At 67.8% G+C, this 57,671-nt stretch carries 47 protein-coding genes, 4 tRNA genes and 2 riboswitches (2 of these 53 cut by a window edge); of the genes, 42 read left to right on the top strand and 9 right to left on the bottom strand.

Annotation, left to right across the window (positions count from 1 at the left end; genetic code table 11):
- A protein-coding gene (pepN, locus tag AC1DBE_RS02835) for an aminopeptidase N (protein ID WP_476969536.1) crosses the window boundary here: on the bottom strand, positions 1–1,771 show its 5' portion. Its footprint begins 782 nt before the window's first position; 1,771 of the gene's 2,553 nt are visible here — the first part of the coding sequence; its start codon is at positions 1,769–1,771; the stop codon falls past the left edge of the window.
- A 145-nt stretch (positions 1,772–1,916) separates the two neighbouring features.
- Between pepN and AC1DBE_RS02830 the strand changes: the two genes are divergently transcribed.
- The 3 genes from AC1DBE_RS02830 to AC1DBE_RS02820 all read left to right on the top strand — a co-directional run bounded on the left by AC1DBE_RS02830 (position 1,917) and on the right by AC1DBE_RS02820 (position 4,450).
- Entirely contained in the window at positions 1,917–2,924 is a 1,008-nt protein-coding gene (locus tag AC1DBE_RS02830; RefSeq protein WP_476969535.1) for a hypothetical protein, read from the top strand.
- A gap of 66 nt (positions 2,925–2,990) precedes the next feature.
- Positions 2,991–3,485 (top strand): ribose-5-phosphate isomerase, encoded by a 495-nt coding sequence (locus AC1DBE_RS02825; RefSeq protein WP_476969534.1) that lies wholly within the window; start codon positions 2,991–2,993, stop codon positions 3,483–3,485.
- The gene (locus tag AC1DBE_RS02820) at positions 3,485–4,450 is read left to right on the top strand and encodes an Fpg/Nei family DNA glycosylase (protein WP_476969533.1); all 966 of its coding nucleotides are present in this window, start codon (positions 3,485–3,487) and stop codon (positions 4,448–4,450) included. Before AC1DBE_RS02825 ends, AC1DBE_RS02820 begins: the two co-directional genes overlap by 1 nt.
- A 61-nt stretch (positions 4,451–4,511) precedes the next feature.
- On the opposite strand, the gene AC1DBE_RS02815 is transcribed toward AC1DBE_RS02820, so the two are convergent.
- Positions 4,512–4,582, bottom strand: a tRNA-Gly gene (locus AC1DBE_RS02815).
- A gap of 131 nt (positions 4,583–4,713) precedes the next feature.
- Between AC1DBE_RS02815 and AC1DBE_RS02810 the strand changes: the two genes are divergently transcribed.
- From AC1DBE_RS02810 to AC1DBE_RS02775, 8 genes are all read left to right on the top strand, one after another.
- Positions 4,714–4,788: transfer RNA gene (locus AC1DBE_RS02810), tRNA-Pro, on the top strand.
- Positions 4,789–4,855: 67 nt separating this feature from the next.
- Positions 4,856–6,250, top strand: coding sequence for a trigger factor (gene tig / locus AC1DBE_RS02805; RefSeq protein WP_476969532.1), 1,395 nt, complete (start codon positions 4,856–4,858; stop codon positions 6,248–6,250).
- Between the two features lie 246 nt (positions 6,251–6,496).
- On the top strand, positions 6,497–7,108 hold the full coding sequence (locus tag AC1DBE_RS02800) for an ATP-dependent Clp protease proteolytic subunit (RefSeq protein ID WP_476903476.1): 612 nt from the start codon (positions 6,497–6,499) through the stop codon (positions 7,106–7,108).
- Positions 7,109–7,146: 38 nt separating this feature from the next.
- A complete protein-coding gene (locus AC1DBE_RS02795) occupies positions 7,147–7,806 on the top strand; it encodes an ATP-dependent Clp protease proteolytic subunit (RefSeq protein WP_476879923.1) in 660 nt (219 codons plus the stop codon).
- Positions 7,807–8,026: 220 nt separating this feature from the next.
- The gene (gene clpX, locus AC1DBE_RS02790; protein WP_476879694.1) at positions 8,027–9,307 is read left to right on the top strand and encodes an ATP-dependent Clp protease ATP-binding subunit ClpX; all 1,281 of its coding nucleotides are present in this window, start codon (positions 8,027–8,029) and stop codon (positions 9,305–9,307) included.
- A gap of 134 nt (positions 9,308–9,441) precedes the next feature.
- Positions 9,442–10,059: a mycothiol-dependent nitroreductase Rv2466c family protein gene (locus AC1DBE_RS02785; protein WP_476969531.1), complete on the top strand. Its 618-nt coding sequence runs from the start codon at positions 9,442–9,444 to the stop codon at positions 10,057–10,059.
- A gap of 349 nt (positions 10,060–10,408) precedes the next feature.
- Positions 10,409–12,238 (top strand): glycoside hydrolase family 15 protein, encoded by a 1,830-nt coding sequence (locus AC1DBE_RS02780; RefSeq protein WP_476969530.1) that lies wholly within the window; start codon positions 10,409–10,411, stop codon positions 12,236–12,238.
- Positions 12,239–12,343: 105 nt separating this feature from the next.
- Complete coding sequence (locus AC1DBE_RS02775; RefSeq protein WP_476969529.1) at positions 12,344–12,637, top strand: putative quinol monooxygenase; 294 nt, start codon at positions 12,344–12,346, stop codon at positions 12,635–12,637.
- 81 nt (positions 12,638–12,718) lie between these two features.
- Here the strand turns inward: AC1DBE_RS02775 and valS are convergent, their stop codons facing one another.
- On the bottom strand, positions 12,719–15,337 hold the full coding sequence (valS, locus tag AC1DBE_RS02770) for a valine--tRNA ligase (protein ID WP_476969528.1): 2,619 nt from the start codon (positions 15,335–15,337) through the stop codon (positions 12,719–12,721).
- Positions 15,338–15,412: 75 nt separating this feature from the next.
- Between valS and AC1DBE_RS02765 the strand changes: the two genes are divergently transcribed.
- The 8 genes from AC1DBE_RS02765 to ndk all read left to right on the top strand — a co-directional run bounded on the left by AC1DBE_RS02765 (position 15,413) and on the right by ndk (position 25,263).
- Positions 15,413–15,775, top strand: coding sequence for a DUF488 domain-containing protein (locus tag AC1DBE_RS02765; RefSeq protein ID WP_476969527.1), 363 nt, complete (start codon positions 15,413–15,415; stop codon positions 15,773–15,775).
- A 40-nt stretch (positions 15,776–15,815) separates the two neighbouring features.
- Positions 15,816–16,601: an SDR family oxidoreductase gene (locus tag AC1DBE_RS02760; RefSeq protein WP_476969526.1), complete on the top strand. Its 786-nt coding sequence runs from the start codon at positions 15,816–15,818 to the stop codon at positions 16,599–16,601.
- A gap of 155 nt (positions 16,602–16,756) precedes the next feature.
- Positions 16,757–17,851, top strand: coding sequence for a glycerophosphodiester phosphodiesterase (locus tag AC1DBE_RS02755; RefSeq protein WP_476969525.1), 1,095 nt, complete (start codon positions 16,757–16,759; stop codon positions 17,849–17,851).
- A 113-nt stretch (positions 17,852–17,964) separates the two neighbouring features.
- Positions 17,965–18,053: riboswitch (Fluoride riboswitch) on the top strand.
- Between the two features lie 21 nt (positions 18,054–18,074).
- Complete coding sequence (locus AC1DBE_RS02750) at positions 18,075–19,328, top strand: MFS transporter (RefSeq protein ID WP_476969524.1); 1,254 nt, start codon at positions 18,075–18,077, stop codon at positions 19,326–19,328.
- Positions 19,329–19,663: 335 nt separating this feature from the next.
- Positions 19,664–23,002 (top strand): isoleucine--tRNA ligase, encoded by a 3,339-nt coding sequence (ileS, locus tag AC1DBE_RS02745; protein WP_476969523.1) that lies wholly within the window; start codon positions 19,664–19,666, stop codon positions 23,000–23,002.
- A 3-nt stretch (positions 23,003–23,005) separates the two neighbouring features.
- Positions 23,006–24,364, top strand: coding sequence for a bifunctional folylpolyglutamate synthase/dihydrofolate synthase (locus tag AC1DBE_RS02740; RefSeq protein WP_476969522.1), 1,359 nt, complete (start codon positions 23,006–23,008; stop codon positions 24,362–24,364).
- A 2-nt stretch (positions 24,365–24,366) separates the two neighbouring features.
- Positions 24,367–24,810 carry a DUF4233 domain-containing protein gene (locus tag AC1DBE_RS02735; protein ID WP_476879675.1) on the top strand — a complete coding sequence of 148 codons (444 nt, stop codon included), beginning with the start codon at positions 24,367–24,369 and terminating at the stop codon, positions 24,808–24,810.
- Between the two features lie 39 nt (positions 24,811–24,849).
- On the top strand, positions 24,850–25,263 hold the full coding sequence (ndk, locus tag AC1DBE_RS02730; protein WP_476879674.1) for a nucleoside-diphosphate kinase: 414 nt from the start codon (positions 24,850–24,852) through the stop codon (positions 25,261–25,263).
- A 100-nt stretch (positions 25,264–25,363) separates the two neighbouring features.
- On the opposite strand, the gene AC1DBE_RS02725 is transcribed toward ndk, so the two are convergent.
- A complete protein-coding gene (locus tag AC1DBE_RS02725) occupies positions 25,364–26,035 on the bottom strand; it encodes a vitamin K epoxide reductase family protein (RefSeq protein ID WP_476969521.1) in 672 nt (223 codons plus the stop codon).
- Between the two features lie 473 nt (positions 26,036–26,508).
- Here AC1DBE_RS02725 and AC1DBE_RS02720 point away from each other — a divergent pair, with 473 nt between their 5' ends.
- The 16 genes from AC1DBE_RS02720 (at position 26,509) to AC1DBE_RS02645 (ending at position 44,016) form a co-directional block, all read left to right on the top strand.
- On the top strand, positions 26,509–29,847 hold the full coding sequence (locus AC1DBE_RS02720) for an Rne/Rng family ribonuclease (protein WP_476969520.1): 3,339 nt from the start codon (positions 26,509–26,511) through the stop codon (positions 29,845–29,847).
- A gap of 117 nt (positions 29,848–29,964) precedes the next feature.
- Positions 29,965–30,062: riboswitch (TPP riboswitch) on the top strand.
- On the top strand, positions 30,052–31,653 hold the full coding sequence (thiD, locus tag AC1DBE_RS02715) for a bifunctional hydroxymethylpyrimidine kinase/phosphomethylpyrimidine kinase (RefSeq protein ID WP_476969519.1): 1,602 nt from the start codon (positions 30,052–30,054) through the stop codon (positions 31,651–31,653). Its footprint overlaps the riboswitch before it by 11 nt.
- A 368-nt stretch (positions 31,654–32,021) precedes the next feature.
- On the top strand, positions 32,022–32,330 hold the full coding sequence (gene rplU, locus AC1DBE_RS02710) for a 50S ribosomal protein L21 (protein WP_090953333.1): 309 nt from the start codon (positions 32,022–32,024) through the stop codon (positions 32,328–32,330).
- Positions 32,331–32,390: 60 nt separating this feature from the next.
- Entirely contained in the window at positions 32,391–32,654 is a 264-nt protein-coding gene (gene rpmA, locus AC1DBE_RS02705; protein ID WP_009372867.1) for a 50S ribosomal protein L27, read from the top strand.
- Between the two features lie 115 nt (positions 32,655–32,769).
- Positions 32,770–34,359 (top strand): GTPase ObgE, encoded by a 1,590-nt coding sequence (gene obgE / locus AC1DBE_RS02700; RefSeq protein WP_476879045.1) that lies wholly within the window; start codon positions 32,770–32,772, stop codon positions 34,357–34,359.
- Complete coding sequence (proB, locus tag AC1DBE_RS02695; protein WP_476969518.1) at positions 34,349–35,500, top strand: glutamate 5-kinase; 1,152 nt, start codon at positions 34,349–34,351, stop codon at positions 35,498–35,500. The genes obgE and proB overlap by 11 nt, the downstream gene beginning before the upstream one ends.
- A 26-nt stretch (positions 35,501–35,526) precedes the next feature.
- Positions 35,527–36,861 (top strand): glutamate-5-semialdehyde dehydrogenase, encoded by a 1,335-nt coding sequence (locus AC1DBE_RS02690; protein WP_476969517.1) that lies wholly within the window; start codon positions 35,527–35,529, stop codon positions 36,859–36,861.
- 92 nt (positions 36,862–36,953) lie between these two features.
- On the top strand, positions 36,954–37,187 hold the full coding sequence (locus AC1DBE_RS02685) for a hypothetical protein (RefSeq protein ID WP_476903477.1): 234 nt from the start codon (positions 36,954–36,956) through the stop codon (positions 37,185–37,187).
- Positions 37,188–37,201: 14 nt separating this feature from the next.
- Entirely contained in the window at positions 37,202–37,873 is a 672-nt protein-coding gene (nadD, locus tag AC1DBE_RS02680; RefSeq protein ID WP_476879048.1) for a nicotinate-nucleotide adenylyltransferase, read from the top strand.
- A gap of 7 nt (positions 37,874–37,880) precedes the next feature.
- Complete coding sequence (locus AC1DBE_RS02675) at positions 37,881–39,233, top strand: hypothetical protein (protein WP_476969516.1); 1,353 nt, start codon at positions 37,881–37,883, stop codon at positions 39,231–39,233.
- A 117-nt stretch (positions 39,234–39,350) separates the two neighbouring features.
- The gene (gene rsfS / locus AC1DBE_RS02670) at positions 39,351–39,752 is read left to right on the top strand and encodes a ribosome silencing factor (RefSeq protein ID WP_476969515.1); all 402 of its coding nucleotides are present in this window, start codon (positions 39,351–39,353) and stop codon (positions 39,750–39,752) included.
- A gap of 116 nt (positions 39,753–39,868) precedes the next feature.
- Positions 39,869–39,941: transfer RNA gene (locus AC1DBE_RS02665), tRNA-Ala, on the top strand.
- A 187-nt stretch (positions 39,942–40,128) separates the two neighbouring features.
- Positions 40,129–40,201: transfer RNA gene (locus tag AC1DBE_RS02660), tRNA-Ala, on the top strand.
- A 65-nt stretch (positions 40,202–40,266) separates the two neighbouring features.
- A complete protein-coding gene (locus tag AC1DBE_RS02655; protein WP_476969514.1) occupies positions 40,267–41,427 on the top strand; it encodes an NAD(P)-binding domain-containing protein in 1,161 nt (386 codons plus the stop codon).
- Positions 41,428–41,477: 50 nt separating this feature from the next.
- A complete protein-coding gene (locus AC1DBE_RS02650) occupies positions 41,478–42,680 on the top strand; it encodes a class I SAM-dependent methyltransferase (protein WP_476969513.1) in 1,203 nt (400 codons plus the stop codon).
- A 133-nt stretch (positions 42,681–42,813) separates the two neighbouring features.
- Positions 42,814–44,016, top strand: coding sequence for an ROK family transcriptional regulator (locus AC1DBE_RS02645; protein WP_476879545.1), 1,203 nt, complete (start codon positions 42,814–42,816; stop codon positions 44,014–44,016).
- Positions 44,017–44,026: 10 nt separating this feature from the next.
- Here AC1DBE_RS02645 and AC1DBE_RS02640 read toward each other — a convergent pair whose 3' ends face one another.
- Positions 44,027–44,224: a hypothetical protein gene (locus AC1DBE_RS02640; RefSeq protein WP_476879544.1), complete on the bottom strand. Its 198-nt coding sequence runs from the start codon at positions 44,222–44,224 to the stop codon at positions 44,027–44,029.
- Between the two features lie 442 nt (positions 44,225–44,666).
- Between AC1DBE_RS02640 and AC1DBE_RS02635 the strand changes: the two genes are divergently transcribed.
- Positions 44,667–45,626 (top strand): methylenetetrahydrofolate reductase, encoded by a 960-nt coding sequence (locus AC1DBE_RS02635; RefSeq protein ID WP_476969512.1) that lies wholly within the window; start codon positions 44,667–44,669, stop codon positions 45,624–45,626.
- Between the two features lie 52 nt (positions 45,627–45,678).
- Positions 45,679–48,021, top strand: a complete 2,343-nt coding sequence (gene metE, locus AC1DBE_RS02630; RefSeq protein ID WP_476969511.1) for a 5-methyltetrahydropteroyltriglutamate--homocysteine S-methyltransferase — start codon at positions 45,679–45,681, stop codon at positions 48,019–48,021.
- A 160-nt stretch (positions 48,022–48,181) separates the two neighbouring features.
- Here the strand turns inward: metE and AC1DBE_RS02625 are convergent, their stop codons facing one another.
- Complete coding sequence (locus tag AC1DBE_RS02625; RefSeq protein ID WP_476903308.1) at positions 48,182–48,688, bottom strand: DUF2004 domain-containing protein; 507 nt, start codon at positions 48,686–48,688, stop codon at positions 48,182–48,184.
- 99 nt (positions 48,689–48,787) lie between these two features.
- Between AC1DBE_RS02625 and AC1DBE_RS02620 the strand changes: the two genes are divergently transcribed.
- Entirely contained in the window at positions 48,788–50,242 is a 1,455-nt protein-coding gene (locus AC1DBE_RS02620) for an aldehyde dehydrogenase family protein (protein ID WP_476969510.1), read from the top strand.
- A gap of 3 nt (positions 50,243–50,245) precedes the next feature.
- On the opposite strand, the gene AC1DBE_RS02615 is transcribed toward AC1DBE_RS02620, so the two are convergent.
- The gene (locus AC1DBE_RS02615; RefSeq protein ID WP_476969509.1) at positions 50,246–51,166 is read right to left on the bottom strand and encodes a LysR family transcriptional regulator; all 921 of its coding nucleotides are present in this window, start codon (positions 51,164–51,166) and stop codon (positions 50,246–50,248) included.
- 172 nt (positions 51,167–51,338) lie between these two features.
- Here AC1DBE_RS02615 and AC1DBE_RS02610 point away from each other — a divergent pair, with 172 nt between their 5' ends.
- The 4 genes from AC1DBE_RS02610 to AC1DBE_RS02595 are packed head-to-tail and all read left to right on the top strand — an operon-like array spanning position 51,339 to position 56,111.
- On the top strand, positions 51,339–52,703 hold the full coding sequence (locus tag AC1DBE_RS02610; RefSeq protein WP_476969508.1) for an NAD(P)/FAD-dependent oxidoreductase: 1,365 nt from the start codon (positions 51,339–51,341) through the stop codon (positions 52,701–52,703).
- On the top strand, positions 52,700–53,431 hold the full coding sequence (locus AC1DBE_RS02605) for a DUF1365 domain-containing protein (protein WP_476969507.1): 732 nt from the start codon (positions 52,700–52,702) through the stop codon (positions 53,429–53,431). Before AC1DBE_RS02610 ends, AC1DBE_RS02605 begins: the two co-directional genes overlap by 4 nt.
- Complete coding sequence (locus AC1DBE_RS02600; RefSeq protein ID WP_476969506.1) at positions 53,428–54,870, top strand: class I SAM-dependent methyltransferase; 1,443 nt, start codon at positions 53,428–53,430, stop codon at positions 54,868–54,870. The genes AC1DBE_RS02605 and AC1DBE_RS02600 overlap by 4 nt, the downstream gene beginning before the upstream one ends.
- The gene (locus tag AC1DBE_RS02595; protein ID WP_476969505.1) at positions 54,867–56,111 is read left to right on the top strand and encodes a class I SAM-dependent methyltransferase; all 1,245 of its coding nucleotides are present in this window, start codon (positions 54,867–54,869) and stop codon (positions 56,109–56,111) included. Before AC1DBE_RS02600 ends, AC1DBE_RS02595 begins: the two co-directional genes overlap by 4 nt.
- Before the next feature lie 7 nt (positions 56,112–56,118).
- Here AC1DBE_RS02595 and AC1DBE_RS02590 read toward each other — a convergent pair whose 3' ends face one another.
- Together AC1DBE_RS02590 and AC1DBE_RS02585 are read right to left on the bottom strand one after the other, a co-directional pair.
- Positions 56,119–57,213, bottom strand: a complete 1,095-nt coding sequence (locus AC1DBE_RS02590) for a chitinase (RefSeq protein ID WP_476969504.1) — start codon at positions 57,211–57,213, stop codon at positions 56,119–56,121.
- A gap of 71 nt (positions 57,214–57,284) precedes the next feature.
- Positions 57,285–57,671: the 3' portion of a bifunctional polysaccharide deacetylase/glycosyltransferase family 2 protein gene (locus tag AC1DBE_RS02585; protein WP_476969503.1), read on the bottom strand. The gene runs 1,956 nt beyond the window's last position; the window shows 387 of its 2,343 coding nt (coding positions 1,957–2,343); the start codon falls outside the window, past its right edge — the gene reads right to left on this strand; the stop codon is at positions 57,285–57,287.

Here is a 57,671-nt window from a genome sequence, read left to right as displayed (position 1 = left end):
TCAGGTCCACGTAGCCGCGGGCCGGGGTCTCGCCGTCGCGCGCCGCGTCCCAGGCCGAACCCCACACGAGGGTGCGGGGGAGGCTCTGGCTGAAATCCTTCAGGTGGGCCGTGGCGGTGGCGAGCGACTTCGGGTCCAGCCGGACCTTGGCGTAGGCGAGGTCGTCGTCGTTGAGCAGGATCAGGTCCGGCTGCGTGAGGCCCGCCAGGGCGGGAACGTCGGTGCGTTCGCCGTCGACGTCGAGCTCTTCGCGGTGCACCCGCTCCAGTTTTCCGGCGCCGTCGAGGTTGTAGAAGCCGACGGCGAGACGGTGCGGACGTATGGTCGGCTGGGCGTCGGTGGCGGACTGCAGGATGGCGAAGGAGGAAATGGTGCCGTCCTCAGCGACCGAGAGTTCCGGCTTCAGCGTGTTGACGCCCGCCGTCTCCAGCCAGAGCCGTCCCCACTGGTCCAGGTCGCGGCCGCTGGCCTTCTCGAGCTCGACCATCAGGTCGCTGAGTTCGGTGTTCTGCCAGGAATGCTTGCGGAAGTACTCCCGGACGCCGGCCATGAATTCCTCCGGACCAACCCAGGCCACCAGCTGCCGCAGCACGGAGGCGCCCTTGGCGTAGGTGATGCCGTCGAAGTTCACCTCGACGTCCTGGAGGTCGTTGATCTCGGCGAAGATCGGGTGCGTTGTGGGCAGCTGGTCCTGGCGGTAGGCCCAGGACTTCTCCACCGAGGCGAACGTGGTCCAGGCGTGGTCGAACTTCGTGTTCTCGACGGCGGCGAGGTGGGACATGTACTCCGCGAAGGACTCGTTGAGCCACAGGTCATTCCACCAGCGCATGGTCACGAGGTCGCCGAACCACATGTGTGCCAGTTCGTGTAGCACGGTGATGGCGCGGCGCTCCACCTGGGCATCGGTGACCTTGCTGCGGAAGACGTAGCCTTCGAGGATGGTGACGGCGCCGGCGTTCTCCATGGCCCCGGCGTTGAATTCGGGCACAAAGAGCTGATCGTACTTCTCGAACGGGTACGGGCAGCCGAACTGCGCCTCGAAGAACTCGAAGCCCTGGCGGGTGAGGTCGAAAATGTTGTCCGCGTCCAGGTACTGCATCAGGGACTTGCGGGCGAAGACGCCCAGCGGCGTGACCTTGCCGTCTGCGGACTTCACCTCGCTGCGGACCGACTGGTACGGGCCGGCGATCAGGGCGGTGACGTAGGAGGAGAGCCGCGGGGTGGGCGCAAACTCCCAGACTGAGCGGGCCCCGCCGTCCTCGCCGGGGAGGGTTTCCACCGGCTCGGGCGTGGGGGAGTTGGAGACAACGTCCCAATGCGAGGGGGCGGTGACGGTGAACGTGAAGCTGGCCTTCAGATCGGGCTGTTCGAAGACGGCGAACATACGGCGGGAATCGGGAACCTCGAACTGGGTGTAGAGGTAGACCTCGTTATCCACCGGGTCCACGAACCGGTGCAGTCCTTCGCCGGTGTTCATGTACGGCGCATCGGCGACCACCAGGAGTTCGTTGCTGGCCTCCAGGTCGGGGAGTTGGATGCGGATGCCGTCGGAGACCTCAGCGGGATCCAGCTCACGGCCGTTCAGGGTGACGCTGTGGACCGTGTGGGTAACGGCGTCGATGAAGGTCGAGGACCCCGGCTTCGCCGTGAATGTGACGGCGGTGGTGGATCCGAAGACCTTCTCGCCGCGGGTCAGGTCCAGGCTGACCTCGTAGGACTCGACGGCGATCAGTTCGGCGCGCTCGCGGGCTTCGGCGCGCGTGAGGTTCATACCGGGCAAAGGGTGCCTCCAGGAGTGGTGGGAACGGTGGAAACGATACTGTGAAATTATTCTTTCACGATGAGGTCGGTTGGCAAGTTGCGCCCGTCACAGCGAGTCCTCACCGGGCGGCCCCAGCAGGGGTAGCGTTGGCTGTATGGGAAAGATCCAGGATTCCGTCGACGCCCGGGCCCTGCGGTTCGCCGTCGGCTTCCCGCTGATGCTGGCAGCGGCCTTTGTGGTGTGCGCTTTCCTGATCCGCCCGGACCTTCCCGAGCCCCTCGCGGTCCGGTGGACCGACGCCGGAGCGGCGGACTTCGCGCCCTTTGGCGCCGTGGTGGGTACCGGCGCCGGCATGATCGTGCTGGTGGGCTGGGCGGTTCTGCTGCAGGCGGCGCCGCTGTCCCGCCCGGCGCTGATGCGCAGGTTCATGATGGGAGCGGGGCTGGCCGTGAGCCTCTTCGTCACCACCGTCCTTGCCGCCGTCCTGGTGGGCCAGCTGGGACTGGCGAACGCCCGGGAATCCCGCGTCGACGTCATTGTCCTGGCCATGGGCAGCGGGGCGGCCCTCGGACTCGGGGTGGTCATGGGCTTTGTGTTCAAGGCGGACGAGCGCTGGTCCACGGATGACGAACGGGCGGTGCGGGCGGCGCTGCAGCACGAACTCGACCCCGAGCTGGCCGGCGACTCGGTGAGCCTGTGGGTCCACGCGCGCAGTTCGGTGTTTGTGATGCTCGGAATCGCCACGCTGTTTCCCGCGGCCCTGCTCACCGTCGCCGTGCCGTGGCTGGCCGCCCTCCTGGTGGCCGTCGCCCTGCTCGCCGCCGTGTTCCTGTTTGCCCGTATCAGGGTTGACCGCAGCGGCCTGCGGGTGTTCGCGGCCGGCTTCGTGCGGGTCATGGATGTTCCCGCCGCCGCCATCGATTCGGCGACGCCGAAGGAGGTCAGGGCCGCCGACTATGGCGGTTGGGGCTACCGCAGCCACGGCACGACGTCGGCGATGCTGGTCAGCAGCGGCCCCGCCGTCGTCGTCGACCGGGCCGATGGCCGGCGCCTGGCGGTGAGCGGCGGAAGCGCCACGACCGCCGAAAATATGGCGCGGACGCTGACCCGGGTGGCGGCCCGGGCACGCCGCAACGGCGGGGCGCCGGCCTCCCGGCCCTAGTAGGCTTGGAGTAGCCCTGATCAGCAGCGCCACGAGACCGCCGGCGCCCCACAGAACGGATCTGCCGTGACCACTGCACCGGACTTCCCGCGCGTTCACATCGCCACCGACCACGCCGGCATGGAGCTCAGCGCCCATCTGGTGGGCCACCTCAGCGCCCTGGGCTACGCCGTGGTGGACCACGGCCCGAAGGTCTATGACGCGCTGGATGACTACCCGTCGTTCTGCATCAACGCTGCCCGCGCGGTGGTCGCCGACCAGGAAGCAGGCACCAACGCCCTCGGCATCGTCCTGGGCGGCTCCGGCAACGGCGAACAGATCGCGGCGAACAAGGTCAAAGGCGTCCGGGCCGCCCTGGCCTGGAACCTGTCCACCGCGAAGCTGGCCCGCGAGCACAACGACGCCAACGTAGTGGCCGTCGGCGGCCGTCAGCACAGCGTCGAGGAAGCCACCAGCATCATCGAGGCGTTCCTGGCCGAACCGTTCAGCCATGACGAGCGGCACGTCCGCCGGATCGGCAAGATCGCCATCTACGAAACCACCGGCGAGGTTGTCGACTAGTGCCCGAGGGGCACTCGGTCCACCGCCTCGCACGCCAGTTTGGCGACGTCTTCGCGGGGGAGCGGCTCGCCGTGTCGAGCCCGCAGGGACGCTTCAGCCAGGGCGCCGCCCAGTTGGACGGGCACGTCCTGACCAGTTCCGTTGCGCACGGGAAGCATCTCTTCCTCGGCTTTGACCACGGGATGGTCCTGCACGTCCATCTGGGCCTGTACGGGGCCTGGAACTTCGGCGGGGACGACGGGTTCCGCGGTGCGTCCAGCATCGGGGCGCCGCGAAAGGTGGGGGAGCGGGAAACTTACAGCGACGGCGGCGCCGAGCCCGCCTACGCCGGACCTCCTGCCCCGGTGGGCGCCGTCCGGGTGCGGCTGGTGGGAGCCCATGGCTGGGCGGACCTGCGCGGAGCGACCACGTGTGAAACCCTGACCGAGGCCGAGGTGGACGCCGTGCTGGCCCGGCTGGGTCCGGATCCGCTGCGGAACCTTCCGGGGGACCGGGAGGCATTCGTTGCGCGCCTGGCCAGGAGCCGCACTCCGCTGGCCACTCTGCTGATGGACCAGAAATTCATCGCCGGCGTAGGAAACGTTTACCGCGCCGAACTGCTGTTCCGGCAACGGTTGGACCCCTGGCGGCCCGGCAACGCGCTGCCGGCCGAAGCGGCCGCGCAACTGTGGGACGACACCGTTGCCGTGATGTCCGACGGCGTCCGCGACGGCCGGATCATCACCACGCCGCCGCGCTACTGGACGTCGACCACTAGCGGGGGAACTCAGACCAGCGCCGGGGGAACCGTCGTCGTCGGCGCAGACGGGAACGGAGCCGGCACCCGCGCCCTGCCGGACCCCGAGGACGCGCACTTCGTCTACCGCCGGCACGGCCAGGAGTGCCGGGACTGCGGTACAGCCGTGGCGCTGACCGAACACGGCGCCCGGAAGCTCTACTGGTGCCCGGCCTGCCAGTCGGCCTGAACGCACCGGGAAGCATGAAAAAAGCCCCTCCGGCGGGAGGGGCTTTTTCGTCATATATCGGAGGGGACGACGGGAATCGAACCCGCGTAATCAGTTTGGAAGACTGAGGCTTTACCATTAAGCTACGTCCCCGGGAATTTGCTGGAACTTCGGCAAAACTTCCGGGCGGCTGTTGAAGCCGGATACAACTAAACCCAATTCAGGCCCCCAGTGTCAAATGTGCAAATCAGCACAGTATGACCGTAGACTGTTCTGTGCACTTACGGGGTGTAGCTCAGCTTGGCTAGAGCGCCTGCTTTGGGAGCAGGAAGTCGCAGGTTCAAATCCTGTCACCCCGACTCTGCAGCAACTGCCGCACCGTGGCGTTGCAGAACCCCATCCCCCCACACCAGGAGTACTTAGACTGTGAAGAGCGCTGTCGAGAACCTCACCCCCACGCGGGTCAAGCTCAATGTTGAGGTCCCCTTTGAGGAATTGAAGCCCAGCATCGCAGAGGCATACAAGACTGTAGCTTCGCAGATCCAGGTTCCCGGGTTCCGCAAGGGCAAAGTCCCCTCCAAGCTCATTGACCAGCGCGTTGGCCGCGGCTACGTCCTCGAGACGGCCATCAACGAAGGCCTCAACAGCTGGTACCAGGCCGCTGTCCAGGAAACCGGCATCCGCCCGCTGAGCCGTCCCGAGGTTGAGATCACCGAGGTTCCCGACCCGTCCGCAACCGACGGCGAACTGAAGTTCCACGCCGAGGTGGACATCCGCCCGGAGATCGAACTCCCGGATTACTCCGGCATCAAGGTTGAGGTCGCTGCCGCCGAGTCGTCCGACTCCGACGTCGACAAGGCCCTCGATGAGCTGCGCGGCCGCTTCGGCACGCTCAAGTCCGTTGACCGTCCCGCCGCCGACGGCGACTTCCTGACGATCGACATCAACGCCTCAATCGACGGCGCCGAGGTTGACTCCGCTTCCGGCCTGTCCTACCAGGTTGGCGCCGGCACCATGCTCGAAGGCCTCGACGAGGCCGTCACCGGCCTCAGCGCCGACGAGGACGCCATCTTCGACACCACCCTCGTGGGCGGCGACCACGCCGGCGAATCGGCACAGGTCAAGGTTGCCGTCAAGGCCGTCAAGGAGCGCGAGCTCCCCGAGGCCAACGACGACTTCGCCCAGCTGGCTTCCGAATTCGACACGCTGGCCGAACTCCGCGAGGACCTCGCCAAGCAGGCCGCCGACTCCAAGACGGTCGAGCAGGGCGTCGAAGCCCGCGACAAGGTCCTGGACAAGCTCGTCGAGCTCGTCGAGATCCCGGTTCCGGACTCCGTCGTCGAAGAGCAGCTCGAGCAGCACTTCAGCGCCGAGAACTCCCACGGTGAAGGCGATCACGACACCGAAGAGCACCGCGCCGAGGTCAAGGCCAACACCGAGCGTGCCTTCCAGAACGAGATCATCCTCGACGCCATCGCTGACAAGGAAGACGTCAACGTCACCCAGAACGAGCTGATCGACTACATCGTCACCACGGCCAGCCAGTACGGCATGGACCCGAACCAGTTCGCGCAGATCATCGATCAGAGCGGCCAGGTTCCGATGATGGTTTCCGAGGTTCGGCGCCGCAAGGCACTCGCCGTGGTCCTGGGCCAGGCCGAGGTCACGGACACTGAGGGCAACAAGATCGACCTCAGCGACTTCGTCCGCCCCGGCGGCGAAGAGGCCTCCTTCGAAGCCGAGAGCGCCGACGACTCCGCCGACGACGCCGCGGCAGCGGAAGCACCGAAGAACGACGACCCCGCGGCCGTGAAGTTCTAGCACCAATAGTTCCCGCAGTATCTGCCCGCACCCCCGGATCACCGATCCGGGGGTGCGGCTTTTTAAGCCTGCAATGAACCCCTCCGGGCAATCGTGCGCCGTCAGCGAACAGCCCTGCGCCGGAGCACAAAGCGGGTCCGAAAACCGTTAGTGTCCATGTAGGAAAGTTCAGTGATGCCGTCCAGTGGTGTCACCGTCGCCAGCGAGAGGTAAGTACACATGTCACAGCAAGCAGGGGCACCCCGGATGGCTACCGTCGATCCGGCCGCCCAGGATAACTACATTTACAACCGCCTGCTGAAAGAGCGCATCATCTGGCTCGGCTCCGAGGTCCGCGACGAGAACGCCAACGCGATCTGCTCGCAGCTGCTGTTGCTCTCGGCAGAGAACCCCGAGAAGGACATCTACCTCTACATCAACTCGCCGGGCGGCTCCGTCACCGCCGGTATGGCCATCTACGACACGATGCAGTTCATCCCGAACGACGTCGTCACCGTCGCCACCGGCCTGGCCGCCTCGATGGGCCAGTTCCTGCTCTCCTCCGGCACGAAGGGCAAGCGCTACGCCACCCCGAATGCCCGCATCCTCATGCACCAGCCCTCCGGCGGGATCGGCGGCACCGCCTCCGACATCAAGATCCAGGCCGAGCTGATCCTGCACATGAAGAAGGTCATGGCCGAGCTGACCGCCGAGCAGACCGGCCAGACCGTGGAGACCATCCTCAAGGACAACGACCGCGACAAGTGGTTCACGGCGCCCGAAGCCCTGGAATACGGCTTCTTCGACAAGATCGCGGCGCACGCCGGATCCGTGGCCGGCGGCGGCGGAACCAACGCCGACGCCGAAACCGAAAACTAACCGGCACGCAGCCAGAACCGACTTCAGGAGTAACGAACATGAACTACAACTTCGGATCGACTGCCGGCAACCTGCCGACCAGCCGCTACGTGCTGCCGCAGTTTGAAGAGCGGACCCCCTACGGCTTCAAGCGCCAGGATCCTTACACCAAGCTGTTCGAGGACCGCATCATCTTCCTGGGTGTCCAGGTCGACGACGCCTCCGCGGATGACATCATGGCGCAGCTGCTGGTTCTCGAGTCCACGGACCCGGACCGCGACATCACGCTGTACATCAACTCCCCGGGCGGTTCCTTCACGGCCATGACTGCCATCTACGACACCATGCAGTACATCCGCCCGGAGATCCAGACGGTCTGCCTGGGCCAGGCAGCCAGTGCCGCCGCCGTGCTGCTGGCCGCCGGTACCCCGGGCAAGCGCCTGGCGCTGCCGAACGCCCGTGTCCTGATCCACCAGCCCGCCCTCTCCGGCGGACAGGGCGGACAGGCCTCCGACCTGGAGATCCAGGCCGCCGAGGTCATGCGGATGCGCTCCTGGCTGGAGGACACCCTGGCCAAGCACTCCGGCCGCACCTCGGAGCAGGTCAACAATGACATCGAGCGTGACAAGATCCTCACGGCCGCCGAGGCCATGAGCTACGGGCTGATCGACCAGGTGCTTGACTCCCGCAAGATCAAGCCGCAGGCGCTCACGAAGTAACACCGCGGCAGTCCAGTAAACGACTGCCACACGGCGCCGGTGCAGCTCAGGAGAAATGGGCCGCACCGGCGTCTTCTTTCCACCCATCAGGCCGAAAGTGACCTAGAGTGGAAGAAGTCACGGCCGCGTCCCGCGTGGGGCGGCCGCGACTCCACTAACGGAGTGCAGCGCTGCACTGGAGCACAACCCAGCCGGCAGCAAGATACTAAGGGGTTCACATATGGCTCGGATTGGCGAGAGCACCGATCTGCTGAAGTGTTCTTTCTGCGGAAAGAGCCAAAAGCAGGTCCGCAAGCTCATTGCCGGGCCCGGCGTCTACATCTGCGACGAATGCATTGAACTCTGCAACGAGATCATTGAAGAAGAACTCGCCGAAGTAGCTGACCTGGGCAGTTTCGAACTGCCCAAGCCCCGCGAAATCTTCGACTTCCTGCAGGAATACGTGATCGGCCAGGAGCCCGCCAAGCGCTCACTCGCCGTCGCGGTCTACAACCATTACAAGCGCATCCAGGCCGGCCACGCGCCGAAGAGCGGTGCGCTGGCCGAGGGCGGCCACCATGATGACGTCGAGATCGCCAAGTCCAATATCCTGCTGATCGGCCCCACGGGTTGCGGCAAAACGTACCTGGCGCAGACCCTCGCCCGCCGCCTTAACGTCCCCTTCGCCGTTGCCGACGCCACCGCTCTCACGGAGGCCGGCTACGTGGGCGAAGACGTCGAGAACATCCTGCTCAAGCTCATCCAGGCCGCTGACTACGACGTCAAGAAGGCCGAGCAGGGCATCATCTACATCGACGAGATCGACAAGATTTCCCGCAAGAGCGAGAACCCCTCCATCACCCGCGATGTCTCCGGCGAAGGTGTGCAGCAGGCGCTCCTGAAGATCCTCGAAGGCACGGTTGCCTCGGTCCCGCCGCAGGGCGGACGCAAGCACCCGCACCAGGAATTCATCCAGATCGACACCACCAACGTTCTCTTCATCGTGGCCGGCGCCTTTGCCGGCCTCGAGGAGATCATCGGATCCCGCTCGGGCCGCAAGGGCATCGGGTTCGGCGCCCCGCTGAACGAGGTCAAGAACACCACGGACTCCTATGGCGAGGTCATGCCGGAGGACCTTTTGAAGTTCGGCCTCATCCCCGAATTTATTGGCCGCCTCCCCGTCATCACCACGGTCTCGAACCTGGACCGGCCGGCGCTGATCCAGATCCTGTCCACACCCAAGAACGCTTTGGTCAAGCAGTACCAGAAGATGTTCCAGCTCGACGGCGTCGAGCTGGTGTTCGAGGACGAGGCCCTGGACATGATCGCGGACCAGGCCCTCGAACGCGGCACCGGTGCCCGCGGGCTCCGGGCCATCATGGAGGAAGTCCTGTTGCCGGTGATGTTCGACCTGCCGAGCCGCGACGACGTCGCCAGCGTGGTCATCACCGAGGACGTGGTGGCCAAGAAGGCCGAGCCCACCATGATCGCCCACGACGTGAAGCGGCGTAAATCCGCCTGACGCCTCGGTAGCCCGCAAGAGCGGCCCGGAATAAATCCGCCCGCCAATCCGCTGTGCATAGCTGATGCGCCATGCCGTCCGGACCAGCAGCCGGATGCGGTGCAAACCGCCAACACATCCCAAGGAGAGTTTCCGTGCCTGAAACGATTGCGAACAAAGCAGACTTCTGGTTTGACCCCCTGTGCCCCTTCGCCTGGGTCACCTCGCGCTGGATCGGTGAAGTGGAAGAAGTCCGCGACATCAAGACCGAGTGGCACGTGATGAGCCTGGCCGTCCTGAACGAGGGCCGCGACGAGCTGCCCGCCGAGTACAAGGAAATGATGGCCAAGGCGTGGGCGCCGGTGCGGGTCATCATCGCCGCCGCCGAGAAGCACGGCGCCGAGTACATCAAGCCGCTCTACGACGCCATGGGCACCAAGATCCACAACGAAGGCAACAAGGACTTCGCCGAGGTCATCGCCAAGTCCCTCGCCGAGACCGGCCTGCCGGCTGAACTGGCCGCCGCCGGCCAGAGCGACGAATTCGACGCCCAGCTCCGGTCCAGTCACGAGGCCGGCATCTCGCTGGTGGGCCAGGACGTCGGAACCCCTGTGGTGGCGGTCAACGGCACGGCCTTCTTCGGCCCCGTCCTGACCCGCATTCCGCGCGGTGAAGAGGCCGGCAAGCTGTGGGACGCCACCGTGACCCTGGCATCCTTCCCGTCCTTCTTCGAGCTCAAGCGCAGCCGCACCGAGAGCCCCCTTTTCGACTAGGCCGCAGCCCCGCCGGGCATCCCGTACGGCCGCTCCAGGGCCCCGGAAGAACTACTGCCATGTAGTTCCTCCGGGGCTCTTGTGCATCCGGAAGGGCGGGAGAACAATAGAACTTACCCACCTCGAAAGAAGCGGGACGCAGGAACCAAAGATTCAGTGACACTCATCCGACGCAGCCTTCGGCAAAGTCAGATGATGGCTACCAGTGACGAGGTAGGAAGACCTGAAATTCCACGGATCCCGCCAGATTACCTAAGACGTCACGTGGTAATCGAAAAGTCGAAGCCCCACCAACCGCAAAAAGCTGATGGGGCTTCCCCTTTGCCCGAAATCGCTGGAGGGTGGAGCGGTGAGCACTGAGCCGATTGCCAACTACGCGCTGCTGTCAGACTGCCGGTCCGCCGCGCTGGTCAGCGCCGCAGGTTCCGTTGAGTGGCTCTGCTTCCCGCGGTTCGACAGTCCCTCCGTCTTCGGAAGGCTCCTCGGCGGGGAGGCCGGTTTCTGGTCCATCCGCCCCACCGCCGAGTATTCGACCACCCGGCGTTACGTTGGCCCCTCCATGGTGCTCGAATCAACCCACACCACATCCGGGGGACAGCTCACCGTCAGCGACGCCCTGGCCCTCGGCGAGGGCCGGCGCGGCCACGAGCTCGGCGATGGCTCGCCCGGGACGCTGCTGCGCTGGTTGACGTGCATCACAGGCAGCGTCGAGGTGGAAGTGGTCTTCGCGCCGCGGCCGGGTTACGGCCTGATCGTCCCGCGGCTGCACCCCGTCGACGGCGGGCTCCTGATCCGGTCCGCGGACGGCGACCTCGCCCTGTCCTCAACCGCACCCTTACGGCCCGACGGCGGCACAGCCCGGGCCGTCCTCCGCCTCACCGCCGGCGACACCGCCGGCTTCGCGCTGCACTGGCAGGAGGCCGCGGACAGTGAGCCTGCACTGTGGAGCCGGCAGCAAATGGCGGAACGCCTCGCCGACACGGTCGAAGGCTGGACCAGCTGGTCCTCGATCCACCAGAACTACCGCGGCCCATGGCAGGACCTGGTCGCGGGCAGCGGCCGGGTGCTGCAGGCCCTGAGCTACTACCCGTCCGGCGCCATCGTGGCAGCCCCCACCACATCCCTGCCGGAGGTGGCCGGCGGCACCAGGAACTGGGACTACCGCTACACCTGGGTCCGCGACGCGAGCATGACCCTGCAGGCCCTCTGGGTCGCGGCGTGCCCGGACGAGGCAGGGAAGTTCTTCCAATTCCTGGCGACGGCCGCGGCCCGCCAACTGGCCCGCGGCGAGGAACTGCAGATCATGTACGGCATCGGCGGTGAAAGGGAACTGCCGGAACGGGTGCTGCCGCACCTTCCCGGCTGGCGGTCCAGCGCCCCCGTGCGGGTGGGGAACGGCGCCTGGAACCAGCGCCAGCTGGACGTCTACGGTGAACTGCTGGACGCCGCGGCCACCATGCCGGAGTTCCTCGACGGGCTGGCCCCGGAGACCCTGCGCTTCCTCGCCGATGCCGCGGACGGGGCCGTGGCCCGCTGGCGGGACCAGGACCAGGGGATCTGGGAGGTCCGCGGCCGGCCCCGGCATTACCTGTACTCCAAGCTGATGTGCTGGGTGGCGGTGGACCGGGCCATCACGCTCGCCCCGGTCCTGCAGGCCACGGACCGGGTCCCGCGCTGGGCCGCCGCGCGGGAGGAGATTGCCGAGTCCATCCGCTCCCGCGGCTGGAGCGACGCCGCGGGGGCGTACACCCAGGCCTACGGGACCGAACAACTCGACGCGTCGGCGCTGATGCTGGCGATCGTCGGATTCCTCCCGGCAGACGACCCCCGCTTCCTCGCCACGATGGACGCCATCGAGCAACGGCTCACCGATCCCCGCGGCCTGGTCTACCGGTACCACAGCGACGACGGCCTCCCGGGCGAGGAGGGCACCTTCCTGCTCTGCACCTTCTGGCTCGCCCATGCCCTGGCCCTGGCCGGCCGCACGGAGCGAGCCAGGGCGGTCTTCGAGCGTGCCGCGGGATTCGCCACCGGCCTGGGCCTTATGGCCGAGGAAGTGGCGCAGGACAGTGGGGAACTGCTCGGGAACTTCCCGCAGGCGTTCAGCCATATCGGCCTGGTCAACGCCGCCTGGGCCATCAGCGAGGCGGAACGGCTGAACAGCGGCTCTGCTGCTTGACCCGATTCGCGGCACCAGTGGCCGCCAGCCGGAACGGAGGAGGAACAACCCGGGCCGCGCCGCTGTTACTGCCAATGACCCTGTACCCGCGACCATCGGAGCGCCATGCCCATCACCGCCCACCTAGACCTGTCCCTCACAGCGGAGGCCCTGCCCACAGCGCCGGCCGTGCTCCGCGAAATCCTTGCCGATACCCGCGCCTTCGACGGCTGCCTGGGCGTCGACATCCTGGTCGACAGCACCAACCCGGCGCATGTCCTGGTGGTGGAGCAGTGGGAATCGATGGAGCACGATGCCGCCTACCGTGCCTGGCGTGCCGGCGAGGGGGCCAGCGGTCTGGGAGCGCTGCTCGCGGCCCCGCCGGTGCTGACGCATTTCGAGACCTCGTTCGGGCTCTAAGCCGGACGACCCCACGAAAGAGGGTCCCCTGGCCGGCCGCAGCCGGCCCGGGGACCCTCTTTTTTGTGAAAGGAAGCCGGCCTAAGCCTGTGCGGGCTCCTCGGCGGCCGCCAGGACCACGTCGCTGACCGTCAGTTCGCCGTCGCCGGCCATCAGGGCCAGTTCCCGGGCGTTAGCGGCGGCCTTGAGGTCACCCAGGCCCGCCGTCAGCTGCGCCGTCAGGCTCTCGGACGCCGTGATGGTCGCGGAGAGCACCTCGGTGCGCTGCTTGACCTTGGCCTCGGACTTGGCTTTCCGGATGCCGCCGAGCGCGGCGCCGACGGTCGCGAGCAGGGTAGTGTCGCCGTCGATCTCCACGGCCGCCGGCCACTGCGCACGGTGCACCGAGCCGGTCCGCCACCAGCCCCAGACTTCCTCGGTCGCAAACGGCAGGAACGGGGCGAAGAGCCGCAGCAGGGTGTCGAGGCTGGTGGCCAGGGCAGCCAGCACGGATGCCTGCTGGGCGTCGCCGGCGGCACCGTAGGCGCGGTCCTTGATCAGCTCCACGTAGTCGTCCGTGAAGTGCCAGAAGAAGGTCTCGGTGATCTGCAGCGCCCGGGCGTAGTCGTAGTTCTCGAACGCCTTCGTGGCCTGGGTGACCACGTCGGAGAGCTGCGCGAGCACTGCTCGGTCCAGGGGGTTGCTCAGCACCGAGAGGTCGGAGGTGACAACGGAATCCTCGGTGGCCCCCAGATTCAGGACGAACTTGGAGGCATTGAGCAGCTTGATCGCCAGGCGGCGGCCGATCTTCATCTGCGCGATCTCGTAGGCGGTGTCCGCGCCGAGCTTGGCCGAGGCCGCCCAGTACCGGACGGCGTCCGAGCCGTATTCGTTCAGCACATCGGTGGGGACAATCACGTTGCCCTTGGACTTGGACATCTTCTTGCGGTCCGGGTCGAGGATCCAGCCGGAGATCGCGGCGTGCTTCCACGGCGCGACGTCCTGGAGGGCATCGGCGCGGACGGCGGTGGAGAACAGCCAGGTCCGGATGATGTCGTGGGCCTGCGGGCGCACGTCGAACGGGAAGACCGTGGCGAAGAGGTCCTCGTCGGTGCTCCAGCCGCCTACGATCTGCGGGGTCAGCGAGGACGTCGCCCAGGTGTCCAGGACGTCGGCGTCGCCGGTGAAGCCGCCGGGAACGTCGCGCTGGGCCTCTTCGTAGCCGGGGGCCGCGTCCGCGGCGGGATCCACGGGGAGCTGCGCGTCGGCAGGCAGGATGGGCGCGTCGTAATCCGGGTTGCCGTCGGCGTCGAGCGGGTACCAGACCGGCACTGGGACGCCGAAGAACCGCTGGCGGGAGACCAGCCAGTCGCCGTTCAGCCCGGTGATCCAGTTCTCGTAGCGGGACCGCATAAAGGACGGGTGGAAGTCGATCTGGTTGCCGCGGCTGATGAGGCGTTCGCGGCGTTCCTCGTCGCGGCCGCCGTTGCGGATGTACCACTGGCGGGACGTGACGACCTCGAGCGGCTTGTCGCCCTTTTCGAAGAAGTTGACCGGGTGCATGATCTTCTTCGGCTCGCCGTCGAGCAGTTCCGCCGCGGCGAGGAGTTCCACAACGCCCTCCTTGGCGCTGAAGACGGTCTTGCCGGCGATCGCCTCGAAAGCGGCCTTGCCTTCCGCGGACGTGATCCACTCCGGGGTTTCGCCGATGATGCGGCCGTCGCGGCCCACGATCGCGCGGGTGGGCAGCTGCAGTTCGCGCCACCAGGTCACGTCGGTCAGGTCACCGAAGGTGCAGACCATGGCGATGCCGGAGCCCTTGTCCGCCTTGGCGAGCGGGTGGGCCTTGACCTCCACCTTGACCCCGAAGAGCGGAGAGGTGACCGTCTTGCCGAACAGCGGCTGGTAACGCTCGTCGTCGGGGTTCGCCACCAGGGCGGCGCAGGCGGCGAGCAGCTCCGGGCGGGTGGTCTCGATGTAGATCTTCTCGCCGTCTTCGGTGAAGAACGGGTAGCGGTAGTAGGCGCCGGCGACCTCGCGGTCCTCCAGCTCGGCCTGCGCCACGGCGGTGCGGAACGTGACATCCCACAGGGTGGGGGCCTCAGCCATGTACGCGTCGCCGGCCGTGAGGTTGGCCAGGAACGCCCGCTGCGAGATAGCGCGGGACTTGTCGTCGATGGTGCGGTACGTCAGGTCCCAGTCGACGGACAGGCCCAGGGTCTGGAAGAGGTTCTCGAAGACCTTTTCGTCCTCGACGGCGAGTTCCTCGCAGAGTTCAATGAAGTTCCGCCGCGAAATGACATCGAAGTCGCGCTGGTTCTTGGCCGGCTCGGCCGGCGGCCGGTACCCGGCGTCGTACGGGATGGCCGGATCGCAGCGCACGCCGTAGTAGTTCTGCACGCGCCGTTCGGTGGGAAGGCCGTTGTCGTCCCAGCCCATGGGGTAGAAGACGTTCTTTCCGGTCATCCGCTGGTAGCGGGCCAGGACGTCCGTCTGCGTGTAGGAGAACATGTGTCCCACGTGCAGGGAACCGGAGGCCGTGGGCGGGGGAGTGTCGATCGAGTAGACCTGCTCCCGGGTGGTCTCCCGGTTGAACTTGTAGGTCCCTTCGTCAAGCCAGCGCCGGGTGAGGGCGGCTTCCAGCCCCTCGAGGGCGGGCTTGTCCGGAACGTTGATGGGCGCGGTGGTGGGCGTGTCTGTACCCTGAGTGTCTTCAGCCATGGGCCAATTCTTCCATCTTTTTCTGCGGCCTTCTCCGGCAGCGCCGCCGTGCGTCCTGCAGTAGCATGCAGGCGCATGGAAGAAAGTGCCGGCCGCTTCGTCATCAAGCGCATCTATGAGGAGCCCGCCGCCGACGACGGATACCGGGTCCTGGTGGACCGGCTCTGGCCGCGCGGCATCAGCAAGGAACGCGCTCAGCTCGGGCTGTGGCTCAAGGAAGTGGCGCCGTCGCCGCCCTTGCGCACCGAATTCGCGCACATGCAGGAACGCTTCGCGGAGTTTAGGGCGGCCTACGAGGCGGAGCTCGAAACCAACCCCGCGGTCGGGACGCTGCACGAGCTCGCGGCGGAGCATGGAGCTGTGACGCTGCTCTTCGGCGCGCGGGATCCGGAGACCAACCACGCCCGGGTGCTGCTGGAGTTCCTGCAACGGAAGTAGCAGTAGGAAATGGGGCGGATGTTCCCGTTAGGGTGGTGCCATGACTGAGGGAATCAACAACGCAGGAACTGCCGGCAGCGCACAGGCGAAGGCGGCGGTTGTTACCGGCGCCAGCACCGGGATCGGCGAGGCCACCGTACGCGCGCTCCGGCAGGAAGGCTGGACCGTCTTCGCCGTCGCCCGCCGGGCCGACCGGCTTGAAGCGCTCGCGGCCGCGACCGGCGCCGTCGCCGTCCCCGCCGATGTGACCGACGACGCCGACGTGGCCCGGCTGGTGGAGCAGGTCACCGCAGCCGGCGGGATCGACACCCTGGTCAACGTCGCCGGCGGCGCGCGTGGCGCGGACAAGGTGGCCGAGGCACGCACCGAGGACTGGGCCTGGATGTACGAGGTCAACGTGCTGGGCACCATGAAGCTCACCCGCGCCTTCCTCCCGATGCTGCGCGCCTGCGGCGAAGGCACCGTTCTGAACCTGACCTCAACCGCTGGCCTGTCCGCCTACGAGGGCGGCGGCGGCTACAACGCCGCCAAGTTCGCCCAGCACGCCCTCACCGGTGCCCTGCGCCTGGAAGAGGCCGAACACAACCTCCGCGTTATCGAGGTGGCGCCCGGCATGGTCCAGACCGAGGAGTTCTCGCTGAACCGGCTGGGTGACCAGGGCGCCGCGGAAAAGGTCTACGCCGGTGTCGCGAAGCCGCTCACGGCCGACGACGTCGCCGACGTCGTCCGCTACGCGGTCACCGCCCCGCACCATGTGAACCTGGACCAGATTGTGATCCGTCCGGTAGCCCAGGCCTCCAACTACAAGGTGATCCGCAAGGGCTAGGCGGGGGCCGGCCGCCGGGGTAGGTGGCCGGTCGGCCGACCCCTGACGTTTACCCGCGCGTCGCACGGCGGATGCGCGGGGGTGGGCAGGCGTTGGCCGGCGCGGGACACCGTGGGGGGTGCAACTGCACACCACCAGAGTGGAGAACTTTTCCCATGCGAACCCCCACGAAGCCCACTGCTTCGATTCTCAGCGCCGCCGCACTAGGCGCCGCCCTGCTCCTCACCTCCTCCATCCCGGCCCAGGCAGCCGACACGCACACCGGCAGCGGCCAGGGCGACGGTCCCGCCAACCACTTCGACCTTCAGGCCCACCGTGGGGGCATCGGCCTGACTGTGGAGTCCACCCTGGCCTCCTTCGCGAAGGGCATGGAGACCGGCGTTTCGACGCTGGAACTTGACTTGCAGATCACCAAGGACGGCCGCGAAGTCATCACGCATGACCGCAAAATCAGCGCCAAGAAATGCCTGGACACTGCTCCTGTCACCCCAAACGACCCCCAGTTCCCGTACGTGGGCAAGTACGTCAAGGACCTGACGTTCGCCCAGGTCCGGAGCCTGGACTGCGGCTCGCTGACCCAGCCGGAGTTCCCCGGCCAGCAGGCATCCCCGGGTGCCAAGATGCCCACCCTCGCCGAGGTCTTCGCCCTAGCCGACGCGCACCGTGCCAGCCAGGTGAAGTTCAACATCGAAACCAAGGTGGAGGCCGGCGCCCCGCAGGAGACAGCGCCGCGGGAACAGTTCGTCGACGTCGCCCTCCGTGAAATCAACAAGGCGCACATGCAGCACCGCGTCTCGATCGAGAGCTTCGACTGGGGCTCCCTGCGCCTGGTGCAGCAGCGCCAGCCGCAAATCCCCACGGTGGCCCTGACCAACAAGGATTTCCTGCAGGCCGGCCAGCCCGGTAAGTCGCCGTGGCTCGGCGGCATCGACGCCGACGACTTCGGCGGGGACCTGGTCGCGGCGGCCGCGTCGCTCGGCTTCGACGCCATCTCCCCGGTCCATGGGACCCCGCAGAACGGCAAAGTCACGGACCCGGACTACGTCCCGTACGTCACCGCCGACATGGTCCGCCGGGCCCACGCCGCGGGCATGAAGGTCATCCCGTGGACGGTTGACGACAAGCCCACCATGCGGGCGCAGATCAAGGCCGGCGTCGACGGACTCATCACCGACTACCCGGACCGGCTCCGCGAGGTCATGGCCGAATCGGGCATAAAACTGCCCAAGCCGGCGCCCGCCGTCAAGTAGCCGGGGGCCGTTTGGGCTGGCGGCGAAGCCGGCCCAAACGGCCTGGCTCGCCGGCAACGTCGTGCACGGGAATCTGGCCGAGGATGGTGCGGCCGCCGACTAGGCCTGTAGTCTCTGTTCACGGCGATGGATCCCGCCGGAACACCGCACTCATGGTGCGGGGTGTTCGAACCGCCACTTGGCTGATGGTTCCTACCTTTGCTACTTCGAAGGTAGGTGAGCTATGCCTGGCCCTGAACAGCCTGCTGTGACGCCGGCGCCCACCGGGGAGAACAGGCTCGGGCCGATGGGGTTCGTGCTGGGCTTCGGCGTCGTGAGCATGCTGGCCGACGTCGTCTACGAAGGCGCCCGCTCCATTACCGGACCATTCCTGGCCACCCTCGGCGCCTCCGCCGTTATGGTCGGGTTCATCACCGGGGTTGGGGAGGCCGTCGCCCTGGTCCTGCGGCTCGGCACCGGCCCCCTGGCGGACCGCACCCGCAAGTACTGGCCCCTGACCATCGCCGGTTACGCCCTGACTGTCATCGCTGTGCCCGTGCTGTCCTTGGCGGGGTCGCTATGGCAGGCCTCGGCGCTGGTGGTCACGGAACGGTTCGGTAAAGCTGTCCGGACCCCCGCGCGTGACACTATGCTTTCCCACGCGGGGTCGGTTCTGGGGCACGGCCGGGCCTTCGCCGTCCACGAAGCCCTGGACCAGTCTGGGGCTCTGATCGGTCCGCTGCTCGTCGGCCTTATGGTCGCAATCTCCGGCTACCAGCTTGGATTCGGCGTGCTCGCCGTGCCCGGCGCGGCCGCCCTCGTGGCCGTGTTGCTGCTCCGGCGCGCTGTCCCGGATCCCGGAAGATTCGACTCGCAGGCCGTGGACGGTGGCGGCGGCACACCGCACGTCGACGGCGGCACCCCGGCCGGGCGCCGCCCGCTCCCGGCCGAGTTCTGGTGGTACAGCGCGTTCACCGCAGTCTCAATGTTCGGCTTTTCCACCTTCGGCGTGATTTCCTACCATCTCGAAGTCCAAAAAGTGCTGCCGTCTGCACTGATTCCGGTCACCTATGCCGTTTCCATGGGGGCTGCCGCCCTCGCTGCGCTGGCCTCCGGGGCGCTCTATGACCGAATCGGTCTGCGCGGGCTGCTCATCGCCCTGCCACTGACTGCCGCCGTCCCGTTCCTGTCCTTCACCGCAGCTCCGGGGCTGGTCTGGGCAGGCGCCGTCGTTTGGGGAGCAGCATTGGGAATCCATGAATCCACCCTCCGTGCGGCGGTCGCGGACCTGGTTCCCGCGGCCCGCCGCGGGACCGGATACGGGATCTTCACGGCCATCTACGGGGTTGCCTGGCTTGCCGGGTCAACCATCATCGGGGCGCTATATTCGGCCTCCGTCGCCGGCCTTATTATCTTCACTGTGGCCACCCAGCTTGCGGCGCTGCTCGTTTTCATCCCGCTCCTCAAACGCGAGCCTTCCAAACGGGTTGAACCGTAGGCGTCCGCGCTGACGGGCGGTGAAAGCCGGGGGCAGTTTCCGGTACGATCGAGGTATCAGCTTTGACCCGGCTATCACCGGTGAGCTTCCGGAAGAACGCCCCGGCGCGCGGAGACGACGCGGCAGGGCTGGTAGACCCGGACGGGTAAGCCCGTCACAGCAGTCAACGAGCGGCCGCTGCCGGTGCAGCCTTTTTCCCGGATTCCCGGGGGAGCGGGCGGACCGGTGCCGGTAAGTGAGGTGGTACCGCGGTGCCGGTGTTGTTCCGACAGCACAGGAGCCGTCCTCGCATCCTGAATGAATCCCGTTGTTCAAGCTCAACCCAGGATGTCGAGATGACCCAATACCCCAAGGCCTCAGCAGCACCGTCGGATCCCAGCGCCACCGCTTCCGCCACCTCCGGCGTGTCCGCCTCCGTGAAGTTCCCGGAGATCGAAGAGCGCATCCTCAAGTACTGGGACCAGGACGGGACCTTCCAGGCGAGCATCGACCAGCGGGACTCCGGCGTTGACGGATCCAACGAGTTCGTCTTCTACGACGGCCCTCCCTTCGCCAACGGGCTGCCGCACTACGGCCACCTGCTCACCGGCTACGCCAAGGACCTGGTGGGCCGCTACCAGACCCAGCGCGGACGCCGCGTCGAGCGCCGCTTCGGCTGGGACACCCACGGCCTGCCCGCCGAGCTGGAGGCCATGAAGCAGCTCGGCATGACGGACAAGACCCAGATCGAAGCCATGGGCATCGACAAGTTCAACGACGCCTGCCGCGCGTCCGTCATGAAGTACGCCGACGAATGGAAGAGCTACGTCACCCGCCAGGCCCGCTGGGTGGACTTCGAGAACGACTACAAGACACTCAACGTCGAGTACATGGAGTCAGTGCTGTGGGCGTTCAAGCAGCTGCACGAAAAGGGCCTGACCTACAACGGCTACCGGGTCCTGCCGTACTGCTGGAAGGACGAGACGCCGCTGTCCAACCATGAGCTGCGCATGGACGACGACGTTTACAAGAACCGGCAGGACCAGACCGTCACGGTCACGTTCCCGATCACGGCAGGGGAGTCGGAGCTTTCGAAGCAGCTCGCCGGGGTGCAGGCGCTGGCCTGGACCACGACGCCGTGGACGCTGCCCACCAACGCAGCGCTCGCCGTCGGGCCAGCCATCAACTACGTTGTGCTGCCCGCCGGCCCGCACGGAATCAAGGCCGCCGCAGCGGAGGCCCCCGTCACGGGCAGCTTCCTGCTCGCCGCTGACTTGCTGGGCGCCTACGCCAAGGACCTTGGCTACGGCGACGGCGCCGAGGGTGCTGCCGCGGCCGACGCCGCCGTCACCTCACGCCACGCCGGCGCCGAACTGGAGGGGCTGACGTACGAGCCGCTCTGGGATTACTTCCACGACGCCGAGAAGTACGGTACCGAGAACGCCTGGCGCTTCCTGGTGGCGGACTACGTCACTACCACCGACGGCACTGGCATTGTCCACCAGGCGCCCGCGTACGGTGAAGACGACCAGAAGGTCTGCGAGGAGGCCGGCATCCCGGTTGTCCTCTCCGTGGATGAGGGCGCGAAGTTCCTGCCGCTGTTCGGCCATGGACCCCTCGCGGGGATCGCCGGACTCCAGGTCTTCGAGGCCAACAAGCCCATCACACAGGCCCTCCGTGCCCAGGGCCGCCTGGTCCGCCAGGCCAGCTACGAGCACTCCTACCCGCACTGCTGGCGCTGCCGCAACCCGCTGATCTACCGCGCGGTGTCATCCTGGTACGTCGAGGTCACCAAGTTCAAAGACCGGATGTCCGAACTGAACCAGGAGATCAACTGGATCCCGGGCAACGTCAAGGACGGCCAGTTCGGCAAATGGCTCGCCAACGCCCGCGACTGGTCCATCAGCCGCAACCGCTACTGGGGCAGCCCCATTCCGGTCTGGCAGTCCAGCGACCCGGACTACCCCCGGACGGACGTCTACGGTTCGCTGGCTGAGATCGAGGCGGACTTCGGCCGCCTGCCGCTGAACAAGGCCGGCCAGGTTGACCTGCACCGGCCGTTCATCGACGAACTCACCCGCCCGAACCCGGACGACCCCCGCACCCCGGAAGAGGGACAGTCCGTCATGCGCCGCGTCGAGGACGTCCTGGACGTCTGGTTCGACTCCGGCTCCATGCCCTACGGCCAGGTGCACTACCCGTTCGAAAACGGGGAGTGGTTCGACACGCACAACCCGGCCGACTTCATCGTCGAATACATCGGACAGACGCGCGGCTGGTTCTACATGCTGCACATCCTCTCCACCGCGCTGTTCGACCGGCCGGCCTTCCGCAACGTCATCAGCCACGGCATCGTCCTGGGCTCGGACGGGCAGAAGATGTCCAAGAGCCTGCGCAACTACCCGGATGTCTCCGAGGTCCTGGACCGCGACGGCTCCGACGCGATGCGCTGGTTCCTCATGTCCAGCCCGATCCTGCGCGGTGGCAACCTGGTGGTCACCGAACAGGGCATCCGCGACGGCGTCCGCCAGGTCATCCTGCCGCTGTGGAACGTGTACAGCTTCTTCACCCTGTACACCAACGCCGCCGATGGCGGCGCCGGGTACGACGCCAAGCTGCGCTACGACGGCTACGCCGACACCCTGGACACGTACCTGATGGCTAATACGGGCGACCTCGTCCGGAACATGACCGAAAAGCTGGACAGCTACGACATCTCCGGGGCCTGCGACGAGCTCCGCAGTTACCTGGACATGCTCACCAACTGGTACGTGCGCCGCAGCCGCCAGCGCTTCTTCGACGAGAACGTGGACGCCTTCGACGCCCTCTATACGGCGCTGGAGACGGTCTGCCGGGCTGCTGCGTCGCTGCTGCCGCTGGTCTCCGAGGAGATCTGGCGCGGACTGACCGGTGGGCGCTCCGTGCACCTGGCCGACTGGCCGGACGCCGGGCTGTTCGCCGCCAACCCGGGCCTCGTTGAGGCCATGGACCGCGTGCAGCAGATCTGCTCCACCGGGTCCTCACTCCGCAAGGCCGCCAACCTCCGTGTCCGCCTGCCGCTGCAGGAACTCACCGTAGTGGCACCCGGCGCGGACGCGCTGGACGGCTTCGCCGCCGTCGTCGCCGATGAACTGAACCTGCGTTCCGTGCGGCTGCTGGACGCCGGAAGCGCCTCCCCGGAGGAGTTCGGCATTGAGCAGAAACTGGTGGTGAACGCCCGGGCCGCCGGCCCGCGGCTCGGCAAGAACGTGCAGCAGGCCATCAAGGGCTCCAAGTCCGGCGACTGGTCCGTTAACGACGCCGGTGTAGTCACCGCGGGCGGGCTGCAGCTCGAACCGCAGGAGTACACCCTGGAGACAGTGGTGGCCGAGGCAGCCGAAGGGGAGGGTTCGCGCGCTGCGGCGGTGCTGCCCGGAGGCGGCTTCGTGGTGCTCAACACCGAGGTCACCCCCGAACTCGAGGCCGAGGGCATTGCCCGTGACATGGTCCGCGCCATCCAGCAGGCCCGCAAGGACGCCGGGCTGAACGTCAGCGACCGGATCCGGACCAACGTCAGCGCCCCGATGGACGTTGTGGACGCGGTGAAGGCCCACGAAAACCTCGTGGTCACCGAGACCCTCACGATGGAACTCGGCTTGTCCTCCAACGCTGACACCACGGAGTTGCAGATCACCGTCGAGAAGATTGGGGCCTAGTCCATGACCGACGAATTTTCCGTAGAGAGCGTCTACGCCGAGCTGCTGGGCCGTGCGCCGGAAAACAAAATGGAGCCGCGGCTCGCCCCGCTGTACCGGGCCATGGACATCCTGGGGGAGCCGAACAAGGCGTTCCCGATCATCCACGTGACCGGTACCAACGGCAAGACCTCGACGGCCCGGATGATCGAGGCCGGGCTGCGCGCCCACGGTCTGAGCACCGGCCGGTACACGAGCCCGCACCTGTCCAAGGTCACCGAACGGATCAGCATCGACGGCGAACCGGTCCCGGACGAGACGTTCGTCCGGATCTGGGACGAGATCCGCCCGTACCTGGAAATCGTGGACAACGAACTCCTCGCCGAAGGCCAGCCCCGGCTGACGTACTTCGAGTGCCTGACCATCCTGGGATTCGCCGTCTTCGCGGACCAGCCGGTCAACGTGGCCGTGATCGAGGTGGGCCTGGGCGGCATCACCGATGCGACCAACGTCGGTGACGGCCAGGTTGCCGTGGTGACCCCGATTTCGCTGGACCACACGGAGCTGCTGGGGGAGACCACCGAGGAAATCGCCTACGAGAAGGCCGGCATCATCAAACCGGGAGGCTTCCTCATCAGTGCCGCCCAGCCCGTCGACGCGGCGCAGGTGCTGCTGGAGAAGGCCCGCGAAGCGGATGTGCCGTTCCGCTTCGAAGGAGTGGAGTTCGGCGTGGAGTCCCGCACGGTTGCTGTCGGCGGCCAGATGGTCACCATTCAGGGCCTGGCCGGGCGCTACGAGGACCTGCTGGTCCCGCTGCACGGGGCGCACCAGGCAGAAAACGCTGCCGTCGCCGTGGCCGCGCTGGAGGCTTTCTTCGGCGCCGACAAGCCCCTGGACGCCGAGGTGATCCAGGAAGCGTTCGCCTCCGTCACCTCGCCGGGCCGCCTGGAGGTGCTCCGTACCGCGCCGACCATCATTGTGGACGCCGCACACAACCCGGAAGGGATCCGGGTCTCCGCCGAGGCCATCCACGAGGCATTCAGCTTCAGCAAGCTGGTGGTGGTGGTTGGTGTCCTCAAGGAAAAGGACGCCGAGGAAATCCTCCGCCAACTCAAAGATTCGCTGGGCGACCTCTCCGCCGAGTACTGCTTCACCCAGTCCAACTCACCGCGCGCCGTCCCGGGCGAGGACCTCGCGGAGCTTGCCGTTGACCTGGGCTTTGGCGAGGAGAACATCCACATCGCCGAGAAGCTGGACGATGCCCTCGAATGGGCCGTCGAACGGGCCGAATCCAACGATGACCTCGCCGGCGGCATCCTGGTCACGGGATCCATCACACTCGTGGCCGAAGCCCGGATCCTGCTCGGCAAGGACGGCGTGTAACCATGGCGCGACTGACAAAAGCACAGCGCGAATGGCGTCCCGGCATGCCCAAGAAGCGCCGCTCCACCAAGGTGATGTTTGCCTCCACCGTGCTGCTCCTGGAGGCGTTCGTGGCCGTCTTCGGCACCTTGGCGGTCTTCGGCCTTCGGCGCGGCGAACTCGCGCCGGGGCTGATTTTCGGGGTAGGCCTCGGCCTGAGCGTGGTCCTCGTCCTGGCCTGCGCGGTGCTCTCGAAGCCGTGGGGTGTGGCCTTGGGCTGGATCCTGCAGGTGATCCTGATCCTCACCGGCTTCGTGGAGCCCACCATGTTCATCGTGGGCGGCCTGTTCGCGATCTCCTGGTGGTACGGAATCAGGACCGGCATCCGGATCGACCGGGAAGCGGCCCAGCGCGAGCGTGAGCAGGCGGCCTGGGAGGCCGCCAATCCTGAAGGCCAGACCAACTAGACTTGTTCCCAAACCCCACCCCAACATATTGGAGCAGCTGTGAGCACTGAGCGCACCCTCGTCCTGATTAAGCCCGACGGCGTCGCCCGTAACCTGACCGGCAGCATCATCGCCCGGATCGAAGCCAAGGGATACACCCTGGCGGAACTGAAGAAGGTCAACGCAAGCCGCGAACTCCTCGAACAGCACTACGAAGAGCACGTCGGCAAGCCGTTCTACGAGCCGCTGGTCGAGTTCATGCTCAGCGGTCCTGTGGTGGCAGCCATCTTCGAAGGCCACCGCGTTATTGAAGGCTTCCGCTCCCTCGCCGGTACCACGGACCCGACGACGGCGGCGCCCGGCACCATCCGCGGCGACTTCGGCCGCGACTGGGGCGTTAAGGTCCAGCAGAACCTGGTCCACGGCTCCGACTCGGCGGAGTCCGCCGAGCGGGAGATCAAGATCTGGTTCTAGGATTTCCCGCCCCGCCGCCGGGCAACAGTAGCAACAGTAAAGGCCAATGTTCCTATGTGAACATTGGCCTTTACTGTTGCCCCGGGCGGCGGGTAAAGCCTCAGTAGCCCGAGGTCCCGACAAACACCTGGATGAATGCGAAGAAGATCGTGGCGATAACTGCTACGTAAAGAAGCGCCGTGAGGATCCACCCGGAGTCTCCGACGATGCGGGCCGCGCCGGCCGGCAGCGGGATGACCCCGTGGCTGATATTGCGGACCGTGACCCAGACGAACAGCGGGATCATGGCCGCCCAGACGATCATGCAGAAGGGGCACAGGATATGGATCGAGTAGAGGGCCTGTGACCAGAGCCAGACCACAAATACAAAGCCCAGGGTGACGCCGGCCTGCAGGCCAAGCCAGTACCACCGGGCGAATTTGGCGCCAGCCAGGATGCCCATGGCCGTGGTGATGATGATCGCAAAGGCGACGATGCCGATGAACATGTTCGGGAAGCCGAACGCGGAGCTTTGCCACGTCTGCATGACCTGCCCGCAGGAAATCCACGGATTGACGTCACAAACCGTGACGTGATTCGGGTCCTTGAGGACTTCCAGCTTCTCCAGCACCAGCGTCCCCGAAGCCAGCCAGCCCACAACACCGGTGATCAGCAGGAGCCAGGCGAAGGGTCGGTCACGCGTCATCAGCGGAAGCGGACGCTCCGCTGCGGCCGCGCCGGCGCCGCGCTCAGGGGCGGCCACATCGCCGGTGGCGTGGGAGATGCTGGGCATGGGATTTCAGTCCTTTGCGTCGGGAGCTCTTGGGCCGATTCTATCGCCGGAGCCTGAACATACGCGGAGAGTGCCCGTTCCGGAGCCGTGATTCGCCGGCGGCGCGGACCGGCCGGCCTCCTTACCCCTGCTTTGACGGCTGTTGTGAGACAATGAACCTGGCTGGGACGCGATCCACATTCGGGTCTCAGTCCGGCGACATTGTTTTCAAGACCGCCAATGATGAGCAGGGCATACTTCGGATCCCTCGATCCGGCCTATCCCGCAATGCCATTGGACGGCACCTGGTTGTGACGTACAGATCAACGGGTTCAGGGCAATCTTGCCGGCCTTCCAGGGCTGCCGCACCCCACTGCCGGTGCGAACCTGGAGGTATCCAATTGACTTCTGTCAATGCCTGCGGGTGTTGACAAATATTTGCCCCCGCGGGTGCCGGATGTGGCGGCACATCAGGGGCAGGAGTGTCGCCACATATGGATAATGACCAGCTAGTAGCCGGTAACAACGAAGCAGCCGCTACCGGGGAAGCACCGGAAACCACCGCCGCGGCGGAAGCCCCGAAGAAGGCAACCCGGACCCGCCGCAAGGCCGTGCCGAAGACGGCCGCCGAGCCCGCCGCCGAAATTCCCGTAGCCGAAGTTCCGGCCGTCGCATCCGACGACGCGGCTGACACCGCCGTCGTTGAGGCCCCCGCTGTTGACGCTCCGGAAGCGAAGGCCCCCGTGAGGCGCAGCCGGGCACGGAAGAAAGTCGAACCCGAGGCGGAGGCCGCCGTCGTCGACGCAGCCGTTCCGGCGGATGACGCCGCCGACGCAGAGCCGGCCGAACTGCCCGCCGCAGCACCGGAGAAGCCGGTCCGTCGCCGGGCGTCCCGTGCCAAGGCCGCCGCCCCGGCCCCTGCGGAGGAAACCGCCGCTACGGCCGAAACCGCCGCCGCCGAGATCCAGCCGACGGAGCCGGAAGCCGAAACTGTCGCGGCTGCTGAGTCGGCGCAGGCCACCGAAACCGCCGAGGCACCCTCGCTCTTCCTCGCACCCGGCGCCGTGACGTCGATGATTTTCCAGGCCCCGGACCTGAGCACCGTTGTCCGCCCGGTTCCCGCAGCTGCCGAGGAAGCCCCGGCCGACGAGGACGCAGAGGACGAAGACGGCGACGACGCCGGAAACCGCCGCCGCCGCCGCAGCCGTGGCCGCCGCGGCCGCAGCCGCACCGGCGAGGCCGACACTGAGACCGATGGCTCCGACGAGTCCGCAGACGAATCCGAAGGCACCCTTGAGGACGGCGTGACCTCCCGCCGCCGCCGGCGTCGCCGCCGTGGCGACCAGGACCTCGAACTGACCGGAGGCGGGGACGACGATCCGCCCAACACTGTGACCCGCGTGCGGGCGCCCCGGACGGTCAGCGAGGCGCCGGCCAGCAACCGCGTCACCTCCGTCAAGGGCTCCACCCGGCTCGAAGCCAAGAAGCAGCGCCGCCGCGAATCCCGCGACACCGGACGCCGCCGCACCGTTATCACCGAGGCGGAATTCCTGGCCCGCCGCGAATCCGTGGACCGGCAGATGATCGTCCGCCAGCGTGACGACAGAATCCAGATCGGTGTCCTGGAAGACGGCGTCCTGGCCGAGCACTTCGTGTCCAAGACCCAGCAGGACTCCCTGATCGGCAACGTCTACCTGGGCAAAGTCCAGAACGTGCTCCCGTCCATGGAAGCCGCCTTCGTTGACATCGGCCGCGGCCGCAACGCCGTGCTGTACGCCGGCGAAGTCAACTGGGACGCTGTGAACCTTGAAGGCAAGCAGCGCCGGATCGAAAACGCGCTGAAGTCCGGCGACTCCGTGCTTGTCCAGGTCACCAAGGACCCGGTCGGCCACAAGGGTGCCCGCCTGACCAGCCAGATCTCCCTCCCCGGCCGCTACCTGGTGTACGTGCCCGGCGGATCCATGACCGGCATCTCCCGCAAGCTGCCCGACGTCGAACGCAACCGGCTCAAGCGGATCCTCAAGGACCGGCTCCCGGAAGACGCGGGTGTCATTGTCCGCACCGCGGCCGAGGGTGCCTCCGAGGAGGAACTGACGCATGACATCAACCGTCTGCGCGCGCAGTGGGAAGGCATCGAAAGCCAGTCCACGTCCACCAAGATCCTCGCGCCCGAGCTCCTTTACGGGGAACCTGACCTGACCATCAAGGTGGTCCGCGACGTCTTCAACGAGGACTTCTCCAAGCTGATCGTCTCCGGCGAGGAAGCCTGGGACACCATCGAGGCCTACGTCACCTACGTGGCACCGGACCTGGTGGGCCGGCTCGAGAAGTGGACCAAGGACACCGACATCTTCGCCGCCTGGCGCATCGACGAGCAGATCCACAAGGCGCTTGACCGCAAGGTCTTCCTGCCGTCCGGCGGTTCGCTCGTGATCGACCGCACCGAAGCCATGACCGTGGTGGACGTCAACACGGGCAAGTTCACCGGCAGCGGCGGCAACCTCGAAGAAACCGTCACCAAGAACAACCTGGAAGCAGCCGAGGAAGTTGTCCGGCAGCTGCGCCTGCGCGACATCGGCGGCATCATCGTCATCGACTTCATCGACATGGTGCTCGAATCCAACCGGGATCTCGTACTGCGCCGCATGGTGGAGTGCCTGGGCCGGGACCGGACCAAGCACCAGGTCGCGGAGGTGACCTCACTCGGCCTTGTGCAGATGACCCGCAAGCGGATGGGCACCGGGCTCCTGGAAGTCTTCGGCGAGCAGTGCGAAGCGTGTGCCGGCCGGGGCATCGTCACCCACGACGAACCCGTCGAGCACCGCCGCGCCAACACCGTCGCCGCTGAGCACCACGTCCCGCGGACCGAACACCAGCCTGCAGCCCGCAGTGAGCGCAAGCGTCGCCGCGGCAAGGGCGGCCAGGGGAACGGCGAGGCCATGCCGTCCACGCCGGCCGTTGCAGCCCACCCCGAGCCGACGGAAGCGGAACGCCACGCCAAGGCGGAGGCAACCCGCGCGGCACTGGCGAACATCGCCGCCGCCGCGCACGCCGCCCACCTGCACGACGGCGACGCGCATTCCGCGCCGGACGCCGCCACCCGGCAGGCCGCGCTCGATGCCGCGGTAGAGCTCGCTTCGACGGAGGAAGCCGCCGGACGTCCGGCCGCGGTCCTGACCTTCGGCGGCGAACAGGTCGCCCTGCCGTTCGTCGAGCACGCCGAGGAAACCCGGCAACCGGCGCTGACCCTGGACCTGCTGACCGAGGCTTTCGCGAGCCTGGGCGACTCCGAGTCCGGTGCGCAGACGGCGGCGGCTGCCCCTGCCGTCGAGACGGCTGCAGCCGAAACTCCGGAGGCCGGGACCGCCGACGAGGCCCCAGCGGCGTCGCCCCGTGCCACCCGGGGACGGGGACGGGCCCGCACTGCCCGGATCCAGCCGCCAGGCACCCGCACCCGCGAAGAGCAGGCACCGGCACGCCAGGAGGCCGCCAAGGCCCCGGCCCAACAGGCCCCGGCACGCCAGGAGCCCGCCAAGGCCCCCGCGGCTAAGGCTCCGGCCGCAGCAGCGCCTGCTGCCAAGGCTCCCGTCAACCAGGCCCCTGCGGGTTCGGCAGACGGCACGGCACCCCGCCGGGTCCGCCGTAACCGCAGCGCCAGCCGCGCCCAGGGTGCCGCCAACGAGACGTCCGTGCAGCAGCGCGAGAACGCACCGTCGGTAGCAGCAGTCTCCGTCCACGAGGCCAAGGCGCCGGAACCGGCAACGCCGGCCGCTAAGTCCGCCGCTGCGGAACCGGTCATCCTCGGCGTCGGCGTACCGGCCTCGGAGCTCTAGGCCCGGGAAAACCCCACCGCCCGCGGGTATCGTCCGGGCCCGACGTAACATCACGTCGGGCCCGGACGGTGCCCGCGAGTGCGTTAACGGCCCGGAGCTGCGGGGCGGCTAGGCTGGGGAACTGACACGGGGTGCCGCGCATCGAGCCGGCTGAGATCCAGACCCGTTGAACCTGTCCGGTTAGCACCGGCGAAGGGATGTCTTATGCTTTCAACCACCCCGCAGGTAACCGTGCCCCCGGCCGCCCAGCCGGACCGCTCCCGCCCTGCCCCCATCCTGCATTCGGCGTTCCCGGGCCGGGCGGCAGCCCATACCCGGCCCGCTACCGCCCGGATACCCCGCGTCCTGGCCATCGCCGGGTCCGACCCGTCCGGCGGGGCCGGCATCCAGGCGGACCTGAAGAGCATCGCGGCGAACGGAGGCTACGGGATGGCCGCCGTCACGGCCCTGACCGCCCAAAACACCCGGGGTGTGCGGGCCGTGCACGTGCCCCCGGCCTCCTTCCTCACCGCCCAGCTCGAGGCTGTCAGCGATGACATCACCATCGACGCCGTCAAAATCGGGATGCTCGGCGACGCCGCGGTGATTACCGCCGTCCGGGACTGGCTCGAGAAGGTGCGGCCCGCCGTCGTCGTCCTGGACCCGGTCATGGTGGCAACCAGCGGCGACAGGCTGCTCCGCGAATCCGCGGAGGACGCCCTGAGGTCCCTCCTGCCCCTGGCGCACCTCATCACCCCGAACCTGGCCGAGCTCGCCATCCTGGTCGGAGAACCGATCGCCCGGGACTGGGCCGGGGCGTTGGAACAGGGCAAACGCCTCGCGGCGCGAACCGGGACCACGGTGCTGGTCAAGGGCGGACACCTGCCCGATGGCGGCACCTGTCCGGACGCGCTGGTCAACACCGGGGGAGTGCTCCGCGGGGAGACCGTGGAGGTGCCCGGTGAGCGGATCGCCACCCGCAACAGCCACGGTACGGGCTGCTCCCTGTCCTCGGCGCTGGCCACCGCCCAGGTCCGGTGCCAGGACTGGGAAGCGGCGCTGCGGGAAGTCAAACCGTGGCTTCAGGGGGCGCTGGCGGACGCCGGGCGCCTCGAAGTTGGCACCGGCAACGGCCCGGTGCACCACTTCCACCACGTAACCGGCGCCCGGCCGCCGGCTGACGGCGACTTCGCCGAGGGCCTCGACGGGATCGTCACCGGCAGCCTGGACGCTATCTACGGCCTGGACTTCATCCGGGGGCTGGCCAGCGGCGCCCTGCCCGAAACCGAGTTCGCCTACTACCTGCGTCAGGACGCCTTGTACCTCAACGGCTACTCTCGGGTCCTGGCCCGCGCCGCCGCCCTGGCGCCGTCGGAAGCGGAACAGCTCTTCTGGGCCCGGTCGGCGCAACAGTGCCTCGAGGTCGAATCCGAGCTGCACCGGACCTGGCTGGCCGGACGCGCGGGGGAGGCGCGGCCCGGCCCGGTCACCAAGGCCTACGTGGACCATCTTCTCGCGGCCTCGCTGGGCAGTTACGGCGTCCTGGCCGCGGCAGCGCTGCCTTGTTTCTGGCTCTACGCCGAGGTGGGCGCAACCTTGCACAGGCAATACCTCGACGCCGGCGCGCCGGCCGAGCACCCCTACGCGGAGTGGCTGCGCACCTACGCCGACGAGGCCTTCGCCGAGGCTACGCGGCAGGCAATCCGGTACACCGATGCCGCGGCCCGGCGCGGCTCCGAGTCGGAGCGGACCGCCATGACCGAGGCGTTCCGGCAGTCCTGCGACTACGAGGTGGCGTTCTTCGACGCGCCGAGGCTGCACGCCTGACGCGGCCCCGGCCCTGCGGCCGGTAACATTATGGGGCGCGGTTCCGGAAGTCGCCGCGGCAGCACCGCTCCAGCCCCTCGGGGACGGGGTGTGGCGGCCGTCACGCATCACTCTCCGGAGCCGGCCTCGTTTGCGGCCGAAGGCAAAATTAGCGTAGTCTAGATCTTCGGTGCTTACGCCAACACTTGGGTTATGACCTTGATGAACAGTTCACCCGCACTCCGGGCAGGACTTTCCACGGTATAGCTCATGGGTTCCCCCGGGGAATCCACCGGCGTTGAGGCACAGCGTGAGCCGGTCTACAAAATGTGGCCCCAGGTTCCGCACGCAAATCTAGTAATAAACGTCGAGAGAAGTGAGTCCCCCAAGTGGTGTACGCGATTGTCCGCGCAGGCGGCCGCCAAGAGAAGGTTTCCGTTGGAGACTTCGTTACCCTGAACCGCGTCGCCGGTGGCGCCGGCAGCACCATCGAGCTGCCCGCCCTGCTCCTGGTTGACGGCGAGAAGGTTACGTCCGCTGCTGCGGACCTGGCCAAGGTAACGGTTACGGCTGAGATCCTCGAAGACCTCCGTGGTCCGAAGATCGTCATCCAGAAGTTCAAGAACAAGACCGGTTACAAGAAGCGCCAGGGTCACCGTCAGGAACTGACCAAGGTCAAGATCACCGGTATCAAGTAACTAGCGTTACTGTTCAGGTTTTCAACAGATTCCCCAGAATTTTAAAGGCAGGCATTTCAAATGGCACATAAAAAAGGCGCGAGCTCCACTCGCAACGGTCGTGACTCCAACGCCCAGTACCTCGGCGTCAAGCGCTTCGGCGGCCAGGTAGTTTCCGCAGGCGAGATCATCGTCCGCCAGCGCGGCACCCACTTCCACCCGGGCGCCGGCGTCGGCCGCGGCGGCGACGACACCCTGTTCGCCCTGACCCCCGGTGCTGTCGAGTTCGGCACCCGCCGTGGTCGTCGCGTTGTGAACATCGTGGCTGCTGCAGCTGCAGAGTAACAACCAGTTCTAAATCGGTGGGGCGGACCAGTAGGTCCGCTCCACCGGTGTTTTAACCGCATTACAATCAACTTGGACCTTTTGCGGTCCGGGGAACAGCACTGAGGAGATCCACGTGGCGAGCTTTGTAGACCGGGTAGTACTGCACGTATCCGGCGGTACCGGCGGCCACGGGTGTGTCTCCGTACACCGCGAGAAGTTCAAGCCGCTCGGCGGTCCCGACGGCGGCAATGGCGGCAACGGAGGCGACGTCATCCTTCGCGTCGACCCGCAGACCACCACCCTCCTCGACTACCACCACGCCCCGCACCGGCACGCCACCAACGGCGGCCCCGGCATGGGCGACTGGCGCGGCGGCAAGAACGGCGAAACCCTGATCCTGCCGGTTCCCGAGGGCACCGTCGTCAAGAGCAAGGACGGAACTGTCCTGGCCGACATGGTGGGCGAAGGTACCGAGTTCATCGCCGCGGCCGGCGGCATCGGCGGCCTGGGCAACGCCGCCCTGTCCTCGCAGAAGCGCCGCGCCCCCGGCTTCGCGCTGCTCGGCATCGAAGGCGAATCCAGCGACATCGTCCTGGAACTGAAGTCCATCGCGGACATTGCCCTGGTCGGGTTCCCCTCCGCAGGCAAGTCCAGCCTGATCGCCGCGATGTCCGCGGCACGGCCGAAGATCGCCGATTACCCGTTCACCACGCTGATCCCCAACCTCGGCGTCGTCCAGGCCGGCGACGTGCGGTTCACCATCGCCGACGTTCCGGGCCTGATCGAAGGTGCCAGCGAGGGCAAGGGACTGGGCCACCACTTCCTGCGCCACGTCGAACGCTGCGCCGCGCTGGTCCACGTCCTGGACTGCGGCACGCTCGAATCCGAGCGCGACCCGCTCTCTGACCTTTCCGTCATCGAAGCCGAACTCGAAAAGTACGCAGTCGACATGAGCTACGCCGGTTCCGACGGCGAAGTTGTGCCCCTGAACCACCGCCCCCGCCTGGTGGCCCTGAACAAGGTGGACCTGCCTGACGGCAAGGACATGGCCGAATTCGTCCGCCCGGAACTCGAAAGCCGCGGCTACAAGGTGTTCGAAATCTCCGCCACGAGCCACGAGGGCCTCCGCCAGCTGGGCTTCGCCATGGCAGAGATCGTCAAGGCCGCCCGTGATGCGGTGGCCGCGACCCCGCCGAAGGTCCAGGCACCCGTCCTGCGTCCCCGCGCCGTCAACGAAAGTGGCTTCACCATCCGCCGCGAGGAGAAGAACCTCGAGCCGCTCTTCCGCGTGCTCGGCGAGAAGCCCGTGCGCTGGGTCAAGCAGACCGACTTCACCAACGAAGAAGCCATCGGCTACCTCGCGGACCGCCTCGCCAAGCTCGGCGTCGAAAGCGAACTGTTCAAGCAGGGCGCCAAGCCGGGCGACACGGTGGTCATCGGCGAGGACGACGGCGTCGTCTTCGACTGGGAGCCCACCATGATGGCCGGCGCGGAACTCCTCGCCTCACCCCGCGGCACCGACGTGCGTTTCGCCGACATCGGCGACCGCCCCACCCGCGGTCAAAAGCGCGAGGAGCAGCAGGAACGCCGGGATGCCAAGGCCGCCGCCCGGGCCGAGCTCGAGGCCGAGCGGAAGGCCGGGATCTGGACCGAATCGGTCAGCTCCCGCCGCGCACCGCAGCCGCTCAAGGAGAGTGGACTCGGCGAAGCCGATGACGAGTAACACGGTCGTGGCGCCCGGAACCGGGGAAGCGCCCGGCCGGGCCCTGCTCTCCAGTGCCCGCCGGATTGTGGTCAAAGTCGGCTCCTCGTCCCTGACCTCCATCAAGGGCGGCATCGACGAGGAAGCCCTCACCGGCCTCGCCGACGCGCTGGCGCACAAGCGGAACGCCGGCACCGAGATCATCCTCGTCTCCTCCGGTGCGATCGCGGCCGGGCTCGCCCCGCTGGGCCTGGCGAAACGCCCCCGCGACCTCGCCACCCAGCAGGCCGCCGCCAGTGTGGGCCAGGGCCTGCTGATGGCCCGGTACACCCATGCCTTCGGCGCGCACGGCGTGACCGTGAGCCAGGTTCTGCTGACCGCGGACGACTTTATGCGCCGCAGCCAGCACACCAACGCGTTCCGCGCCCTGGACCGGCTGCTGAACCTCGGCGTCGTCCCCGTGGTGAACGAAAACGATACCGTCGCGACCCACGAGATCCGCTTCGGCGACAACGACCGGCTCGCGGCGCTGGTGGCCCACCTGGTCCGCGCCGACGCCCTGGTGCTGCTCTCCGACGTCGATTCGCTGTACGACGGTCCGCCTTCGCATGGAGCCAAACGGATCGCCAGCGTCACCGGCCCGCGCGACCTCGACGGCGTTTCCATCGGCAGCACCGGCAAAGCCGGCGTGGGCACCGGCGGCATGGTCACCAAGGTCGAGGCAGCCTCCATCGCCGCCGGATCCGGAATCAGCGCGCTGGTGACCTCCACCCCCAACGCGGCTGCCGCGCTGGCGGGGGAGGACGTGGGAACCTGGTTCTCCGTCAACGGCGCCCGGAAGCCGATCCGGCTGCTCTGGCTCGCCCACCTCGCATCCGTACAGGGGACCCTGGTGCTCGACGACGGCGCTGTCCGGGCCGTCCGGGACCGCCACACCTCGCTGCTGCCCGCCGGCATTTCCGCCGTGAGCGGCGACTTCGAAGCCGGCGACGCCGTGGAGATGGTCGGGACCGACGGGACCGTCGTGGCCCGCGGCCTGGTCAACTACGGCGCCGGGGAACTGCCCCAGATGCTGGGCCGCTCCACCCGGGAACTCGGCAAGGCGCTGGGGCGCGGCTATGACCGTGAAGTTGTTCATGTTGACGACCTGGTGCTGGTCTAAGCGGCCTGCTCGCCTAAACTTGGAGCATGACTGAGGCCCTGACTTCGCACCCCGACCTGCCGGTTCACGACGCGCCCTCCACGGGCCTGCCGCCGGCCGTGACGGACGTCGAGTCAGCCGTGTACGCCATCGCCGACCGCTCCCGGGAGGCCTCCCGCCGGATGGCCCGTGCCAACCGGGCCTGGAAGGACCGCGGACTGCGCGCCGTGGCCGCCGCACTGCTCCAGCACCAGGACCGGATCCTGTCCGCCAACGCCCGGGACGTCGCCGCGGGCCGGGACAACGGCACCTCCGCGGCGCTGCTGGACCGGCTGACCCTCACCAACGTCCGGGTCCAGGCCCTCGCCTCAGCCCTGGAAAACCTCGCCAACCTGCCCGATCCGGTCGGCAACGTGGTCCGGGGCCAGACCCTCACCAACGGACTGCGCCTGCGCCAGATCAACGTGCCCATGGGCGTTGTCGCCGCGATCTACGAAGCACGTCCCAACGTCACCGTCGATATTGCGGGGCTGGCCCTCAAGAGCGGCAACGCCGTCATCCTCCGCGGCGGGAGCGCTGCCGCAGCGACCAACGAGGCGCTGGTGGGGATTCTCCGCGACGCCCTGGAATCGGTCGGTCTGCCCGCCGACGCCGTCCAGACCGTGGACCAGTTCGGCCGCGACGGCGCCAACGTCCTTATGAAGGCCCGCGGCCGGGTAGACGTCCTGATTCCCCGCGGCGGACGCGACCTGATCCAGACCGTGGTCACTAACTCCTCCGTTCCGGTGATCGAAACCGGCGAAGGCAACGTGCACATCTTCATTGACGCCTCGGCAGACGAGCAGATGGCCGTCGACATCCTGCTCAACGCCAAAACCCAGCGCCCCAGCGTCTGCAACACCGTTGAGACACTCCTGGTCCACTCCGGCTCGACCGTGCTCCCGGCCGTCGCCGCCGCCCTGCGCGAAGCCGGTGTCACGCTGCACACGGACGACCGGATCCGGGCCGCGCTCCCGGCCGGCCTCGACTCGGTGCCGGCCACCGACGAGGACTGGGCCACCGAGTACATGGACCTGGACCTGGCGGTGGCCATGGTGGACAGCCTGGATGAGGCAGTCCGGCACATCCGTACCTGGTCCACCGGACACACCGAGGCGATCCTTACCAACGACCTCGCGAATGCCGAGAGGTTCATCGCCGAGATCGATTCGGCCGCGGTCATCGTGAACGCCTCCACCCGGTTCACCGACGGCGGGGAGCTTGGCCTGGGCGCCGAGGTGGGCATATCCACCCAGAAGCTGCACGCCCGGGGCCCGATGGGCCTCACCGAGCTCACCACCACGAAGTGGATCGTGCAGGGCGAAGGCCAGATCCGCGGCTAGTAACGCGGTAACATGGAACAGAAGCCAGGGACGAGGGCGCATACCGCCGTCGTCCAACAATCGTATTTTTTGTGAACTCACTAGGGGAGAACATGCTGTTCCAGCAGATCGCCACATCCATCGCCGCAGCGGTCGAACACGAGGAACTCGCGCCGCTCATCGCGCCGCCGTTCGTCATTGGCGGCACCATGTTCGTGTTCCTGCTGGTCCTGATGTTCATCACGCTCTCCTACGGCAACCTTGGCAAGCGCCACGAGGCCGTCGAGGAGCACGCGGACCCGCACCGCCAGCACCCGAACAAGCACGACCACGGCCAGGGCCACTAGTTATTTCCGCCACAGTGAAGCAGCACGGCGCGAAGCGCCGCCTGCGGCTGGGTGTGATGGGTGGCACGTTCGACCCCATCCACCATGGCCACCTGGTAGCGGCCAGTGAGGTCGCGGCGAAGTTCGACCTCGACGAAGTGGTGTTTGTCCCCACCGGGCAACCCTGGCAAAAAAGCAGCAAAAAAGTCAGCGAGGCCGAGCACCGGTACCTCATGACGGTCATTGCCACGGCATCGAACCCGCGCTTCACCGTCAGCAGGGTCGACGTCGACCGCCCGGGTCCCACCTACACGATCGACACCCTGCGGGACCTCCGCACGCTGCGGCCGGATGCGGACCTGTTCTTCATCACCGGCGCGGATGCCCTGGCCCAGATCCTGTCGTGGAAAGACATCGACGAACTCTGGTCCCTGGCCCACTTTGTGGGTGTCACCCGCCCGGGCCACGTGCTGGACGGCATGGGCCGCAAGGACGTCAGCCTGCTCGAGGTGCCCGCCATGGCGATCTCGTCGACGGACTGCCGGGCACGGGTGGCCGCAGGAAACCCCGTCTGGTACCTCGTACCGGATGGCGTGGTCCAGTACATTGCCAAATACGATCTCTATGACGGCCAGGCCAGCCCCGAACCGGAACACCAGGAGCCCCGGCCGGCCCGCGAGACCCACCTAACCGCCAGCACCGAATGAGCCTTTAATGAGTCAGGAACAGCCTCCCATCCGCAGCCGCCGCGAATTGCGCCAGGCCAGGGATGAACGCCAGGACACCAAGCCGGGCGCCGGTACCGAGGGTGCCGGCGCTGCTCCGGCTGCCCCGGGCCAGGAGGGCTCCGCGGGCTCAGCACCACAGCCGGAGGGTGCGGCTCCCGCGTTCTCCGAGCGCCCGGAGGCTCCGACAGAGGCCGAGACCACCGGCCGCCGCCGCATCCCCGGCCCCGTGGACTCCGTCCCGGCGTCTACCCCGGCAGAGCGGTCATCCCAGGTCCGCGCCCGCGACCGCGCAGCACTTCGGACCATCAAGGAGCTCGCGGAAAAGGAAGGCCAGCTCTCGCCGGGCGGCCCACCCACGCGCCGGCAGTTGCGGCTCCAGCAGCTCGCAGAGGAAACGGCGCCCGCCACGTCGGCCAATCCGATCGTCCCGTCGCCGCGCACCCGCACCCACCCGGCAGTGGCGCAGGCTGCGAAACGACCGGCAGACCAGCCCGAGGCCGCCCAGCACACGGCGCCCGCGGCGGACGCTGAGCCTACTCCGGGCACGTTGCCCGCGGCGCAGGCAGCTGAAGCGGGTAACGAACCGGACGGGAAGCTTCCGGAGAGAATGAGCGTGGAGCAGGCTCTGGCCGCGCGCGAACTCCTCGCCGCCCAGGCCCGGAACCAGGTGGCGAAGATGGAGCACATCTCCGCCACGGACCCTGACGCCGTCGACCCCGAAATGCTCGCCGAGCAGATCGCCCTGGCCGAGCGCGCAGCCGTCCTCAACCGGCGGGCCGCCGCCAAGCAAAAACTGGCCCAGCAGAACAGCCAGCCGGCGCAGCAGCGGACCGAAGCACCAAAGAACGACCCCTCGACGGCCAGCAACCTGGCCATGGTCACCCCGCTGGAATTCGTCCAGGTGCCCGGCGTGGAGCGGCCGGTCATGAAGCGGCCCGCCACCTCCTACGTCCCGCTGGTCACCAATTCCAGCCCGAAGGTGCAGCCTTCAAAGACCTCCCGTCGGAACGGCCAGCCGCGGAAGCGGGACGCAGCGGCGGTCAATGGCCGCGCGGGCGTCCTGGCCCGTGCCGAGGCGGCCGCGCAGGCCGCGTCAAGCCGTCGTCCGGCCCGCGCCGCCGAGCCGGAGAACGCCAGTGTCCAGGCAGTGGAAGAGGAATTCGCCGCACGGCCACCGGTAGCCGCCAATGCCGCCTACGGCCTGGATCCACTGGATGCCGCCACCGCGGGCCTCGGCAGGGCGCAGCGCCTCCGCGCGCTGCAGCTTGGAGTGTTGGCCCTGGGGCTGCTGGCGCTCATCGCCGGCATCATCCTGATTATCACCGGAATGGCACACTAACAGCCGGGAAGCACCGGCAGGTCCCCGCGCCGGCGTCCGGCCGGTCACCGCACCAGCGGATGCGCCTCCGCAACAATTTTCAATAATCACCAGGTTTTATCTTCAACAAGGAGTCCCGTGACTGCAACCGATTCATCCATCGCCACAGCCCGCCACGCAGCCCGYGCTGCCGCSGAAAARTTGGCCGAGGACATTGTGGGCCTCGACGTCAGTGAGCGGCTTGCCCTCGCCGACGTCTTCCTGATCGTCTCCGCTCCGTCCGAGCGCCAGGTCAACGCAATCGTCGACGGCATCGAGGATGAACTGTCCAAGTTCGACCTCAAGCCCGTCCGCCGTGAAGGGCGCTCCGGCGGCCGCTGGGTATTGCTGGACTACGCCGACGTCGTCATCCACGTCCAGCACGAGGAAGACCGCGTCTTCTACGCCCTGGAACGCCTCTGGAAGGACTGCCCCGTCGTGGACCTGCAGCTCGGCGACGACGCCTCCGCGAAGGCCGGCGCAGCTACAGAAACCGACTAGGCGCCGCGTCCCTCCGGCGCGGAACCCCGAATATGCCCGATTTGGAATTTTCGGAAGTGCTGGTCTAAGATATTTGAGTTGCTTCGGAGAGAACGAAACCGGGGCAGCGAAAATTCGGGGCTGTGGCGCAGCTGGTAGCGCACCTGCATGGCATGCAGGGGGTCAGGGGTTCGAGTCCCCTCAGCTCCACCGGATGATCCGCCGGAATCGAAAGATTCCGGCGGATTTTTTTGTGCCCGTTCCACCGAATGACGCCGGTTTCGGACGGCATCGACGCACACCCGCCGCCGATTAGCGTCCGCGGGAAATGTAGATTACGCTAATCAGGTTGCTTGATCGGCGGGCTTCTCCGGAAGCCCAGATGAACAACAAATTCGGGGCTGTGGCGCAGCTGGTAGCGCACCTGCATGGCATGCAGGGGGTCAGGGGTTCGAGTCCCCTCAGCTCCACCGAACGAGGTCCCGCTCACTGAGCGGGGCCTCGAGTCATTTAAGCCTGGCTTAGGATGGGGACCGTGAACGAAACCCGGCCGCTTCGATTCGCCGAAGTTGTGGTGATCGGTGCCGGACAGGCCGGGCTCTCGGCCGCCTACCACCTGCAGCGACGGGGCTTCGTGTCCGCGCTGCGGCCGGCGCCGGCGCCAGCCCAGGGTCCGGGCGATTCGGGCGACGACAGGCAACAGCGCAGCTATGTGGTGCTCGACGCCGAGGAAGGCCCCGGCGGCGCCTGGCGGCACCGCTGGAAGAGCCTGCTGATGGACACCGTCAACGGCATCAGCGACCTCCCGGGCATCCCGCAACCCTCCGTGGACCCGAAGGAGGCAAGCTCCAGCTTCCTCTCACGCTATTTCGGCGGCTACGAAACCCAGCTGCGCCTCGCCATCCAGCGGCCCGTTAAGGTCCACTCCGTTGCCCGCGAAGATGCCGACCCGGCCGGACGGCTCCGGATTACCACCTCCCGGGGATCCTGGTCCGCCCGGGCACTCATCAACGCCACGGGGACCTGGACCCGGCCCTTCTGGCCCATCTACCCGGGCCAGGCGAGCTTCCTTGGCCGCCAGCTGCACGTGGCCGACTACGTTTCGGCCGAGGAGTTCCGGGGACGGCACGTGGTGGTGGTCGGTGGCGGAATCTCCGCCGTGGGCCTGCTGGACGAAATTTCCCGGGTCACCAGCACCACCTGGTTCACCCGGCGGGAGCCCGTCTGGCGGGACGAAGCCTTTGACCGGCAAGCGGGCCACAACGCCGTCGCCCTCGTGGAGGAACGCGTCCGGCAGGGACTGCCGCCGCAGAGCGTGGTCGCCGTGACTGGCCTGATCTGGACCCCCGCCCTGCGCGCCGCCGAAGCCCGCGGGGTCCTGCAGCGCCAGCCCATGTTCACCGGCATAGAACCCGGGGGAGTGCGTTTGGCCGACGGCGGCTTCCTGCCCGCCGACGTCATCCTCTGGGCCACCGGCTTCCGGGCCGAACTGGAACATCTCGCGCCGCTGCGCCTGCGGGGTCCCGGCGGCGGCATCGCCATGAACGGCACGCAGGTCGCCGCGGAGCCACGCGTCCACCTTGTTGGCTACGGCCCGTCGTCCTCCACCATCGGGGCCAACCGTGCCGGGCGTGCGGCTGTGACGGCGATCGTCCGGCTGCTGGCCGGTTCCGATAACGTAGAGCGTGGCAATTGACCCGTGCCTGATCTGAGACGGCCCGACAAGGAACGGCGGTAAAGCCCCGCGTGGCGGACCACATTCTTGATTCCCTTTTCCCTCGGCTCCGGAGGTTTCCCGACGTCGAAGCGGCAAACCTGCAGGCCTGGGACGCCACCGACCGCCTGCTGCTGGACACCGCCTCGGACCTGAGGTCCGAGGCCCTGCTGCCGTCGGACGGACCCGTGGCGGTCGTGGGCGACCGCTACGGCGCGCTGACCCTCGGCCTGCTGGCGCTGCGCCGGCAGGAGGGTACCGGGCCGGGCACGGGCCCGCAGGACGGTACCGTGCGGGTGCACGAGGACCTGGTTACCGGCGAACGCGCCCTGCTCCGGAACGCGGCGGCCACGGGGCTCACCGAGGGATTCGCCCAGCTGTCATTGGAAGAGGCCGTGGCGGGTGCCGGCGTCGTCCTCCTCCAGCTGCCCCGCTCGCTCGCCGAGCTGGAAGAGATCGCCGACGCCGTAGCCCGGCACGCGGCGGCCGGCGTGGTGCTGCTCGCCGGCGGCAGGGTCAAACACATGAGCCTGGGCATGAATGCTGTCCTGGACCGCTACTTCGGGTCGGTGCAGCCGCAGCTGGCCCGGCAAAAATCGCGGATCCTGCTGGCCCGTGCAGCGCGGCCCGCCACTGGCCCTGCGCCGTTCCCCGTCACGGAGCGGAACGCCGGCCTCGACCTCACTATCTGCGCCCGCGGGGCCGTCTTCGCCGGCACCGGGCTGGACATCGGCACCCGCTTCCTCCTGGACTTCCTCGACGACATACCGAGCGCCCGCCACGCCGTCGACCTCGGCTGCGGCACCGGCATCCTCGCGGCCATGTACGCGCGCCGCCACCCGGACGCCCGGGTCACCGCCACCGACCGGTCCGCGGCGGCCGTGGAGTCGGCACGGGCCACGGCTTTGGCCAACGGGCTGGAGGGGCAGATCGAGGTCCTGCAGGACGACGCCATGAGCACCATGCCGGACGCCAGTGCCGGGCTTGTACTGCTCAACCCGCCGTTCCACCTCGGGGCAGCCGTGCATGCCGGCGCCGGGATCAAGCTCATCGAAGCCGCCGCCAGGGTGCTGGCCCCGGACGGGGAGCTGTGGACGGTGTTCAACAGCCACCTGCACTACCGGCCTCTCCTGGAGCGACTGGTGGGCCCCACCCGCGAGATCGGCCGCAACCCGAAATTCACGGTCACCGCCAGCACCCGGCGCTCCGGCACGGGCACTGCCGGCCCGCTCTGACGCTCCTTGTGGGGCCGGAGGCCGCCGGTAACGTACCATTCTGAGATCAGCAGTGCTTGGCCGAAGACGTTTAGAGGTATCAGTGACTGAGATCCGAACACCCTCGCCGCGGCGCGGGACGAACCTTCCACGGATGGGGGATTTCAACCTCACAGTCATCCTGGACGCAATCCGGCGCGCCCCCGGCGGGCTGAGCCGGGTCGAACTCGCGCAGATCGTGGGCCTCTCACCGCAGACCATTTCCAACATTTCCCGCCGCCTGCTGGACCAGAACCTGATCGTCGAGGCCGGCAAGGAAGGCACGGGCCCGGGCAAGCCCAGGACCATGCTCCGGCTGAATCCGGGCGGGATGTACGCCGTCGGAGTCCACCTGGATCCCGCCGTTCTGACCTTTGTCCTGCTGGACCTGGTGGGCGCCGTCGTGATGCATTCACGGATCAAGACCCCGTCCCGCCCCGAGCCGCAGTCCATCATCGCCACCATCGCCGCCGAGATTCTGCAGCTCATCGAGGACTCCGGCGTGGACCGGGCCAAGGTCGCCGGGCTTGGCATCGCCTCGCCGGGCCCGATCGATCTCGAGGAAGGCGCGGTGGTGGACCCGCCGCTGCTGCCGGGGTGGGAACGCGTTCCACTGAGGGACGCCCTGGCCGAGGCCACAGGGCTGTCCACGCTGATGGACAAGGACGTCACCAGCGCAGCCGTCGCCGAAACCTGGGCCGGCGGTCCCAGCGGCGCGGGCAGCTTCGTGTTTATGTACATGGGCTCGGGGATCGGCTGCAGCATAGTCCTCAACGATGAAGTGGTCCGCGGCACATCCGGCAACGCCGGGGAAATCGGACATATCATCGTGGATCCCGACGGGCCCCCGTGTGACTGCGGCCAGCGCGGCTGCGTGAAATCCTCGGCCATCCCGCAGGTCCTGGTGGCACAGGCCGAGGCTGCCGGTGTCCTTGACAGTGCCTCCGAGGACCGGAGCGCCCCGGTGATCCAGGAGCGCTTCGCCGAACTCTGCGCCTTGGCGTACGGCGGGAACACCGTGGCGCTGGACATCATCCGGAAGTCCGCAGTGCTGGTGGGGCGGGCCATTTCAGCGGTGACCAACGCCCTGGACGTGGACCGCGTCGTCTTTGGCGGGCCGTTCTGGTCATGCCTGTCCCCGGCCTACCTGGAGCTTATCCCGGGGTTCATCGCGGAGGGCAGCGCCACCCGGAAGATCCACGGCATCGAAGTGGTAGGCACGGGCGTGGGCGAGGACGTGGGCGCCGTCGGGGCCGCTTGCCTGGTCCTTGAGCACACGCTGGCGCCCCGCTCGCAGCGCCTCCTGCTGGACGGCTAGCCCGGAACCTTCAGTCGATGTCCTCGATGACGGTGCCGAACGGAATGGTGTCGTCCAGGTGCGCCTGATGGTCGTGCGGGTGCACCACCACCCGGACGCCGTGCAACCGGTCCGCCGCCGACTGCATCAGGATCGGCCGGACAGTGTTGATGAGGCTCTCGCTCTTACCGGCGAGATACTCCTGGTAGCTGGCTGGAAGCTGGATCATGCACCCAGAATAGACCTGCGCCGCGTTCAGGGGGAGGGGCCGTGGGGTCCTGGTCCCGGGGAGGCGCCGGCCATAAAAGAAGCCTTTCCAACGAACAATCTTCTGCCGCATGCCGCCAACAGGCGTAAAGTCTCGTCTTAATTCGGCTGCCGGCTTGAATGCCGCCCCGGCGGCCCCTAAAGTCGTACACAAGTTACCGCGGTAACGTGTCAGCGATCCTCCGCTGCAGGCCCGCCCGACGGAACATTCCACGGGCAGCCGAGGAGGGTGTGGGTGCCCCCATGTGGGCCTGACATTTGCTCACGGACAACTTCGTATCAGGCGTAACAGTCGCGGCTGCGCCCTGCTGAAGTTTCCTCCGTGTTCCCCAAACTCAACTCATTGGTGCCAGCAGGCCGCATCCGGCCCGGCCGGCACCAATGGCTCACAGCCAAGGACGCAAATGTCGCCACCAAGCCTCATTGACACCCATCCAAATCTTGCCGGCTCGGCCCCCGTCGCCCTGTCCTACGAACTGTTTCCGCCCCGCTCACCCGCGGCATCCGAATCACTCTGGACCACCATCGGCGAACTCGAAGCCACCGGCCCTGACTACGTATCGGTCACCTACGGGGCGAGCGGCTCCAACCGGAACACCGCCGTCGAACTCATCAACCGGCTGGTGCAGGACACCACCCTGCGCCCCCTCGCGCACCTGACCTGCGTGGGCAACACCCCGCAGGAACTGGCCGAAATCATCGGCGAACTCCTCGACGTCGGCGTCCGCGGCATCCTCGCCCTGCGCGGCGACCAGCCCAAGGACGGGGGAGTACCGGCCGAGGGATCCCTGCGCTACGCCCAGGACCTGATCGAGCTCATCCGCCGGGTCGAACAACGCCGGTCAGCGCTGCTGTGCGCCGGGAAGGTCGCGGTGGGCGTGGCGGCGTACCCCACCCGCCATCCCGAGTCGCCCAGTGAGGCCCACGACGTCGAGGTGCTGCTCGCCAAGCAACGCTCCGGCGCCGACTTTGCCATCACCCAGGTCTTCTTCCACACCGAGCAGTACGCGCAGCTGCTCTCCCGGGCACGCCGCGCCGGCGTGACCATCCCGATCATCCCCGGCGTGATGCCGCTGACCAGCATCCGCCGGCTCACCCGGCTCGGTGAACTGACCGGCGTCGAACCGGCACCCGAGCTGCTCGAACGGCTCGCCGCCGCGGACACCGACGCCGAACGGAACCGCATCGGGGTCAGCGCCACCGTGGACCTGGCCAACGCCGCCCTGGATGCCGGCGCGCCCGGCCTGCACCTCTACACCTTCAACGAGCACGCCAGTGCCCTCGACGTGCTGGACAAGCTGGCGTTGCCACGCCCGCACCGCGGCCACCAGCGCCCGTCCGCCCGCCGCCAGCTCGCCAGCTGAGCGGCAGCCCACACTTTCCTCCCACTGCACCACCCGACACTTAGGACTTCCCATGACTGAGCAGAACACCGTTGTCCCCACCCCGTTCCCGGCCGCCTCGCTCCTCGGCTACCCCCGCATCGGACGCCGCCGCGAACTGAAGAAAGCCGTCGAGGCCTACTGGGCCGGCACCATCGACGCCGCCGCCCTGGACGCCGCCGCAAAGGAGATCCAGCTCGGGACCGCCAAGCGACTCCAGGACCTGGGCCTGGTTGAAGCCGCGGCTGTCCCCGGCACCTTCTCCTACTACGACCAGGTACTCGACGCCGCCGCGCACCTCGGCGCCGTCCCCGCCCGCTTCGGGAACCTCCTCGACGCCGACGGCCAGCTCGACATCGACGGCTACTTCACTTTGGCCCGCGGCACCAAGGACCAGCAGCCGCTCGAAATGACCAAATGGTTCGACACCAACTACCACTACCTCGTCCCGGAAATCGGCCCCGAGACCTGCTTCGCGCTGACCTCCACCCGGATCGTGGACGAATTCGCCTACGCCCTCGCCAACGGGATCGAGACCCGCCCCTATATCGTCGGACCGGTCACCTTCCTGCTGCTGAGCAAGGCGTCGGACGACGCGCCGGCCGGCTTCAACCCGTTGTCCCGCCTGGAGGACGTCCTCCCCGTATACACGGCCCTGCTGGAGAAGCTTGCCGCGGCCGGAGCCAGCTGGGTCCAGCTCGACGAGCCCGCCCTTGTTGTGGACCAGGACACCCCGGCCGTCGAGATCCAGGCTGCCGTCGCCCGCTCCTACGAGGTCCTGACCGGCGCCGCGCGCCGGCCGCAGCTCTTCGTTTCCACCCCGTACGGTGCACTGAACGGCCAGCTAGGCACCCTCGCCGCTACCGGCATCGACGCCCTGCACCTGGACGTCTTCAAGGGCGACGTTCCTTCCGCCGCCGCCCTGGCCGCGCTGGGCACCACCACCTTGGTGGCGGGCGTCGTGGACGGCCACAACATCTGGCGCAACGACCTCGCGGCCTCGGCGGCGAAGATCGCGGAACTGCAGAACTCGGTGTCCCGCCTCGCGATCAGCACCTCCACCAGCACCGCTCACGTCCCGCACGACGTCGAGGAGGAAGTCCAGCTCTCGGCGCAGCTGCGCAGCTGGCTGGCGTTCGCCGACCAGAAGGCCGTCGAAGTGGTGACCCTCGCCGGGCTGCTGACCGACGCCGCGGCGGCCCAGCCTGCGATCGACGAGGCCACCCGCGTCATCGCCTCTCGCGCGGCCGCCGAGGGTGTCCGCCGGGACGAGGTCCGGGCCCGCACCGGAGCCCTCACCGACGCCGACTTCAGCCGTTCCGCCTACACCGTCCGCGAAGCCGCGCAGGCCGAGGCGCTGCACCTGCCGCCGCTGCCCACCACCACCATCGGGTCCTTCCCGCAGACCGCCGAGGTCCGCACCGCCCGGGCCCGCGCCAACCGCGGAGATCTCAGCACCGGGCAGTACGAGCAGCTGATGAAGGACGAAATCAAGCGCGTCGTCGACCTGCAGGAGGAGCTGGGGTTCGACGTCCTGGTCCACGGCGAGCCGGAGCGCAACGACATGGTGCAGTACTTCGCCGAAAACCTCGAGGGCTTCGACGTCACAGTGCACGGCTGGGTTCAGTCCTACGGCTCACGCTGCACCCGTCCGTCCATCCTGTGGGGCGATGTCACTCGCAGCGCCCCGATTACGGTGGACTGGGCCGCCTACGCGCAGTCCCTGACCGGGAAGCCGATGAAGGGCATGCTCACCGGCCCGGTGACCATCCTCGCCTGGTCCTTCGTCCGCGATGACCAGCCGCTCGGCGAAACCGCCAACCAGGTGGCCCTGGCCCTGCGTGATGAGATCGCGGACCTGGAAGCGGCCGGCATCAAGGTCATCCAGGTGGACGAGCCCGCCCTGCGCGAACTCCTGCCGCTGCGCAAGGCGGACCAGGCGGCTTACCTGGACTGGTCCGTGAAGTCGTTCCGCCTCGCCACGGCCGGCGCCGGCGACGCCACCCAGGTGCACACGCACCTGTGCTACTCGGAGTTCGGGGCGATCATCGACGCGATCGACGGCCTCGACGCCGACGTCACCTCGATCGAGGCGGCCCGCTCCCGCATGGAGGTAGTGCACGATCTCGAATCCCACGGCTTTGGCCGCGGCGTAGGTCCGGGCGTCTACGACATCCACTCGCCCCGCGTCCCCGGCGAGCAGGAAGTCACCGACCTGCTCAGCACCGCCGTCAAGCACGTTCCGTCGCGCCAGCTCTGGGTCAACCCGGACTGCGGCCTGAAGACCCGCGGGTACGCCGAGACGGAGGAGTCGCTGCGCAACCTGGTCGAGGCCACCAAGGTGGTCCGCGCAGGATTGCTGGAAGCGGCCAAGTAGCACCAGGGTCCGTTCCAAAGCCCGTCTCACCAATCGACGGCACCAAACGGCGCCGGCCGGCCTCCCCCAGGGTGACCGGCCGGCGTCGTCCGTTTCAGTCATCGATTGCTGAGTAGGCGCCGTTCTGAGGGGTCAAAAGGGCATCCTCGGAGCAATCGATTCAGGATTCCCAGAGGATCTCGTCATCGACGACGCCGTCCTCGTCCGCCGAAGCGACCAGGATCTCGTCCGTAAAGTGCGCGCCGAGCGTGAAGTCCAGCACGAAGTACCGTTCCGGCTGGCCCGGGTAGATGCCCACGTGGCCGAGTTTGAGGGCCTTCAGGAAGACCTGGTTGGTCAGCTGCGACTTCTCCTCGACGCCGAACACCTGCTTGAGGTGTTCGGGCTTGAGCGCGTTGCAATGGAAACGGAGATACTCCTGCGGGCTGGTGCCGTCCTGCTCCAGCTCCTCGGCGATCATCTCGCGGACCTGGTCCACGAGCTCCGGAAGGAACCGCAGCCGGTAGTCGACCTTGTGCATGGCGGCCTCGTCGAAATGGTCATGGGCGTCGACGTTGAGGTCCAGCTCGAGGGGCTGGCCGGCCAGTTCGTGTCTAGCGGCGAAGTTGTGGTCACGCCCGTGGTTGAGCTCGATCTCCCCAAAGTGCCGGCTCGCTACCTTGCTCATGTCTTCAACATAGTCCTCAAAAGTGGTCCGTTCCAGCACCGCCCGGCATTTATCCGATACCGGCGGCGGAGTCCGGCGGGGGACCGGTACATTGATCGGATGCAAACTGTTGCCGCCGCCGTCGCCCGTGCCCGCGCCGTTTTCGACGGCGGAACCACCCGCCCGCAGGCGTGGCGGCTGGAGCAGCTCCGCAACCTGCGGCGGATGCTCACCGAGCGGCGGGGCGAGTTCGCCGCCGCCCTGGCCGCTGACCTGGGCAAGCACGGGACAGAAGCGCAGCTGACGGAAATCGGATTCGTCACGGCGGAAGCGTCGCACCTCGAGAAGCACCTGGAAGCCTGGCTCCGGCCGCGCCCGGTTCCCGTTCCGCTGGCCGTCCAGCCGGCGAAAGCCTGGTCCGAGCTCACTCCGCTGGGTGTGGTCCTGGTGATCGGGCCCTGGAACTACCCGCTGCAGTTGCTGCTCGCGCCGCTGGCCGGCGCCCTCGCGGCCGGCAACACCGTGGTGCTCAAGCCCAGCGAGCATGCCCCCGCCACATCAGCGGCGCTGGCGCGCTGGATTCCGGACTACCTGCCCGGCGCGGCCGAGGTGGTCGAAGGCGGCATCCCCGAGGCGACGGCGCTGCTGGCTGAGCAGTTCGACCACATCTTCTTCACCGGCGGCGAAGCGGCCGCCAAGGTGGTGCTGCGGGCTGCTGCCGAACACCTGACGCCGGTCACCCTGGAGCTCGGCGGCAAGTCCCCGGCCTACGTCGACGCGACCACGGACCTGGTCAAGGCGGCCAAGCGGATTGCCTGGGGCCGGTTCATGAACGCCGGGCAGACCTGTGTGGCGCCGGACTACGTTTTGGCCGCAGAGGACGTCCTTGAGCCCCTGGAAGCCGAACTGGTCAAGGCCATCACTGCGCTGTTCGGGAGGGACGCGGCGGCCAGCGGCTCCTACGGCCGGATCATCAACCGCCGGCACTTCGACCGGATCGCCGCGCTCGCGGACACCAGCACCGTGGTGCACGGAGGGGGCCGGGACGCGGCCAGCCGGTACTTCGAGCCGACGCTGCTGCGCCCGGCGCCGGGGGACGCCGTGATGGGGGAGGAGATCTTCGGCCCGCTGCTGCCGCTGGTCCCGGTCAACGGGCGGGACGATGCGATCCGGACCATCAACGCCGGTCCCAAGCCGCTGGCACTCTACGTGTTCAGCGACGACGCCGACACCCGGCGGGCGTTCGCCGGGCAGACCTCCTCGGGGGCGCTGTGCTTCGACGTGCCTGCCGCGCACCTGATGGTGCCGGGCCTGCCGTTCGGCGGGGTGGGCGGCAGCGGGATGGGCGCCTACCACGGGGAGCACTCCCTGCGGACCTTCTCCCACGAGCGAGCCACGCTGTCCAAACCCACGCGGCCGGACACGCTGGAACTGATCTACCCGCCGTACACCACGCTCAAGGACCGGATCATCCGCACCCTGGTGGCCCCGGCCGGGAAGACGGCGGGCAAAGCGGCCGGGAAAGCGACCGGGAAAGCAGCCTGGAAGCGCGCGAAGAAGCGCCGGACCCCTTAGCCATCACTCCCGGCGCGTGGTTCCCAGCTTGTGCAGCGTGTCCGAGAGCAGCTCCACGAACAGCTGGACCTGGGCCGTCTGCTGCTCCTTGGGAAGCAGGGCAAAAACGTTGCGGGCCAGCCGGATCTCGGGGACGTCCAGCACCACCACCCCGGCCGGCCGGTGCAGCAGGGCCAGTTCCGGAACCAGGGCCGCACCCAGGCCGGCCGCCGCCATCTCCAGGCTGGCGTGGAAGTCGTCGCTGTACGCCACCACACGCGGGTGCAGGTTGCAGCTGGCGAACAGGCGTTCAATGACCGTGGCGTCGGACGTCCCGGGGTGGTGCATGATCCACGGCATGTCGGACAGGTGGTCGGCCGCAACATTGGATCCGGGACCGATGCCCCAGGCCGCCGGCAGCACCACCCGGAAGTCGTCGTCACCAATCCACTGCCGGTTGACCGTATGCGGCCACGCCAGCCCGGACTGGCCCACCTGATAGACCAGGGCGACGTCGAGTTCGCCGCCGGTCCGCAGGCCCTGGATGGTCTGGCCCGGCTCGGCCACGGACACCCGCAGCTCGATCCCCAGTTTCTTCCAGTCAGGATTCTGCAGGATGCGGGGGAGCACATAGGTGGCAAGGCTCGGGAAGATGCCAAGCCGGAGCTCCTGGCTGGCGCTGTCACTGGTCCGGGCGGCTGCGGCCATCAGCGCGTCAATGTCCGTCAGGACCTTGGACGCGTGCCGGGTCATTACGACGGCGGCTTCCGTGGGCTGGATGCTGCGGGCCGAGCGCTGAAACAAATCCACCCCGGTGTCCCGCTCCAGTGCCGACATCTGCTGCGACACCGCCGACGCCGTGTAACCCAGCCTGGTGGCGGCCGCGGCGAAGGAGCCCAGCCGGACCACTTCCACCAGCGTTCGGAGGTGCACGGGGTTGATCACGGACTGCCCTTCAGTGGTTACGGTGAGCCGGGACCGAAATCCCGCTTCATTCTGGCACATTGGACTGCAGGCAGCCGCTGGGAATTCGGACTCATCCGGCCGCCCCGCAGTTACGAATTGCCCTGTAGACGGTCCATGAGGACAATTCAGGCGAGGCAACAGGAGCAGATCAGTGCAGCAAGAAGCGAGTATTCCGAACGGGCGGCGCATTGCCGTGATCGGCAGCGGAGTGGCCGGGCTGACCGCCGCTTACGTCCTTAACCGTCGGGACCACGTCACCGTGTTCGAAGCTGATGCCCGTCTGGGCGGCCACGCCCACACCCACGACGTCGCCCAGGCTGACGGCCCCACCTTGGGCATCGACACCGGGTTCATCGTCCACAACAACCGGACCTACCCCACGTTGCTGCGGCTTTTCAAGGAACTGGGCGTGCAGACCCAGGACTCGGAGATGAGCATGTCCATCCGCTGCGACGGCTGCGGCCTGGAATACGCCGGCGCCCGGGCCGGAGCACGCGGCATCATCCCGCAGCTGTCCACCCTGCTGCGCGGGCGCTACCTGCTGATGCTCCTGGAAGTCACGCGTTTCTACCGCCGGGCCCGCGCGCTCCTGAACGAGGACACCACCCCGGGCGCACCCGAGCTGACCCTTGGCGAGTTCCTGGACCGGGAGAAATTCAGCAGCTACTTCATCGTGCACTTCATGACCCCGGTGGTCAGCGCGGTCTGGTCCTGCGACCCCGTCACCGCCCTGGCCTACCCGGCCCGCTACCTCTTCACTTTCCTCGGCCACCACGGCCTGCTGGGCGTCAAGGGCTCCCCGCAGTGGCGCACGGTCACTGGCGGATCCCGCAGCTACGTGGACAAGATCGCCGCGGCACTGCCCGACGTCCGGCTCTCCAGCCCTGTCACCCGCGTCCGCCGCCACGACGGCGGGGTAGACGTGACCACCACCGGCGCCGCGGGCGGCCAGGAGAGCACCGAGACCTTTGACGCCGTCGTCATCGCCACCCACCCGGCGCAGGCCCTGCGGATGCTTGAGGACGCCACGCCCGCCGAGCGGGAGGCCCTCGCCGGCATGCCGTACTCGGTCAACCACACCGTCTTCCACCGCGACGACGCCGTCCTGCCCGCCAGTAACAACGCCAAGGCGTCCTGGAACTACCGGCTCCCCTCCTGCGACGCCCGCCCCGACCGCGTGCTGGTCAGCTACGACATGACCCGGCTGCAGCGGCTCGAGCCCGCCGACGGGAAACGCTACATCGTCAGCCTCGGCGAATCCGAGCTGATCGGGGATGGCACCGTCCTGGAGACAATGACCTACGAACACCCGCAGTACACGCCGGACTCCGTGCGTGCCCAGCAGCAGATCCTCAGCCTCGGCGACGGGAGCGTCGCGTTCGCCGGCGCCTACCACGGCTGGGGTTTCCACGAGGACGGGGCGCTCTCCGGAGTCCGCGCCGCCGCGAAGCTGGGACGCGAGTGGGAAGACGCGGGCGCGCCGGAGCTGCAGGTCGCAGCCCTGGAGGGCGCATGAGCACCCGCGCGGCCATCTACCGCACCTCCATAGCGCACGTGCGGCGCACCCCGCTGCGCAACGCCTTCACCTACCGCAGCTACAGCTGGTACGTGGACGTCGACGCCCTCCCGGCCCTGCCGCGCTGGCTGGCGCCACTGGCCGGCTTCTCCGCGGCCGACCACCTCGGTGACCCCAACGGAACGCTGCGCGGAAACGTTGACCGCTACCTCGCCACCCAGGGCATCGCGCTCGACGGCGGCCGCATCACCATGCTGGCCAGCGCACGCGTCCTCGGCCATGTGTTCAACCCGCTCAGCCTGTTCTGGTGCCACGACGCGGCCGGAAAGCTGCGCTGCGTCGTCGCCGAAGTCCACAACACGTACGGTGAACGGCACTGCTACCTGCTGGAGACGGACGACGCCGGCCGGGCCACCGTGCCCAAGGCGTTCTACGTCTCGCCGTTCAACGACGTCGAAGGGCAGTACCGGATGAAGCTGCCCGAACCTTCGGACCGGCTCTCCGTCTCGATCGTGCTGGAACGGGAGGGCCAGAAACCTTTCGTCGCCACCATGGACGGCGCCCGCAGCGAAGCCACCGTGCCGAACATCCTGGCCGCGGCGCTCGCCGTCCCGCTGGCCCCGCTGCGCGTTGCAGCGCAGATCCGCTGGCAGGGAATCAAGCTTTGGGCACGTCGGTTGCCCATCATCAAACGACCACACCACCCCTCACAGGAGGCAGTCCAGTGACCATGACCGAAGCGACCGGACCCCGCCCATCGGCACAGACCCCGGCGCAGACCACCCCGGCGGCCCTGGACCAGGTGCCGTCGACCCCGGCGGACCTCCAGCGGCCAGTTCCCTACACGGTTCCGCAGGCCCCCGCGAACATCGACGCCGCGATCTGGCCGAGCATCGCCGTCGTGCCCTCCAGCCTCAAGGCCCGGGTTGCGGGCAAGGCTGCGGACGCGATTTTCCGCGCCGCGGTACGCCGCCTGCCGCTGGAGGTCCGCTACCCGGACGGCACCGTCCTGGGCACGGCCGGAGAGGGGTTCCCGGTCATGACGATGAACCGGCCGGAGGCCTTCGCCGCCCGGCTCGGCGACGGCGGCCTGATCGGGCTCGGCGAGTCCTACATGGCCGGTGACTGGGATGCCGATGACCTAACGGCTGTGATGGAGGTCTTCGCCGCCCGGGTGGGCACCCTGGTACCGGAGCCGCTGCAGAAACTGCGCGGCCTCTACCTGCCCCGCACCCCCCGGACCGAGCGGAACACCGAGCAGAACACCCGCTCCAACATCTCCCGCCACTACGACCTCTCCAACGACCTCTTCGCGACCTTCCTCGACAGCACCATGACGTACTCCAGCGCGCTGTTCCCGGAGAGCGGCGACGCGCTGCGGACCGTGGCGTGGGACGGGCTGGCCGGTGCGCAGCAGGCCAAGATCGACCGGCTGCTGGACAAGGCCGGAGTCACGGAGGGCACCCGGGTCCTGGAAATCGGCACCGGCTGGGGCGAGCTCGCCCTCCGGGCTGCCGCCCGCGGAGCGACCGTCTACTCCGTCACCCTCTCCAGCGAGCAGCAGGAACTCGCACGCCAGCGGGTGGCCGAGGCCGGCTACGCCGACGCCGTTACGATCGAACTCAAGGATTACCGCGCCGTCGAGGGCGAGTTCGACGCCGTCGTCTCGGTCGAGATGATCGAGGCCGTCGGCTATGAGTACTGGGCCACCTACTTCCAGACCATCGAACGGGTCCTGGCCCCCGGCGGGAAGGTCGCCATCCAGGCCATCACCATCGGCCACGACCGGCTGATCGCCACCCGGACCAGCTACACGTGGGTGCACAAATACATCTTCCCGGGCGGCGTCATCCCGTCCGTGCGGGCCATCGAGGAAGTCACCGAAAAGCAGACCGGCCTCCGGGTCCGTGAACGCCTCGCCATGGGCGAGCACTACGCCCAGACACTCCGGCTCTGGGAAGAGCGTTTTATGGCCCGGGCCGAAGACGTCCGGGCGCTCGGCTTCGACGCCGTCTTCCAGCGTATGTGGCTCTTCTACCTGTGCTACTCCCGCGCCGGATTTGAGACCGGCTACCTCAATGTCCAGCAGATCGTCCTGGACAAGGTGGCCGCCAAGCCCGCGGCGCGCGCCTCCGTTGCCGGTACCGGCGATCGGAACGCCAAGTGACGGCCGCTCTCGCGACCACCATCGCCGAGGTCCTGCGCCCGGTGGTCGGCGGCGAACTCCCGGTGCGCCTGGTGGCTTGGGACGGAAGCGAAGCCGGACCCTCCGGCGCCCCGGTGGTCCGGCTCAACTCGCCGGACGCCGTCCGGCGGCTGCTCTGGGCACCGGGTGAGCTGGGCGCTGCCCAGGCCTACGTCACCGGCGAGCTGGACGTCGACGGCGACCTCAATGCCGCGCTCGAACACCTCTGGAAGGTGGTCCGCGACCGCGGACTGACCGGGATCCGCCCCACCCCCGGCGTGCTTGCCGGCGTGGGACGGATCGCCAAGGCCGCCGGTGCCCTGGGCGCGCCGCCCGCGCCGCCCGCGAGCCAGGCCCAGGTGAAGGGGCGCCTGCACAGCCTGATCCGCGACCGCGCCGCCATCAGCCACCACTACGACCTCAGCAACGATTTCTACGCGCTGATCCTCGATCCGCAGATGGCCTACTCCAGTGGCTACTGGACGGATTCGTCCGACGGGTACGGGCTGGAGGATGCCCAGCGGGACAAGCTGGACCTGGTGTGCCGCAAGATCGGTCTGCGGCCCGGGATGCGGCTGCTCGACGTCGGCTGCGGCTGGGGTTCGCTGAGCCTGCACGCCGCCCGGCACTACGGAGTCGACGTCGTAGGCGTCACCCTCTCGGTCGAACAGAAGGCGTTCATCGACGCCCGGATCAAAGACCTCGGCCTGGACGGCAGCGGGGCCGGCGGCAGCGTGGAGATCCGGGTCCAGGACTACCGCGAGATCCCCGACGGGCCCTTCGACGCCGTGGCCTCACTGGAAATGGGGGAGCACGTCGGACAGCGGAACTACCCCGTGTACGCCTCCGCCCTGTTCAACAACGTGGTCCCGGGCGGCCGCGTCCTTGTGCAGCAGATGTCCCGGCGCGGCAAGCATCCGGGCGGCGGGCCGTTCATTGAATCGTTCATCGCCCCGGACATGCACATGCGGCCGGTGGGGGAGACGCTTGGCTTCCTGGAGGATGCCGGTTTCGAGGTGGAGGGAGTCCAGGCGATGCGCCGGGACTACGTTCGGACCCTGGAGGCCTGGTACGCGCGGTTCGAGGAGAACCACGGCGCGGCGGTGGAGATGATGGGCGCTGAAATCGCCCGGGTCTGGCGGCTTTACCTGGTGGGCGCGCTGCGCAGCTTCGCCGAGGGGCGGATGGGCGTCGAGCAGATCCTCTGCAGCCACCCCGGATAGGGCCGGTTCAGCCGGTGAAGGATTTGCCCAGGACGGACGCGAACTTCCCGGGCACCTGCTTCACGCCGCTGCAGCTGTTCGAAGCGTTGCTGCCGGGTTCGGGCTGGCTGCTGGCAGTGCACGCCTTATCCCGGTTGAGGGACCACATGGAAATCCGTCCCATGCCCCGCTCCGCGGCGTAACTGTTGAGGCCGGCCGCATCCGCCAGGGTGAAGGTCTGCCCTTTGACGTCGTTGGTGCCGATCATGGGGGTGAGGCCCATCCTGCGCCACACGGCCGCCGTGTCCAGTGGCTTCCCGGCGCGCTCATAGAGGGCAGTGAGCGTCTGGTGGGTGGACTCGGCCGCCATCGTCGCGGCGTTCAGCATGGTCTTGCCCGGGTCCAGGGGTTCGAAGTCCATCACCATAATGTTCACGCCGGCAAGATCCACGCCGGCGTCGAGCATAGCGGTGATGGATTTTTCGCCGTCGGGGGTGAGCCCATCCAGGGAGACGGGAAGGGTCAGCCACACCTTGAGCGGGTTGCGGTTGGGACGGGCGGCCTGCAATTTTGCGGCGGCAGCGGCGCGCCGTTCGGCAGCGGCACGGTCGGCGAGGCCCGTGCCTTCGACGTCGAAGTCCACGGTGTCGAGGCCGTACCGCGAGATGACCTTCGTGTAGGCCTTCACCAGCGCCGCGGTGTCAGTGCACGTCCCGGACAGTTCCTTGCCGAGCTGGCCGCCGAAAGAGACGGCAACGTCGTTGCCTGCCGCCCGGTAGGGATCGACTTGGGCGTCAACATCCAGCCGTCCGCCCGCCTCGTCAAGGGTGTGGGTGCCGTCCCACGTCGGCTCGCACGGCTTTTGCGGGTGGGCGCTGATGAAGGACAGGACCGTGGTGACGGAACCTTGCTTCGGCAGGTCCTGCAGCCGCAGGCCCGGCGTCAGCGTGACATCGATGTAGCCGCCAAACCACTGGCCGTTCGGTGAGGTCCTGCTCACCCCTTCCTCCTGACCGTAGTTGCCCGGCGGCGTGGAGGTGCAGCCGGCGCTGGCCATCACGACGGCCAGCGCCGCCACAGTGGTGGCCCATCGGCGGGGTGCGGGCACTTTTCGGGGTCGCATTAGTGCCCATTATGTCCGCCGGCCAGGGCGGCCGCTATGGGGAAATTGTTTCCCGCCCGCCGGGCCGGCGTTCACAGATGCGCCAACCGGTCCGCGGGAACGGGCGCGGGTGCCAGTGCGGCTGCGGTGGCGGGCGCCGCCGGCATCAGCGCGCTGTTGGTGCGCTCCGGTTTGTACCAGCCGACGGCGGTGCCCCGCAGTGCCAGGAGAGCCGAGCCGAACACCACGTACGCACGGAGGGGTTCGTAGATGAGCCGGTAGATGGGCACTACGATCAGGTGCATGGGGCTCTCGCGGACCATTAGGACCGCCACGATCGAGATGAGCATGTGGGTGCCGGCTACGAAGGCCGAGAACCATGCGACGGCCTGCCATTCGCCGTGGATCAGGCTGTTGACTGCGACGATCACCGTCAGGGGCATAAAGATCAGGGGGACCACCACGGAAATCAGGGCGTA

It is taken from the genome of Arthrobacter sp. 10T416 (assembly GCF_056394165.1).
This window is presented reverse-complemented; position numbering and strand designations above follow the sequence as displayed.

Coding starts and splice junctions, on each gene's coding strand:
- AC1DBE_RS02830 (WP_476969535.1), top strand. CDS start 1,917: ATGGGAAAGATCCAGGATTCCGTCGACGCCCGGGCCCTGCGGTTCGCC.
- AC1DBE_RS02800 (WP_476903476.1), top strand. CDS start 6,497: ATGGCTACCGTCGATCCGGCCGCCCAGGATAACTACATTTACAACCGC.
- AC1DBE_RS02795 (WP_476879923.1), top strand. CDS start 7,147: ATGAACTACAACTTCGGATCGACTGCCGGCAACCTGCCGACCAGCCGC.
- clpX (WP_476879694.1), top strand. CDS start 8,027: ATGGCTCGGATTGGCGAGAGCACCGATCTGCTGAAGTGTTCTTTCTGC.
- AC1DBE_RS02775 (WP_476969529.1), top strand. CDS start 12,344: ATGCCCATCACCGCCCACCTAGACCTGTCCCTCACAGCGGAGGCCCTG.
- valS (WP_476969528.1), bottom strand. CDS start 15,337: ATGGCTGAAGACACTCAGGGTACAGACACGCCCACCACCGCGCCCATC.
- AC1DBE_RS02765 (WP_476969527.1), top strand. CDS start 15,413: ATGGAAGAAAGTGCCGGCCGCTTCGTCATCAAGCGCATCTATGAGGAG.
- AC1DBE_RS02760 (WP_476969526.1), top strand. CDS start 15,816: ATGACTGAGGGAATCAACAACGCAGGAACTGCCGGCAGCGCACAGGCG.
- AC1DBE_RS02755 (WP_476969525.1), top strand. CDS start 16,757: ATGCGAACCCCCACGAAGCCCACTGCTTCGATTCTCAGCGCCGCCGCA.
- AC1DBE_RS02750 (WP_476969524.1), top strand. CDS start 18,075: ATGCCTGGCCCTGAACAGCCTGCTGTGACGCCGGCGCCCACCGGGGAG.
- ileS (WP_476969523.1), top strand. CDS start 19,664: ATGACCCAATACCCCAAGGCCTCAGCAGCACCGTCGGATCCCAGCGCC.
- AC1DBE_RS02740 (WP_476969522.1), top strand. CDS start 23,006: ATGACCGACGAATTTTCCGTAGAGAGCGTCTACGCCGAGCTGCTGGGC.
- AC1DBE_RS02735 (WP_476879675.1), top strand. CDS start 24,367: ATGGCGCGACTGACAAAAGCACAGCGCGAATGGCGTCCCGGCATGCCC.
- AC1DBE_RS02725 (WP_476969521.1), bottom strand. CDS start 26,035: ATGCCCAGCATCTCCCACGCCACCGGCGATGTGGCCGCCCCTGAGCGC.
- AC1DBE_RS02720 (WP_476969520.1), top strand. CDS start 26,509: ATGGATAATGACCAGCTAGTAGCCGGTAACAACGAAGCAGCCGCTACC.
- thiD (WP_476969519.1), top strand. CDS start 30,052: ATGCTTTCAACCACCCCGCAGGTAACCGTGCCCCCGGCCGCCCAGCCG.
- rpmA (WP_009372867.1), top strand. CDS start 32,391: ATGGCACATAAAAAAGGCGCGAGCTCCACTCGCAACGGTCGTGACTCC.
- proB (WP_476969518.1), top strand. CDS start 34,349: ATGACGAGTAACACGGTCGTGGCGCCCGGAACCGGGGAAGCGCCCGGC.
- AC1DBE_RS02690 (WP_476969517.1), top strand. CDS start 35,527: ATGACTGAGGCCCTGACTTCGCACCCCGACCTGCCGGTTCACGACGCG.
- AC1DBE_RS02685 (WP_476903477.1), top strand. CDS start 36,954: ATGCTGTTCCAGCAGATCGCCACATCCATCGCCGCAGCGGTCGAACAC.
- AC1DBE_RS02675 (WP_476969516.1), top strand. CDS start 37,881: ATGAGTCAGGAACAGCCTCCCATCCGCAGCCGCCGCGAATTGCGCCAG.
- AC1DBE_RS02645 (WP_476879545.1), top strand. CDS start 42,814: ATGGGGGATTTCAACCTCACAGTCATCCTGGACGCAATCCGGCGCGCC.
- AC1DBE_RS02640 (WP_476879544.1), bottom strand. CDS start 44,224: ATGATCCAGCTTCCAGCCAGCTACCAGGAGTATCTCGCCGGTAAGAGC.
- AC1DBE_RS02635 (WP_476969512.1), top strand. CDS start 44,667: ATGTCGCCACCAAGCCTCATTGACACCCATCCAAATCTTGCCGGCTCG.
- metE (WP_476969511.1), top strand. CDS start 45,679: ATGACTGAGCAGAACACCGTTGTCCCCACCCCGTTCCCGGCCGCCTCG.
- AC1DBE_RS02625 (WP_476903308.1), bottom strand. CDS start 48,688: ATGAGCAAGGTAGCGAGCCGGCACTTTGGGGAGATCGAGCTCAACCAC.
- AC1DBE_RS02620 (WP_476969510.1), top strand. CDS start 48,788: ATGCAAACTGTTGCCGCCGCCGTCGCCCGTGCCCGCGCCGTTTTCGAC.
- AC1DBE_RS02605 (WP_476969507.1), top strand. CDS start 52,700: ATGAGCACCCGCGCGGCCATCTACCGCACCTCCATAGCGCACGTGCGG.
- AC1DBE_RS02590 (WP_476969504.1), bottom strand. CDS start 57,213: ATGCGACCCCGAAAAGTGCCCGCACCCCGCCGATGGGCCACCACTGTG.